This is a genomic window from Pseudomonas sp. SMN11, from assembly GCF_052041945.1.
In the GTDB taxonomy this organism is placed as follows: Bacteria; Pseudomonadota; Gammaproteobacteria; order Pseudomonadales; family Pseudomonadaceae; genus Aquipseudomonas.
In genome coordinates, this window is record NZ_JBKGGW010000021.1 from 57,368 (window position 1) to 97,937 (window position 40,570).

Below are 40,570 nucleotides of genomic sequence, written 5' to 3' on the forward strand. Positions count from 1 at the left end.
TGCTGTCGATTGCCCCGCTGATCCTGATCGCCTGCCTGGTGGTGATGCGCTACGTCAAAAACCCCAAAGCCTGAACCGCAACGCTTTCCAACAAGAACAACAAGGCGTAACCATGAACATTTCCCTCTCCCGGCGGGCATCGCTGATGCTCGCGGCGCTTGGCTGCGCGTGCCAGGTGGCCCAGGCAGGCTTTGTCGACGATGGCAAGGGCAGCCTGGAGCTGCGCAACTTCTACTTCGACCGCGATTTCCATGGCGCTACCGCCACCCAGTCGCGGCGCGGCGAGTGGGCCCAGGGTTTCATGCTCAAGTGGCAGTCAGGCTATACCGACGGGGTTGTCGGCTTTGGCCTGGATGCAGCCGGCATGCTGGGCATCAAGCTCGACTCTTCGCCAGACCGCAGCGGCACCGGGCTGTTGCCGCGGGGCAGCGACAAGCGTGCGGCGGACGAGTATGGCAAGGCGATTGCCACGTTCAAGGCGAAGCTGGCGCGGACCGAGCTGCAGGTCGGCGGCCTGAGCCCGCAGTTGCCGCTGCTGGCGTCGAACTACAGCCGACTGTTCCCACAGTGGTTCAACGGGGCGCAGCTGGTCAGCAAGGATCTGGACGCTTTCACCTTCACCGTGCTGCAGGTCGATGCGACCAAACTGCGCGATTCAACCGATTTCGAAGACCTGACGGCGATGGCGCAACAGGGCGCCTATTCAGCGACGGTGAGCAGTGACCGGCTGTATTACGCCGGGGCCGATTACCAACCGCTGAAGAACTTGACCGTGAGCCTGCACACCAGTGAGCTGGAAGACCTGTTTCGCCGTGATTACGCGGGTTTCAAGTACCGCATCGGCGCGGGGCCGGGTGAGGCGTTCACCGAATGGCGCTGGTTCAACGCCCGGAAACAGGGCAGGGCGTTGCTGGGGGAGGTGGACAACCGCACCTTGAGCACCAACTTTGGCTACAGCTTGCACGGCCATACCTTCAGTGGTGGCTACCAGAAGGTCAGTGGCGATACCGCCTACGCCTATGTGGGCGGCACGGATACCTACCTGTTCAGCGAGCAGCAGGTCAGCACCTTCGCGTTGGCCAACGAGCGTGCCTGGATGCTGCGCTATGACTACAACTTTACCGCTTTGGGCATTCCTGGACTGACGTTCAACGTGCGCTACGTGAAGGGTGACCAGGTCGACCCACAGCGCATTGCCACGAGCAAGGGCAGGGCGCTTGAGGCAAGGGGTGGTGAGGGCGAGGAATGGGAGCGGACTACGGACATCACCTATGTGGTGCAGTCGGGGCCATTCAGGAGCGTGTCGCTGCGCTGGCGCAATGCGAGCATGCGCCCGAACTTTGCCGATGCGGCGGACGAGAACCGGGTGATTGTGGGCTACACCCTCGATTTCTAAGGTGTGGCAGCTCTTTTGTGGGAGCCGCGCTTGCCGGCGATGGACCGCACAGCGGCCCCAGGATTGCCGAGGCCTCAAAGAACTTGTAGGCAACAGGCGAGGGCTTCGCCCTCGATCGCCGGCAAGCGCGGCTCCCACAGGGGCGAGTGTCGAGGCTCAGGATGTCGCAGGCTTTGAAACCGGTTTCAAAACGTTTCCAAACCAGCTAGATTACGCGGCTTTGCCGGCCCCGGCCGGACACCAGATGGCGCAATCCAAGGCCGCTCCAATGCTGATGAGGACCCGAAATGCCTGAGCATGCCCCCGACAACCCGCGCCGGGACTTCCTGCGCAAGACCTTGACCTTGATTCCGGTGGTCACCGTGGCCAGTACCGGCCTGGGTGCCAGCCAGTTGTTGGCCGAGCCCGTGCGCGAACCCAAGGTGCCGGCCACACCCCCTGCGGGCAACTATCAGCCAACCTTCTTCACCGCCGAAGAGTGGGCCTTCGTGCAAGCGGCCGTGTCGCGCATCATCCCCGCCGACGAACTCGGCCCCGGCGCATTGGAGGCGGGTGCCGCCGAGTTCATCGACCGCCAGATGAACACCCCTTACGCCACCGGCGCCCAGTGGTACATGCAAGGTCCGTTCAAGGCAGATGCCGCCCCGGAGCTCGGCTACCAGCTGCAACTCAGCCCGCAACAGATCTACCGCCTGGGCATCGCCGCCACAGAGGCGTGGAGCAAAAACGCCAGCGGTAAAACCTTTGCCGAACAAGATAGCGCTACCCGCGACAAGATTCTCGGCAAGATCGAAGCCGGTGACATCGTTTTCGAGCAGCTGCCGGCCAAGCTGTTCTTCAGCCTGCTGGTGCAGAACACCCGCGAAGGCTTCTTCTGCGACCCGATTCACGGCGGCAACAAAGGCATGGTCGGCTGGACACAGATCGGCTTCCCGGGTGCCCGGGCAGATTTCATGGACTGGGTCGAGCGCAACGAGCCGTACCCGTTCCCGGCAGTTTCGATTCGCGGCGAGAGGGCGTAAGGCATGGCCAATGCAATGAAGAAGGCGGACGTGGTGATCGTCGGTTTCGGCTGGGCTGGCGCGATCATGGCCAAGGAGCTCACCGAAGCCGGCCTGCAGGTGGTGGCGCTGGAGCGCGGGCCGATGCAGGATACCTACCCGGATGGCAGCTACCCGCAGGTGATCGACGAACTGACCTACAGCGTGCGCAAGAAGCTGTTCGTCGATGTGTCGAAAGAGACCGTCACCATCCGCCACAGCATCAACGATGTCGCGCTGCCCAACCGTCAGCTCGGCGCCTTCCTGCCGGGCAAGGGCGTCGGCGGCGCAGGGCTGCATTGGTCGGGCGTGCACTTTCGGGTAGACCCGATGGAGCTGCGCATGCGCAGCCACTACGAAGAGCGCTATGGCAAGCGCTTCATCCCGGAAGACATGACCATTCAGGACTTTGGCGTCAGCTACGAGGAACTCGAGCCGCATTTCGACTTTGCCGAAAAGGTCTTCGGCACCTCCGGCCAGGCCTGGACGGTCAACGGCAAGCGGGTTGGCGAAGGGAAGGGCGGCAACCCCTATGCACCTGACCGCTCCAACCCGTTCCCGCTGGAATCGCAGAAGAACGTGGTCTCGGCCAAGCTGTTCGAAAAGGCGGCGGCCAGCCTCGGCTACAAGCCCTACAACCTGCCGTCGGCCAACACCTCCGGGCCGTACACCAACCCGTACGGCGCGCAGATGGGGCCATGCAACTTCTGCGGCTTCTGCAGCGGCTACGTCTGCTACATGTACTCCAAGGCCTCGCCGAACGTGAACATCCTGCCGGCGCTGCGCCAGGTGCCGAACTTCGAGCTGCGCGCCAACGCCCATGTGCTGCGGGTGAACCTGGACGATAGCAAGCGCAAAGCCACCGGCGTGACCTACATCGACGCCCAAGGCCGCGAAGTGGAGCAGCCGGCGGACATCGTCATCCTCGCCGCGTTCCAGTTCAACAATGTGCGCCTGATGCTGCTGTCCGGCATCGGCAAGCCTTATGACCCGGTCAAGAACGAAGGCGTGGTCGGGCGCAACTTCGCCTACCAGAACATGGGCACGGTCAAGGCGTTCTTCGACAAGGACACCTACACCAACAACTTCATCGGTGCCGGCGGCAACGGCGTGGCCATCGACGACTTCAACGCCGACAACTTCGACCATGGCCCGCACGGCTTCGTCGGCGGCTCGCCGATGTGGGTCAATCAGGCCGGCAGCCGGCCGATCGCCGGGGTCGCCAACCCGCCCGGCACCCCGGCCTGGGGCAGCGCCTGGAAGAAGGCCACCGCCGACTATTACACCCACCAGGTGTCGATGGACGCCCACGGCGCGCACCAGTCGTACCGCGGCAACTACCTCGACCTCGACCCGACCTACCGCGATGCCTACGGCCAGCCGCTGCTGCGCATGACCTTCGACTGGCAGGAAAACGACATCAGGATGAACCAGTTCATGGTCGACAAGCTGAGCAAGATCGCCCAGGCGATGAACCCCAAGTCCATCGCCGTGCTTGGCAAGAAGGTCAAGGAACACTTCAACACCGCCAGCTACCAGACCACCCACCTCAACGGTGGCGCGATCATGGGCAGTAACCCGAAGACCAGCGCGCTGAACCGCTACCTGCAGAGCTGGGACGTGCACAACGTGTTCGTCCCCGGTGCTTCGGCATTCCCCCAGGGCCTGGGCTACAACCCCACCGGCCTGGTGGCGGCGCTGACCTACTGGTCGGCCCGGGCGATCCGCGAGCAGTACCTGAAGAACCCCGGCCCGCTGGTCCAGGCTTGAGGAGCGATGAACATGAAGAACCTGTTGATCGCAACCTTGCTGCTGGGCGCCACGGCGGCGGCCCAGGCCGATGATGCCTTGGTGAAGAAGGGCGAATACCTGGCCCGTGCGGGTGACTGCGTGGCCTGCCATACCGCCAAGGGCGGCAAGCCCTTTGCCGGCGGGCTGCCGATGGAAACTCCGATCGGTACGGTGTACTCCACCAACATCACTCCGGACGCCAGCGGCATCGGCCAGTACAGCTTCGCCGACTTCGACCAGGCGGTGCGCAAGGGCGTTGCCAAGGACGGCAGCACATTGTACCCGGCGATGCCGTACCCGTCCTACGCGCGGGTCAGTGACGACGACATGCAGGCGCTGTATGCGTACTTCATGCAAGGCGTCGAGCCGGTCGCGCAGCCCAACAAGGCGACCGATATCCCCTGGCCGTTGAGCATGCGCTGGCCGCTGTCGATCTGGCGCGGGTTGTTCGCCCCCGAGGTGCAGGCCTGGCAGGCACCCGCCGGTGCAGACCCGGTGGTCAGCCGTGGCGCCTATCTGGTCGAAGGCCTGGGCCATTGTGGCGCCTGCCACACCCCGCGCGCCCTGACCATGCAGGAAAAGGCCCTGAGCCCGGCAGATGGCGAGCAGTTCCTGGCTGGCAGCGCACCGCTCGAAGGCTGGATCGCCAAGAACCTGCGCGGCGACCACAAGGACGGCCTGGGCAGCTGGAGCGAAGAGCAGCTGGTGCAGTTCCTCAAGACCGGCCGTAGCGAACGCAGCGCGGTGTTCGGCGGCATGAGCGATGTGGTCGAGCACAGCATGCAGCACCTGAGCGACGCCGACCTGACCGCCATTGCCCGCTACCTGAAGACCTTGCCGCCGAGCGACCCGAACGACCAGCCGCACGTGTATGACAAGCAGGTCGCCGATGCCTTGTGGCAGGGCAACGACAGCAAGCCGGGGGCGTCGGTGTACATCGACAACTGCGCGGCCTGCCACCGGACCGATGGTCACGGCTATACCCGGGTGTTCCCGGCGCTGGCGGGCAACCCGGTGGTGCAGACGGCGGATGCCACCTCGCTGATCCATGTGGTGCTGGCGGGCGGGACCGTGCCGGCGACGCACACGGCGCCGTCGAACTTCACCATGCCGGCGTTCGGCTGGCGCCTGAGTGACCAGGAAGTGGCGGATGTAGTCAATTTCATTCGTACCAGCTGGGGCAACCAGGGCAGCCCAGTCAGCGCCGCTGATGTGAAACCCCTCCGGTAACTGCACCCCGGTCACCCTGTGGGAGCGGGTTCACCCGCGAATGCGTCGGTGAATTAAACATCGCATTCGCGGGTAAACGCGCTCCTACACTGATCTGTGTACTATTTGGTATATGTATCAATAGGTTAGGTTGTATATCTATTGCGTTGTCTTACCCTCCCTGTGACACTCCTGAAAAAGGGAGGTTGACGAACGCGCAAGGTTTTGCTGTATTGAAACCGGTTTCATTCGCCGTCACCGACAACAATCACAAGGGACCCGCAATGACCGATTCACCCTTCAACCCCCGCGAGCGGGTGACCATCAGCGAAGTGGCACGTGAGGCCGGTGTGTCCAAGGCCACGGTCTCGCGCTACATCGGCGGTGATCGCCAGCTGCTGGCCGACGCCACCGCCAAGCGCCTGGAAGAAGTCATCGAGCGCCTGGGCTACCGGCCCAACCAGATGGCCCGCGGCCTCAAGCGTGGCCAGACCCGCCTGATCGGCATGCTCGTGGCCGACATTCTCAACCCCTATTCAGTGGCCGTGATGCATGGCGTGGAAACCGCCTGCCGCCAGCACGGCTATAGCCTGGTGGTGTGCAACACCAACCGCGACGACGAGCAGGAGCGCCACCACCTGACGGCCCTGCAGTCCTACAATGTCGAAGGGCTGGTCGTGAACACCCTCGGCCGCCACCCCGGCGAACTGCTCAACCTGCAGCGTGACATCCCCATGGTGCTGGTCGACCGGCAATTGCCGGAGCTCAAGGTCGACCTGGTCGGCCTGGACAATGCCGATGCCATCGAGCAGGCCCTGGACCACCTGCAAGCGCAAGGCTATCGCGACATTCTCGCGGTCACCGAAGCGCTGGATGGCACCAGCTCGCGGCTGGAGCGGGTGCAGGCCTTTACCGCGTCGATCAGCAACCGCAATGGCATGCGCCAGCAGCTGCTGGAAGTCGATGCGGGTTTGCCGGCCAAGCTCGGCGCCTTCTTGGCCAGCAAGGGCCATGGCCCGCAGGCGATCTTCACCTTCAACGGCGTGGCGACCCTGGCAGTCACCCGCGTGTTGCACGATTCGGGCTGCAAACTGTTCAGCGAAGTGGGCCTGATTGCCCTCGACGAACTGGACTGGTACCCCCTGGTGGGCAGCGGCATCACCGCACTGGCGCAGCCCACCGAGCGCATCGGCGTGGCCGCGTTCGAGTGCCTGCTCGAACGCCTGCGCGGCAGCCATGATGCGCCGCGACGCATCGATTTCAAGGCACAGCTGATCACCCGAGGGTCCACTCAAGCACACGAATAATCCGCAGGCAGCAGGGCTGCCTGCATGGCTGCAATCAAAAAATGAAACCGGTTTCATAAGGACAACAACAATGCACGCGAACCCCGTTTCCATCAGTCTCTCCAGCTACGGCGCCAGCCTTGTGCGGCAGCGTGGCCAGATGAGTTTTATCGAACTGCTGGCGGCTGCTGGCGTCAGTCGCATCGAACTGCGCGAAGAGTTGTTTGATGAGGTGCCCGACACTGTCGCGCTTTCGGCAGCGATCGCAGCCTCAGGCCTGGAGTGCCTGTATTCCTCGCCGTTGGAGCTATGGACGGCGCAAGGCCAGCCAGACCCGCAACTGCCTGCGAAGTTGGCACTGGCCAAGGCCCTGGGCGCCGTGGCGCTGAAGGTTTCACTTGGGCATTACCACGAGCAATTCGATGTCAGCGCCTTGCAGGCTCTGCTGCGCGAGGGTGATCCTGTGCTGCTGGTGGAGAATGACCAGACCCCACAAGGTGGGCGCATCGAGCCGCTGCTGCGGTTCTTCCAGCATGCCCAGGGCTGGGCGCTGCCGTTGGGCATGACCTTCGACATCGGCAACTGGCAGTGGCAGGGCGAGTCGGCGTTGCAGGCCGCTCGCCAGCTCGGCCGCTGGGTGCGCTACGTGCACTGCAAGGCCGTGCAGGAAGGTGCAGATGGCCGCTTGCACGCCGTACCGCCGAAAGCGGCCGACCTGTTGGCGTGGGAAGCGCTATTCGACGAATTCAGCCCCGGGCTGGTGCGTGCGGTCGAATACCCGTTGGCAAGCGATGACCTGTTGGCGCTGACCCGTGCCCAGGTGCACAACCTGGCGCGGCTGGGTCTGGGCGAGGAGGTGAGCCATGCTTGAGCATGACGTGCTGTGCTTCGGCGAAACCATGGCCATGTTCGTCGCCGAGCACAGCGGTGACCTGGCCAGCGTCGGCACCTTCGGCAAACGCATCGCCGGCGCCGACAGCAACGTGGCCATCGGCCTGGCCCGGCTGGGCTTTCGCGTGCGCTGGCTGAGCCGGGTCGGCGATGACTCGCTGGGGCGTTTCGTGCTCGCCAGCTTGCGCCAGGAAGGCCTCGATTGCAGCCGTGTCGAAGTCGATGGCAGCCGCCCGACCGGCTTTCAGCTGAAAAGCCGCTGCGATGATGGCAGCGACCCGGTGGTGGAGTATTTCCGCGGCGACTCCGCCGCCAGCCGCCTTTCCACCGCGCTGCTCGACCCGGCGCTGCTGCAGGCCCGCCACCTGCATGCCACGGGCATTCCGCCGGCGCTGTCCGCCAGCTGCCGGGCATTGTCCCATGCCTTGATCGACGGCATGCGCGAGGCCGGGCGGAGTATTTCCTTCGACCCGAACCTGCGCCCGTCGCTGTGGCCCGACCGGGCGACCATGGTCCGTGAAATCAACGCCCTGGCCGTGAAGTCCCACTGGGTCCTGCCCGGCCTGGAGGAAGGCCGTTTGCTCACCGGCCAGCACACCCCCGCCGACATCGCGGCTTTTTACCTCGACCAGGGGGTGGAGCACGTGGTGATCAAGCTGGGCGATGCGGGGGCCTACTACCGCAATGGCCAAGGTGCGGGGCAGGTCGCCCCGGTGCCGGTGGCCCAGGTGGTGGACACCGTAGGTGCTGGCGATGCGTTTGCCGTCGGCGTGGTCAGCGCGCTGCTCGAAGGCCGCCCGCTGGCCGACGCGGTGGCACGCGGCAACTGGTGCGGCAGCCGCGCCGTGCAATCCCGTGGCGACATGGAAGGCCTGCCATACCGTCACCAACTCCACGCGCACGAACTGCGCAGAAGTGCCTGAACCGCTGAATGCCGGCTTGCCGGCCCTGTTGCGACAAAAACAACAAGCTCAGGAGAACGTTTCATGCAATCGACTCGCCTCGCACCACGCCGCTGGTGGTACATCATCCCGATCGTCTTCATCACATACAGCCTGGCCTACCTGGACCGCGCCAACTACGGTTTTGCCGCAGCCTCGGGCATGGCCGACGACCTCAAGATCACGCCTGTACTGTCCTCGCTGCTGGGAGCGCTGTTCTTCCTCGGCTACTTCTTCTTCCAGGTGCCCGGCGCGATCTATGCCGAAAAGCGCAGTGTGAAAAAGCTGATCTTCGTCAGCCTGATCCTCTGGGGCGGCCTGGCGACCCTGACCGGAATGATCAGCAACGTCTACCTGCTGATCGCCATCCGCTTCCTGCTCGGCGTGGTGGAGGCTGCGGTGATGCCGGCCATGCTGGTGTACCTGTGCCACTGGTTCACCCGCGCCGAGCGCTCGCGGGCCAACACCTTCCTGATGCTCGGCAACCCGGTGACCATCCTGTGGATGTCGGTGGTGTCGGGCTACCTGATCAAGCACTTCGACTGGCGCTGGATGTTCATCATCGAGGGCCTGCCGGCGGTGCTCTGGGCGTTCATCTGGTGGCGCCTGGTGGATGACCGGCCAGCCCAGGTGAAATGGCTGAGCGAACAGGAAAAGGCCAGCCTGCAGCAGACCCTGGCGGCCGAGCAGCAAGGCATCAAGCCAGTGAAGAACTACCGCGAGGCGTTCCGCTCGCCACAGGTGATCGTGCTGTCGCTGCAGTACTTCTGCTGGAGCATCGGGGTGTATGGCTTCGTGCTGTGGCTGCCGTCGATCCTCAAGCAGGCAGCGAATGTCGATATCGTCGAGGCCGGCTGGCTGGCATCGGTGCCGTACATGGCGGCGGTGCTGGGCATGATCGGGGTGTCCTGGGCGTCGGACCGGCTGCAGAAGCGCAAGCGCTTCGTCTGGCCACCGCTGTTGATCGCCGCCGTGGCGTTCTATGGCTCCTACGCACTGGGTACCGAGCATTTCTGGCTGTCCTACACGCTGCTGGTGATTGCCGGTGCGTGCATGTACGCACCTTATGGCCCGTTCTTCGCCATCGTCCCGGAGATCCTGCCGAGCAACGTGGCCGGTGGCGCCATGGCGCTGATCAATAGCATGGGCGCGCTGGGTTCGTTCGGCGGGTCGTGGCTGGTGGGCTATCTCAATGGTGCTACCGGCGGTCCGGGCGCCTCATACCTTTTCATGTCGGGAGCGCTGCTGGCCGCAGTGGCGCTGACCGCCGTACTGAAAACCTCACAGACCTCAGGCCGCGCCAAGCGCGGCGGCCCACGCCTGGCCATGAGCCAATAGGAAGCAGCCATGAAGAAACGCATTGTCTTGTATAAACGCCTGTCCGACGCCTTGCTGGCCAGGCTGGAGGAGCAGGTGGAGGTGACCTGGGTGGACACCGGCGCCGCTGATGGCCTGGCGCGTCTGCGCGACGCCTTGCCAGGCGCCCATGGCTTGCTGGGTGCCAGCCTGCGCCTGGGCAGCGAGCTGCTCGACCTGGCACCGCAGCTGGAGGTGATCTCCAGTGTGTCGGTGGGAGTCGACAACTACGACATCGCCGACCTGACACGGCGCGGGGTGATGCTCACCAACACCCCCGATGTGCTGACCGAAACCACTGCCGATACCGGCTTCGCCCTGATCCTGGCCTCGGCACGGCGGGTGGTGGAACTGGCCGGCTGGGTGCGTGAGGGGCAATGGCAGGCGAGCCTGGGGCCTGCGCATTTCGGCACCGATGTGCATGGCAAGACCCTGGGTATCGTCGGCATGGGGCGCATTGGTGAAGCGTTGGCCCGGCGCGGCGCTGCTGGGTTCGGCATGCGTGTGCTGTACCACAGTTCGCGAGCCAAGCCAGAAGTGGAGGCGCGTTATGCAGCGCGTTACTGCAGCCTGGATGTGTTGCTGGCCGAGGCGGATTATGTGTGTCTGACGGTGCCGCTCAGTGCCAGCACCGAGGGCCTGATCGGCGCCCGCGAGCTGGGGTTGATGAAGCCCGAGGCGATACTGGTGAACATTGCCCGTGGGCGAGTGGTGGATGAAGCCGCGCTGATCGAGGCGTTGCAGCAGAAGCGGATTCGCGGGGCAGGGCTGGATGTGTTCGTGCAGGAGCCATTGGCGGTTGGTTCGCCACTGTTGCAGCTCGATAACGTGGTGGCGACGCCGCATATCGGCTCGGCGACCCATGAGACGCGGGAGGCCATGGCGCGGTGTGCGGTGGACAATCTGCTAAGTGCCCTGGCAGGCCAACGCCCGCCGAACCTGGTCAACCCGATCTATCAGCAAACTTAGGACCCTGTGGAAGCCGCGCTTGCCGGCGATGGGCCGCGGAGCGCCCCCCTAACTGTGAATGGGGCCTGCTTTGCAGCCCATCGCCGGCAAGCGCGGCTCCCACAGGGTTATGTGTGAACCTCAAGCGCTTACTTGAAATCCCACTGCATCTGGGTCGCGATACTGACCCCGCTGGACGACTTCACGCACACATCCAGATAGTCGGTAAAGCGTGGCGGCACGGCAATGCCTTCCTCAAGCAGGCGGCTGTTGTCGAACAGGTAGTTGAGGTCGGCGAAGCCGCTGTACAGGCGCAGGGCTCGCAGCACCAGGCGCGGGTTGGCCGGGCCGATGCGCGCTTCGAAGTCCTGCGCCAGGCTCTTCAGGTCATCGACATCGACCTTGCGGTAACGCTCGCCCACCGGCTGCGCGCCGTTGGCATGGGCGAAAGCCTGGTCGATCTCGCCAAAGGTGCAGGCGGCCTGGTGGCCAGCCGAGATGTGGTACAGGTTGTGCTCCAGGCGTGGCTTGAGGGTGAGGCCGATCAGCGCCTCGGCGCAGTAGTCGACCGGGATCACGTCGATCTGCTCGTCCAGCTCGCAGGTGAAGCTCTCCAGTGCGAAGCCCATGCGGAACACCCAGAAGATGCTGGCCGAGGCCTGGCAACCGAGGGTGCGGTGGCCCACCACGATGGACGGGCGCGCCACCACCAGCGGCAGTTGCGGCAGCTGCTCGCTCATGCGCCGTTCGATCTCGGCCTTGGATGCGGTGTAGTCGACCAGCTGCTGCTCGGCGGCCGGGAACTCCCACGATTCGCTGATTGGTGACTCGCGCTGCGGGCCGCAGCTCATCGCCGTGCCTACGTGCAGGAAGCGCTTGAGGCGCGTCGAGCGGCTCATCACCTCGGCGAAGGCGTAGGTGCCGTCGACATTGACCGGCCAGATGTTCGGGTTCTTCGAGAACGAGGCCACCGCCGCACAGTTGATCACCCGGTCGATCTGCATCAGCCGCGGCGTGGCCTCGGCCAACCAGCGGGTATCGAGGAAGTCGCCGCACAGGATCTGGTCGGCGCGCAAGGCCAGGCAGTCCTGCTCGTCAACGCCGTGTTGGCGCAGGTTGTCGCGCAGGCGCTCGAGGCCTTGCTCCTGGCTGTCGGCGCGCACCAGGAAACACAGGTTGGCGCTGCGGCCATTGGCAATCAGTTGGGCCGTTACCGAACCACCGAGAAAACCGGTGGCGCCAGTCAGCAGCATATGTTCGTGCAGATCGAAGTTGATATGTGGGGCAGGCGCGTTCATAAACTTCCTCTGAAAAGTTTATTGGCGTGGATCGAGGTTTGAGCTCATGCCTGGAGCGCGCAGGGACTGGCGTTCAGCTCGGAGCGAGGGGATTGTCAGGGCGTTGGGAGGGAAGTTGCAATTAACGAAATGCGGGTTTCATATGAAACAAAAGTTAATGAAAGTTTTAGCGTTCATTAATTAAAAGATGCGCATTGCAAGGATGCCAGAGTCTTTGTTGGCAGTAAGTGAGACGAATGTGAAAAATACCTTTGGCTTTTGAGGGAGCAGGTAAGCCTGCCCCCTCAGAGGGACATTTATCCTGTGGTCAGTTCGCTGGCCAGGGGTTCAGGCGCGATGGCTGGCGCAAACACCTGCTCATTGCTGCGCAAGCTGCGCATCAGGCTGTACCCGGTCAGCAGCATGTAGATAGCAATCGGCAGGCCGACCACGATGCTGGCCATCTGGATTGCCAGCAAGCCCCCGGCGATCACCAGGCTGGCCGCAATCGCCCCTTCCAGCACGCACCACAGCACGCGTATCCAGTTGGGCGGGTCGATGCTGCCCAGTGAGTTGAGCATGCACAGCACCTGGGTACCGGCATCGGCTGCGGTCACGAAGTGTACCGCCAGCAGCAGGCAGATGATCACGCTCAGCACCGCGCCCAGGGTCGGGCCGTCGAGGCGGTCGAGCAGGGTGAACATCGCCGTGGTGGTTTCCTTGCGCGTGGCCTCGAGAATCGGCCCGCCCTGGAAGGCACCGGCAGCGGTCTGCTCGGCGACCGGCAGTTTTTCGTAGGCGTGGCGCACCTGTTGTTCATCCTTCAGCGCAGTGCCGCCGAACACCGCCATCCACAGGATGGTCACCACAGTTGGAACCAGCAGCGCGCCGAATACCAGTTCGCGAATGGTCCGGCCACGGGAAATACGGGCGATGAACAGGCCCACGAACGGCCCCCAGGTCATCCACCACGGCCAGTAGAAAGCGGTCCAGCTCTTCTGCCAGGCGCTGTCGGACTGGGCATCGGTCCAGAAGCTCATCCCGATGATGTTCTGCGCGTAGTCACCGGCCGACTCGAACAGCAGGTTCATGATGTAGTTGGTTGGGCCCAGGCCTAGCACCACCAGCATCAGGCCCAGGGAAATCCACATGTTCAGGGTCGACAGGCGCTTCATGCCTTTGGACACTCCGGCCACCAGCGAGATCGAGGCAATCACCGTGACCACGGCGATGATGCTCAGCTTGAACGACAGGCTGACCGGGGTCCCGAACACCTGGTGCATGCCCATGTTGATCTGCTCGACGCCCAGCCCCAGCGACTGCGAAACCCCAAACGCGGTCACCGCGCCGCCGATGATATCGACGGCATGGCCGATCGGCCCGTAGATGCGGTTGCCGATGATCGGGTAGAGGATCGAACGCAGCGCCAGCGGCAGGCCTTCGCGGTAGGCGAAGTAGGCCAGGCCCAGGCCGATCACGGTGAAGATCGCCCACGGGTGCAGGCCCCAGTGCAGCAAGGTGATGCGCATGGCCATCGACGCCGCCTGGTCGGTCAGGCCTGGAGTGAACGGGTTGCTGGCATAGTGCAGGACGGGTTCGGCAACCGACCAGAAGATCAGCCCCACGCCCATGCCGGCGCTGAACAGCATGGCGATCCAGGCGGCGAAGCTGAATTCCGGCTTTTCGTCGGGGCGCCCGAGTTTCAGTGTGCCGTGGCGGCTGAAGGCGATGTACACCAGCATCCCGAGGATGCCGCTGACCAGTGCCAGGTAGAACCATTTGAGGTGGTCGAGGATGGCGTCGGAGGCGCCTTTGAACACCCCCGCAGCCTGGTCGCCGTGGGCAGCGCAGAGCACCACGAAGGCCACGACAATGGAGAGGGACCCTACCGTCACGATAGGGTTGAGGCCTTTGAAAAGGCCTTGTTTTGCACGCATCGGCTCTATCCTTTTTATTGTTGCAGGCCGGCGCTGGAGCGGCCCGCCTGGCTGCGTCGCGGGTGTTGCAAGGGACTATGGATTCAGAGGTCGATCACCAGGTCTGAAGTGGGGCGGCTGCAGCACAGCAGGCGCAGGCCTTTGTCGATCTCGCGCTGGCGGATGCCGCCGTTGTGGTTCATTTCGACGCTGCCTTCGAGCACGGCAGTCTTGCAGGTGCCGCAGACGCCTTGACTGCAGGAGGAGGGGACCACCGCACCGGCCTTCTTGGCGGCGGCCAGGACAGTCTGGTCGGCGCCCATGGTGAAAGTCTTGCCGGAACGGGCCAGACGCACAGTAAAGGTATCCAGGGGCTGGCCGGGGGCCGCAGGTTCGCGCTCCGCTTGCACCTCGGCGCTGATGTCGAAGCTTTCCTGGTGATAGCGCTCCAGGTCGAAGCCTGCGCCGGCCAGCAGGTCCTTGGCCGCATCCATGTAGCCCTTGGGCCCGCAGGTGAACACCGCGCGTTCCATGAAGTCGGGGATCTGCTGCTGCAGCGCCTCCAGCGACAGGCGCCCGAGCGGCCCGGCCCAGTCCGGCTCGTCACCCAGGCTTTCGCAGAAGAACAGCGTGCGCAGGCGCGGCATGCTGCGCTCAAGGCGTGCCAGTTCGTCGCGGAAGATGATGTCCTTGGGCGTGCGCGCACTGTGCACGAAGACGATGTCGAGGTCCGCGTGCAGGTCGGCAGCAGCGCGGGTCATGGCCATCAGTGGGGTGATGCCAGAGCCGGCCGACAGGTACAGCAGCTTGCGCGCCGGGCCGGCCACCGGGGTGAAGATGCCCGCCGGGCCGGAGGCGGCGAGGGCGCTGCCCGGCTGCAGGTTGTCGTGCAGCCAGTTCGACACCACGCCACCCGGCACTCGCTTGACCGTGATGGAGAAGGTGAACGGCCGGGTTGGCGTCGACGACAAGGTGTAGCAGCGCGACACGCTGTTGCCGTCGATCACCGGCGACACGGTCAGGAACTGCCCGGGCTCGTAGGCGAGGGCGTGGAGGTTCGGGCTGTGGAAGGTGAAGGTCTTGACGTCGTGGGTCTCGTTGACGACGTTCAGGCACTCGATGCGCTGGCTGTCGGCGCTGGCCCACTGGGCACCGTGGGCGGCCCAGTGGTCGGTGTCGGCGAAGCGCTGGTCGGCGCGCAGGCTGGCGATGTTGGCGGTGATGTGCTGCAGCATGCTCATGGCCTCACACTCCGTGCGCGGCGAGGCGCGAGGTGTACCAGCGGGCAAACTGGTCGACGTAGGGTTCGGTGAAGGTGGAGTAGGGACCGGGGACGAAGGCCGGGTCCTGGGTGCCGCTGTGGGTGATGGCGACCAGTGCGGCGTCCTGCTGGGTTGTAGCGACCCAGACTTCGGTCAGGCGCTGCAGGTCGTAGTCCACGCCTTCCACGGCGTCGCGGTGCACCAGCCACTTGGTGCGCACCAGGGTGCGGTCGGGCGACAGCGGGATGATCCAGCTGATCATGGCGTGGTCGCTCATCACATGGGCCCAGGCGTTGTTGCCCCACAGGTGGGTATCGCCGAGGTCGCGACGGGTCAGGTTGCCCAGCAGCTTGCTGCAGGCGACTTTGGTGTCGAGGGTCTGCGATTCGCCGCTGCCGGCAATGATCATGCGTTGGGTGCGGAACTGGGTGGGCGAGCTGTCCTGCAGGTGCTCGACGGTTTCATACAGCAGGCCGTCGCTGGCCCAGTCGGCCTCAATGCCGGCCTTGCGGATCTGGTAGGCGTCGTAGGAGGCGCGGGCTTCCTCGCTCATTTCTTCGAGGCTGACACCGAGGTCCTCGGACTGGTACGAGACGATCAGCTCCGGGTGGGTGCCGGCGCAGTGGTAGCACTCGCGATTGTTTTCCATCACCAGCTTCCAGTTGCCGTTCTCGATGTAGTCGAGCTCAAAGGCAATGCGGGTGTTGGTCAGGTCGAAAGGGGCGAAGCGTGGGCCCATGACCTCTTCGAGGTCGCTGATGTCGTCCGGCGGGTTGTCGGCCAGGCAGATCAGCACGTGGCTGCCGATCACCTTGCAGTGCACCGGGATCAGGCTGCGGCACTTGGGGTCGAAGCCCTTGCCCATGTGGCTGGCGTGTTTGAGGCTACCATCCAGGTCGTAGGTCCACTGGTGGTAGGGGCAGACCAGCATGCCGACGGTGGACTTGCCTGGTTCCTTGAGGCGCGCACCGCGGTGGCGGCAGACGTTGCGGTAGGCGCGGATCTGCTCGTCATCGTCGCGCAGGATCAGCACCGAGGCCTTGCCGATGTCCACGGTGAAGACATCGCCCGGCTCATCGACATCTGCAGTAACGGCAACCTGGATCCAGTGCTTGTTGAAGAAGATGTCCATATCCGTTTCGAAGATATCCTGGCGGCTGTACAACTCGCCATTCATGCCAAAACCGGGTTGGCGTGATTCAACAAGTTCGCGATGGGATTTGATTATCGGGCGGCTCATAGTTGACCTCGGGCACTCTTATTCTTTAATGACCAAACTGCTGGCGGCGATTATCGAAGTGCCCCGCTAGAGCGTCAATGCGCTTAATTTTCCACTTTGCATTACTTCAGGTTATTCAAAAACTGCCACTTTGCAGCCATTGCACCAGTGCCGTCATGTGCGGGTTTTTCGGCCGGCCATGGGGCGCTACCAGGTAGTAGGCCTGTTCCGGGCGCACCGAGAAGGGCTGCAGGCGCACCAGCGCGCCGCTGGCCAGCAGGTGCTCGACCAGCCGGCCCCAGCCCAGGGCAATGCCATAACCCTGCAGTGCCGCGTTGATGGCATCGGTGTACAGGCTGCAGCGCAGGTTGTATTGCAGTGCGCCAGGGGCGCCGCCTTTCTCGCGGAACCAGCTCGGCCAGGCGACCCAGCCTTCGGAGGTGGAGTCCGCGTCCAGCAGCCCGGCGCCCGCCAGTTCTTCCAGGCTGGTGGGCATCGGGTTGCGCGCGAGCCAGGCGGGCGAGCACACCGGGAAGACTTCTTCGTCGAACAGCAAGGTGGCCTCGCCATCGTCCCATTGGCCATCGCCAAAACGCACGTCGAGGTCGCAGTTGCGGGTGCGCAGGTCGCCGGTGAACATCTGCGTGGCCAGGCGCAGCTGCACCTGCGGCAGGGTGCTGGCCAGTTGGTTCAGGCGCGGCATGATGCGCAGCTGCGAAAATGGCGCGGTCGAGCCCAGCACGATTTCCTGGCGGTCGCAGCCCTGGTTGATCTGGTCAAAGGCACTGGCCACCCGTTGCAGTGACTCGGAAATGCTGGCGAACAGGATGTCGCCGGCATCGGTCAGGCTGATGTTGCGGTGTGCGCGGTGGAACAGCAGCGCGCCGAGGTTTTCTTCGAGCACCTTGACTTGCTTGCTGACCGCCGCCTGGGTCACGCCCAGCTCGGTGGCGGCCAGGGTAAAGCTGTTGAGCCGGGCCACGGCCTCGAACTGCAGCAAGGCGGTCATCGACGGGATGATCCGGCGGTAGCCCTTGTGTTTCTGGGCGCCTGATGGGTTGTTCATGGTCGTCCGAATCTTGTTGTTGTATGCAGCGCACGGGCAGGTCGCCCCTGAGCCAGATGATGAGCAGGGCCAAGGGCGGCGGATATTACGGTTATGACAATAAATAGGAGGCCGTGGCGCGACGGGCTGCCAGGGGCGGGGCTTTATAATACAAATTGACACGGATATACAATGCGCCTGTCGAGGGGCACGTTACATTGCCAAAAAAGAAGTTTGCCTCGCTCGCCATTGCGGGCCGCCTGCCAAATCATTGGTCATAAATATAATAATGAGGGTCGTATGTACCAAGGCGATGAAATACTCTCGGTAAAGCATATCTTCAAAGTGTTCGGCAGTAATCCGAACATGGCCATGGAGATGCTGCGCAACGGTGCCGACAAGCACGAAATCTTCAGCAAGACCGGCCACGTCGTCGGCGTGTTCGATGCAAGCTTTTCCGTCAAGCGTGGCGAGATCTTCGTCATCATGGGCCTGTCCGGTTCGGGCAAGTCGACCATGGTGCGGTTGTTCAACCGCCTGATCGAACCCACCTCCGGCAGCATCCACCTCAACGGCAAGGAAATCACTGGGCTCTCCGACAAAGCCCTGCTCGACGTGCGCCGTAAGGAAATGGGCATGGTGTTCCAGTCCTTCGCCCTGATGCCGCACATGAGCGTGCTGGAAAACACCGCCTTTGGCCTTGAAATCGCAGGTGTGCCCGAAGCCGAGCGCCACGGCCGTGCCCGGGAAGCGCTGAGCCAAGTGGGCCTGGCCGGCCACGAGCACAGCTACCCGCACCAGCTCTCCGGCGGCATGCAGCAGCGCGTGGGCCTGGCCCGGGCGCTGGCCAACGACCCGACGATCCTGCTGATGGACGAGGCATTTTCCGCCCTCGACCCGCTGATCCGCAGCGAGATGCAGGGCGAGCTGATGCGCCTGCAGGCCGAGCAGCAGCGCACCATCATCTTCATTTCCCACGACATCGAAGAAGCCATCCGCATCGGCCATCGCATCGCGATCATGGAAGGCGGGCGGGTGGTGCAGATCGGCACCCCGCAGGAGCTGATCAACCAGCCGGCGAACGATTACGTGCGCAGTTTCTTCAAGAGCTTCAACAGCCGCTGCCAGTGTTCGGTGCTGGCGAAGAACGCGCCGTTGCAATCCGTGAGCCGCCATTAAAAGAACAAGAGGCAAGCCCCCGTGTCCGATTTCAGTCTGCTCGACCCGTTCCAGGCGGCCGTCATCCCCTTGGGGGATTGGGTCACCGCAACCCTCAACTTTCTCGTGCACAACTTCCGCGAGGTGTTCCGCGCCATCCGCTGGCCGATCGACCAGGTGCTCAACGGCATCGAATTCACCTTGCAGAGCATCCCGCCCACCATCGGCATCATCCTCTCGTCGCTGCTCGGTTGGCAGCTGGCGGGCAAGCGCATGGCGCTGCTGTGCTTCATTACCTTGACGCTACTGGGCCTGATCGGGGTCTGGTCGGAGTCGATGACCACCCTGGCGCTGGTGCTGACTTCGGTGTTCTTCTGCGCGGTGATCGGCATCCCGCTGGGCATCCTGTGTGCCCGCAGCAACCGCCTGGAAAGCATCATCCGGCCCTTGCTCGACGCCATGCAGACCCTGCCGGCGTTCGTTTACCTGGTGCCGGTGGTGATGCTGTTCGGCATCGGTAACGTACCGGGAGTACTGGTGACCATCGTCTTCGCGCTGCCGCCGCTGGTGCGCCTGACCAACCTCGGCATCCGCCAGGTCCCGGAAGACAAGATCGAAGCCGCCCGTGCCTTCGGCTGCACTCCGCGGCAGATGCTGACCCGCGTGCAGCTGCCGCTGGCCACCTCGACCATCATGGCCGGCCTCAACCAGACCTTGATGCTGTCGCTGTCGATGGTGGTGATCGCCTCGATGATCTCGGTGGGCGGCCTGGGCCAGATGGTGCTGCGCGGCATCGGCCGCCTGGACATGGGCCTGGCCACCGTCGGCGGCGTCGGCCTGGTGCTGCTGGCGATCTTCCTCGACCGCCTGACCCAGGCCATGGGCGCCCGCACCAGCGCCGACCCGAGCCTGCGCTGGTACCACACCGGGCCAGTGGGCGTGGTACTGCGCCTGTGCGGCGCGGCGCAACCGCAAGGGCGGCGCAAGACCGCCTGACTTAACCCCGTTCTATCTGCCGCATCCCGAAACAACAACCAGAAAAAGGTACGCGACGATGTCCGAGTTCAAGTTCCCCCGCCGTTTCCTGCAAACCGCCTGCGCCGTGGCGCTGGGCATGGCCTGCCTGCACGCCAGCGCCTCGACCGACAAGCCGGGTGAAGGGGTGAAGATCACCCCGGCATTCCCCACCGTGGATGAAGAGCGCTTCCGCGGCGAAGTGGCCATCGAGGGCCTGCGCGAGCTGGGCTACAACGTGCAGAAGCCCAAGGAAACCGAATACGCCACGATGATCCTGGCGGTCGGCTACGGCGATGCCGATTTCAGCGTCAACCTGTGGGACAAGCTGCACGCCAGCTTCTACCAGAAGGCCGGGGGCGACCAGAACATGGTCAAGGTCGGCGACATCCTGCCCGGCGTGTTGCAGGGCTACCTGATCGACAAGAAAACCGCCGACCAGTACCACATCAAGTACATCACCGACCTGAAGAAGCCGGAAATCGCCAAGCTGTTCGACACCGACGGCGACGGCAAGGCGGACATGACCGGTTGCAACCCGGGCTGGGGCTGCGAGCTGGTGATCGCCCACCAGATGAAGGCCTACGACCTGGAAAACAGCATACACGTCAACCAGGGTTCGTACTTCGCGCTGATGGCCGACACCATTACCCGCTTCAAGGAAGGCAAGCCGGTCTTCTATTACACCTGGATGCCGCAGTGGGTGGCCGGCGTACTGGTCGAGGGGCGCGACGTGGTCTGGCTGGAGGTGCCGAAAACCGACCTCCCGGGTGGCGACAACAGCGTCGATACGCTGTACCAGGGCAAGAACCTCGGTTTCGCCTTGGACAAGATCGAGGCGGTGATCAACCGCGACTTCGCCGAAAAGAACTCGGCAGCCGTGAAGTTCCTGTCGCTGATGCAGATCCCGGCGGCGGACGAGAGCGCGCAGAACCTGAAGATGCAGAACGGCGAGAAGACCTACGCCGACATCCAGCGCCACACCCAGGAATGGATCGCCGCCCACCGCCAGGCCTTCGATGGCTGGTTGCAGGCAGCACGCGCTGCGGCGATGCAGGCCAGTAACTAACCCCCCAAGCAGAGCAGAACCATGAGCCAGTCAGTCGTCAGCCCTCTCAAAAGCCGCAGTTTCGCCCACCTGGCGCCGGATCACCGCCTCGCCACCGGCGCGGCCTTGCGCCGGGTCGGCTTCGTGCTGCTGGAGCAGTTCTCGATGATGACCCTGACCAGTGCCATGGACACCCTGGCTGCCGCCAACCAGGTCAGCGTCAAGCCGCTGTTCGAGTTCGTGATGATCGGTGACAGCGCGCAGGTGCGCAGCGATTCTGGCATCGTCATCGCCGTCGACCAGACCCTGGCCGACCTTGAGGCGCGCAGCCTGGACTTTTTGTTCGTCTGTGGCGGTTTCCGCGTGCCGCTCAAGCGCAACCCGCGCCTGCGCGGCAAGCTGCGCGAGGCCGACAGCCACGGCTGCCTGCTGGGTGGCTTGTGGAATGGTGCCTACTTCATCGCCGAAGCGGGCCTGCTCGAAGACCATGACTGCGCCTGCCATGTGGAGGGGCGGGCGCTGATGGGCGAGCTGTTCCCGGGTGTGCGCATCAGCCGTGCCGGCCATGTGCTGGACCGCCGGCGCCTGAGCTGCGCCGGTGCCAGCAGTGCACTGGAGATGATGCTGGAACTGCTGGCCGGTCGTTATGGCAAGAGCCTGCTCGACGGCGTGGAGCAGATCGTCGCCGCCGACAAGCCCGCGCCGGCGCTGCCCAGGGTGGTGCCGCCGTTTCGGGTCGGCTTGCCGCAGAACCTCAACGAAGCCATCGAGCTGATGAGCAGCAACATCGAAGAGCCGATTGCCATCGACGAGATCGCCCGGCATGTGAAACTGTCGCGCCGCCAGCTGGAGCGCTCGTTCCGCCAGCACGTGCAGTCGACGCCGCTGACGTTCTACCTGGAGCTGCGCCTGGGGCATGCGCGCCAGTTGCTGCAGCACACCGACAAGCCGATGTCGGAAATTGCCGTTGCCAGCGGCTTCACCAGCTTCTCGTACTTCTATCGGCGCTTTCACAACTTCTTCGCCATGCCACCGCGCAAGTACCGGGCGATGAGCCGGGGCTGGGCGGTGCACTGACCAGGCGCCTATCCTGTTGGCAGTGGACGACCATCAGGAGCAGGCATGAATCGAAACGAGCTGCGCAAGGCGGACATCAACCTCATGGTGGTGTTCGAGGCGTTGATGCAAGAGCGCAACCTCACCCGTGCCGCCGAAAAGCTGTTTCTCGCCCAGCCGACGGTCAGCGCGGCGCTGGCCAGGCTGCGCACGATGTTCAACGACCCGTTGCTGGTCCGCGTCGGCAACCGCATGGAGCCGTCTGCGCGGGCGGCGGAGGTGATCAAGCACCTCACTCCGGCACTGGACGCGATGTCGGCGGCGCTCAGCCTGACCCACGACTTCGACCCGCCGACCAGCAAGATGACCTTCAGGATCGGTTTGTCCGACGATGTCGAATCCGGGCTGTTGCCGCCGTTGCTGCGGGCGTTGCGCACCGAGGCGCCGCATGTGGTGGTGGTCGTGCAGCATGTCGACTACTGGCGTATCCCCGACCTGTTGGCGTCGGGCGACGTCACGGTGGGCATCAGCCAGACCCGCGGCCTGCCCGCCAATGCCAAACGTAAAGTATTACGTACCATGCAGGCGCGGGTGCTGAGGGCCGACAAGTCCGCGCAGCCATTGACCCTGGAAGAGTTCTGCCAACGCCCTCACGTGCAGGTCTCGCCAACGGCCAATACCCAGGGCGTGGTCGATGACTGGCTGAAGGAGATCGGCCATGCGCGCAATGTGGTGTTGTCGGTGCCCCAGTTCAGTTCACTGCCGGCGATCCTGGCCGACACCGAACTGCTCGCCTGCTGCCCCGACTACGCCGCCGAGGCCATGGCCAGCTGGGGCAACCTGCAGAGCGAGACGCTGCCGTTCGACACCGTGCCGCTCGAGCTGGCCATGGTCTGGTTGAGTACCACCGACAGCGACCCGGCCGAGCGTTGGCTGCGCGGGCGGTTGGAGTACTACATGAGTGGTAATCGAGAGATTCGGGTCGGGTAGGTGATTGATTCTGGAGGTGTTCGCTTTGGCATTTTTGGCGCTCGATCTCACAGGCGCCAAAACCCTCAAGCCAGTAACCCGCGAAGGAATCAGTGCCCGCCCTTCATCCGCCGCGCCACCAAGTAGATCACCAATCCCACCAATGCCGTCGCAGCCCCAATGTACCCAGTACTGGTCCAGCCCATACCGGCGCTGATGGCCATGCCGCCAAACCAGGGCCCCAAGGCGTTGGCCAGGTTGAAGGCGGCATGGTTGGACGCGGCCGCCAGGCTTGGCGCTTCGTGGGCGATGTCCATCAGGCGGATCTGCAGTGGCGCGGCCAGGGCGATCATGGTGCCGACCAGGCCGATCCCCAGCAGCACCGACCACAGCGCATGGGCGGCGAGGCTGAAGAACAACAGCACGGCCGCCGACCACACAAGTACAATGCCCACGGCGCGAAACTGCAGGCGGTCGAACAGCTTACCGCCGGCAATGTTGCCGATGATGCCGCCAGCACCGAACGCGGCCAGACCGAAGGGGATCCACTCCGGCGCCACCTGGGTCACCTGCAGCATGGTCGGTGCCAGGTAACTGAACACGCAGAACATGCCGGCAAAGCCGATCGCGGCGATGCCCAGCGCCATCCACACCTGGGGCAGGGTAAAGGCTTGCAACTCCTTGCGCGGGTCGCTGCGCGGTTCATCAACGGGCTGCGGAACGTATCGCCAGACCAGCGCAAAGGTGCACAGGGCGATGGCGCCGACCAGGATGAACGCCGAACGCCAGCCGAAGAACTGCCCGAGGAAAGTCGCCACCGGGTTGCCCAGCAGCATCGCCAGGGTCAGGCCCATCATCACCCGCGCAACGGCGCCGGCACGCTGGTTGCTCGGCACCATGCTCGACGCCACTACCGCGGCGATGCCGAAGTAGGCGCCATGGGGCAGGCCGCTGATGAAGCGGAAGGCGACCATGCTGGTGAACGACGGGGCGAAGGCGGTGGCCAGGTTGCCGATGGCATACAGCGCCATCAGCAACAGTAGCATGTGCTTGCGCAGCAGCTTGGCTCCGAGGATGGCCAAGGTCGGCGCGCCGACCACCACGCCCAGCGCGTAGGCGCTGATGGCGTGGCCGACTTGCGGCTCGCTCAATTGCAGGTTGGTGGCGATATCGGGCATCAGGCCCATGATGGCGAACTCGCCGGTGCCGATGGCGAAGCTGCCGAGCGCCATGGCAGCTTCCATCTTGCCGACGCCACCCTTGGATGCGGCGAGCGGCGGTAATTCCTGAACAGACATTACGGTCCCTTTTTAAACACGTTGAAACATACTGAAACGTTTAACGCAGGATCATACCATTCAGGATTGCTGTGGGTGGGCGAATCAGGCCGGTTCGTTCAAGGGCGCTGCGAATGCCTGGGGGGCGGCCTGCAGCCGTTCTGTCAGGCGCGCCACATAGGCTTCGGCGTCTGCCAGGTTGCTGAACGACACCGGGTGCCCGTCAATGACGACCTTGCAACTCGCATCCTGTTCGTTGCGTTGGATCTCGACCTTCATGCCCACTCCTTGCTGTTGTTTTGGCGCGGCGAGGGTAGCGCAGATTTTCTTCAGTAAAAAGTGAAATAACCGCTCTAGAACGCGTATTTCAGCCTGACTCACTGGTCAGTGTGTGGTGGGTATGCAGCCAATCCCTGGCTGCAGGGCACGTCGGCTGGCGCTGTGGCAAGCCGCCGGCCTGTGCTCAAGCGGTCACTCGGCCATCTGCAATTCTGGCAACTTGACCCGGAAGGCCTTGGTCAGTCCGAGCAGGCAGAGGAAGCCCACGCCCATCCAGCACAAGCCAATGGTGAAGGACATGCTCGACAGGCTGGTCCACAGCCAGATCGTGCTGAGGAACCCGAGCGCCGGAATGGCGCCATACAGCAGGCAGTTGCGCATCCCTCGCAACTGCTGGTCCACCAGGTAGTGCTTGACCACCGCAAGGTTCACTGCCGAGAAGGCGAACAGGGCGCCGAAGCTGATCATGTTGGCCACGGTGTCCAGGGTGATGAACAGCGCCACCAGTGACAGCAGGCTGACCAGCATGATCGCCGTCGCCGGCACGCGCTTCTTCGTCACCAGCTGGCCGAACACCCGGGGCAGCGCGCCATCGCGGCCCATGGCGAACAGCACCCGCGACACGCTGGCCTGGGACACCATCGCCGAAGCGAAGCAGCCGGCCACATAGGTAGCGGTGAAGGCAGTCACCAGCATTTCGCCGCCGACCCGGCGCATCACGTCCACCGACGCCGAATCCGGGTCGGCGAAGCTGGCCCAGTCGGGGAAGACCATCTGCGCGCAGTACGACACCACCAGGAACAGCAGGCCACCGATCACCGACACCGCCATGATCGCCTGGGGAATGCGCCGGGTCGGGTTGCTGGTTTCCTCGGCCATGGTCGACACCGCATCGAAGCCGAGGAACGACAGACACAGCACCGCCGCGCCGGTCATGATCAACGGCACGCTGAAGCCTTCGTGGTGGAACGGCGCCAGCAGCGAGACCGGCGCGGCCTGGCCGCTCATGTGGCGTACCGACAGCGCGACGAACACCACGATGAACACCAGTTGTGCCACCACCAGGATCCAGTTGACCCGGGTGATCGACTCGATGCCGATCAGGTTGAGGAAGGTCACCAGGGCAATCGACCCGGCGACCCACACCCAGGCGTGGATGGCCGGGAAGTACTCGGACATGTAGATGCCGATCAGCAGGTAGCTGAGCAGCGGCAGGAAAATGTAGTCGAGCAGCAAGGTCCAGCCGGCGATGAAGCCGAAGTGGCTGCCGAAGGCCTTGCGCGTGTAGGTGTAGACCGAACCGGAGTAGGGGTGGGCCTGGACCATGCGGCCGTAGCTGTAGGCGGTCAGCAGCATGGCGGCGAGGGTGAGGATGTAGGCGATGGGCAGGTGGCCCTTGGTCATCTGGGTGACCAGCCCGTAGGTGGTGAAGACGGCGAGCGGGACCATGTAGGCAAGGCCGAACAGTACAAGCGCGGTCATGCCCATGGATTTGCGGAAACGGCCGGAGGTGTTGCCGGGCGACGCAGGATGCTGGGGTTGGGCTGTATTTGTTGTTGTATGCATTTGCTAACTCCTGAAATGGGATGCAGGAAGCCGCAGCAGGCGAGCGGGCTCGCTACTGGTGAGGAAGTCTGATCAGAGGTGTGGCTCAGGTGGGGCGGCTCGAATGCTCCCACACTCGGGCAGGCCTCGAAATCACCCTTTCGGGGGAGCAGTTTTTTCCTCTGCAAGGGCCAGAAAAAAGCTGGTTTCGCCGGGCCCGTGGCTGCGCCAAGAATGTTGCCCAGACCCATAACAAGCGGACCGCATGGACGGTCGTCAGGAGTGTGTATGTACGATCTCGGATACTGGCAACAGCGCGCGGCAGGCCTGAACTTGCCAGACAAGGCCTTGATCGGTGGCCGCCAGCTCGGGGCCGCCAGCGATGCAACGTTCGACGCCATCAACCCGGCCACCAATCAGGTCCTCGCCCGTGTCGCCGCGTGCGATCAGGCCGAAGTCGACCTCGCCGTCAGCACCGCGCGCAGGGCCTTCGAGCAAGGGCCGTGGCCGCGCATGGCACCCGTGGAGCGCAAGAAGGTGCTGCTGCGCCTGGCCGAGCTGATCATGGCTCACCGCGAAGAACTGGCGCTGCTGGACTCGCTGAACATGGGTAAGCCAGTCATGGATGCCTACAACATCGACGTGCCGGGTTCGGCCCACGTCTTCGCCTGGTATGGCGAGGCGCTCGACAAGCTCTACGATCAGGTCGCACCAACTGCGGCGAATGCCTTGGCCACCATCACCCGTGAAGCGCTGGGCGTGGTCGCGGCGGTGGTGCCGTGGAACTTCCCGCTCGACATGGCCGCCTGGAAACTTGCCCCGGCGTTGGCAGCGGGCAACACCGTGGTCCTCAAGCCCGCCGAACAGTCGCCGTTCTCGGCCCTGCGCCTGGCCGAACTGGCGCTGGAAGCCGGTTTGCCGGAAGGTGTGCTCAACGTGGTCCCGGGCCTTGGCGAAACGGCGGGCCGCGCCCTGGGCCTGCACCCTGATGTCGACTGCCTGGTATTCACCGGCTCCACCCAGGTGGGCAAGTACTTCATGCAGTACTCGGCGCAGTCCAACCTCAAGCAAGTGTGGCTGGAATGTGGCGGCAAGAGCCCGAACCTGGTGTTCGCCGACTGCCAGGACCTGGACCTGGCCGCCGAGAAGGCCGCCTTTGGCATCTTCTTCAACCAGGGTGAAGTGTGCTCGGCCAACTCGCGGCTGTATGTGCAGCGCTCGATCCACGACGAATTCATAGAGCGCCTGCAGGCCAAGGCCCGCCAGTGGCTGCCAGGCAACCCGCTGGACCCGGCCAGCCGTGCCGGTGCCATTGTCGATGCCGAGCAGGCCACGCGCATTGCCCGGGCCATCGGCCAGGCCAGCGAGGAGGGCGCGCGCCTGGTCTGTGGCGGGCAACGCCTGACCATTGGTGGCTCGGACAACTTCATTGAACCGACCATCTTTGCTGGCGTCGACAACCGCATGAGCCTGGCCCGGGACGAAGTGTTCGGGCCGGTGCTGGCGGTCAGTGCGTTCGATACCGAGGAAGAGGCTATTTGCGTGGCCAATGACAGCATCTACGGCCTGGCGGCGTCGGTGTGGAGCGATGACCTGAACCGTGCGCACCGGGTGGCGCGTGCGCTCAAGGCGGGTACGGTGTCGGTGAACACGGTCGATGCACTGGATGTGACGGTGCCGTTTGGCGGTGGCAAGCAGTCTGGGTTCGGCCGTGACCTGTCATTGCATTCGTTTGACAAGTACTCGCAGTTGAAGACCACCTGGTATCAGCTGCGCGGCTGACGGGGGCTTGGCGCGAGATTTTCAGCGCCTGTGAGATCGGGCGCCGCCCGCGCGGCGCGCGATCTCACAGGCACAAAAATCTCAACTCAGGCACTGAATGGCGTTGGCCTGATGGATTGCTGCATCATAGCAAGCCCGGCCATCCACTGACCCAGGAGACTTCGATGATCAAGCCCGGCGAGCAACTGCCTGACATTACGCTTTACGAATACAGCAACGGCGAGGGCGCCTGCCCGATCGGCCCGAATGCGTTCTCGGTACGTGAGCGCTGCAAGCAGAAGAAAATAGTGATTTTCGCTTTGCCCGGCGCGTTCACGCCCACCTGTTCCGAGCGTCACGTCCCCGGCTACGTAGCTGCGGCACAGGAGCTGTTCGCGGCCGGCGTTGACGAAATTCTCTGTGTTTCGATGAACGATGCCTTCGTCATGAACGCCTGGGGCAACAGCCTGCAGGTCGGCGACGCGGTGAAGATGATCGGGGACGGCAATGGCGAGTTCAGCGAGGCGCTGGGGCTAATCCAGGACCTCTCGGCCCGGGGCTTGGGGCGGCGTTCCCAGCGCTATGCGATGTTGGTTGACGATGGCGTGGTCAAGCACATTGCGGTGGAGGCGCCTGGCAAGTTCGAGGTCAGCGACGCGGCGAGCATGCTGGCGGTGGTGCACTAATGGCTGCCTGACTCCGGGTGAAGGCCTTTTGATATCATTTAAATTTCCTTAGAATGCAGGCCGCCTTTCGCTCGAAGGGTGCCCTGCAATTTTCAAGGAAGTCTTAATGCGATTTGCAAAAGTTATAGGTTTGGCCCTCGCCTTGAGCCTCGGTGGTTGCGCCAGTTTCACCAAGGACGAGGTGGCATCTGTCGACCTGCCGTCGATGACCAGCTATGCCAACAAACCCAATGTCTACGTGGACTTCGACTTCTTCCAGGGTGACCCAGAAAGCGCCAAGGCCAACGAAATGCCGCAAGCCCGGGACATGCTCAAGCCGGAACTCAAACGCGCTTTCAACGAGTCAGGCCTGTTCGGCCGCGTGACCTTCGATGAGTTCGAAAAACAGCCAGGCGACTACAGCCTGCGCCTGAAGGTCTACAACCATGCGCCGAGTGGCGGGCAAATGGTGCTGGCCTTCATCAGCGGCCTGACCTTCACTGTCATTCCCGCCATGGCCACCGACCAATACACCATGAGCCTGGAGACCTTGGATGAGCAGGGCAAATTGCTCACCAAGAACCAGAATCACGATGCCATCAATACTTGGATGGGCATCTGGTTCCTGCCGCTGGTGGGCAACACACCGAAAGCGGCCGTTACAGACACCTTCAACCGCCAGGTCAACGCATTGCTGAAGAACTGGGTGGAAAACAACCGCCTGAAATATTCGGCGCGCGAAACACGCATTCCACGCGCCTGAGCCAAACAGAAAGAGCCGCAATCGCGGCTCTTTTTTTGCTTACTTCAATGCCTTTACAAATTGCGGGTCGCTGTACAGCGACTTGAGCAATGTCTGCAGCATGGGGTTGTAGTTGTTGGCCGCTGTCGGGATCGCAATCGGCCCGAAGAAGCTGCTGTCCCAGTCACGGGTCACGTCCTTGGTCGACTCGTAAAGCACCTGATCGCCCTGACGCAGGGTGAACCGCGCTGCAAGCTCGCCATGTCCGTTGGCCACGCCGGAATTGAGCTGGCTCTTCACCAGTTGTACTTGCAGCTGTCGATCAGCCTTGGGATCGAGCAGGCCTGCATGGCGAAGCTCATCGTTGATGGCTGCCTGAATGTGCAGTGGAATATTGCCTGCGGGTGAAGAAATCGGGTTCAGGCGCACCATCAGCGAGCCTTGCCCGGGCTCGGCCTGCACTTGCGTTTCGCGCACCGCTTGCAGGGGAGCGTTCTGCTTCAACTGCTGAACGTTCTGGTAGTTGGCTTCGTAGCGGGCCATTGTCACACCGCAGCCTTGCAGCAGCAGGACAAGTGGGGCGACCAGGTAAAGCTTGTTCACGGCGGATCCTTGCGTGTCATGAAAAGAGCGCGATTATCGAGGAGTGGCATGTTGCCATCAAGCGTTACGACGTAACTACGCGGGCTTGAACGCTCTGCTTTAATTCTCTTTGTTGCGATTCGACGCGACCGGCTTCTTCCTCAGGACCACCGATGCCCTGTTGGGCAGCGAGCAGATTCCGCCGAGCGAGGCTGACATCCCGGCTGAGGATTTCGCTATCTGGATGCAGCCGGACCGCTTCCGATGTTCATGGCCTTTGCCGACGACCACGGAGCAGATGCCAGCGCCCGGTGATCACGGCTCCAGCAGCTTCTGCAGGCTGGCCAGTATGGCATTGGCATCGTAGGGCTTGCGTATCACCGCCACCTGCTGCAGATGCTGCGGGATGCTGACACTGTCGCCATAACCGGTGGCAAACAGGAACGGAATGCCGCGCCGCACCAGTTCATCGGCCACGCAGATCGACGTGCCGGTGCCCAGGTTGATGTCCAGAATCGCGGCATCCGGTGCCCGGTTGGCCAGCAACCTCATCGCTTCATCCACGGAGCCTGCGGTGATGACATCGGTGATCCGGGCATCGTTGAGTATCTGCTCCAGGCCCACGGCAATGACCAGTTGATCCTCCAGAATCAGCACGCAGGCGTCCGTGCGCGCAGCCAGCAGCGTGTGGGGTTGCGCCACGGGTGTGGCTGGGCACAGGGCGTCCGGCTCAGCGGCCACCGAGAGGTGCCTGGCCGGGATTCGGAAAAGGCCCTGAAGCCCCTCGGGCAGGTATTCGACGCGGCTGATACCGCCCAGGTCGAACGGTATGCTGCGGTCGATCAGCACCGTACCGAAACCACTGCGGCTCGGCGGGCGAACTATCGGGCCGTTGCTCTCGCGCCAGGTGATGTCGCAGGCATTGCCTGCGTCGAGCGACCAGCTGATAAAGAGCCTGCCGCCAGCCCTGGACAGCGCGCCATACTTGGCCGCGTTGGTCGCCAGTTCGTGCAGCACCAGGGCCAGCACCGAATAGGCGCGGGCATCGAGGATCACATTGGGCCCGCTCAGCTCGATGGCTTCCGCCGACGTGCGATAGGGCGACAGCTCGGCTTCGAGCAACGTGGCCAGGCGCCCGCCGCCGTCACCGCGCACGACCTGGTCGTGGGCCAGGGACAACGCGTGGATGCGGCCTTTGAGTGTCGCCACGTAGTCCTTGAGGGTCTGGCTCTCGGACGTCGGGTGGGCCACCAGCGCGCCGATCAGCGAAAGAATGTTCTTGACCCGGTGATTGAGCTCTTCATTGAGGATGCGCTGGCGGACCTCCGCCTTCGAGCGTTCGCTGGCCAGCAGCTCGCTGTTGTGCAAGGCCACTTCGACAATGGCCGTGCGAATGGCCTCGCCAAACTGCCGGTCCTGCTCGCTCCAGGGCAGGGACTGCTGGTGCACCGTCTCTTTCCAGATCGCGAAGCTCTTGCGCGGCGTCAAACGGTCGCCCAGCGCGCCACTCTCGTAGGTCTTGTTCGGGTCGCCGGCCCAGTCGAGCGTCTCGACCACTTCCTTGCGGAACAGCATGAGGTAATCCCTTGGCTGCTGCGACATGGGGATGATCAGCACACCGGAGACTTCGGTGAAGTACTCCTGGGCCACGGGGTGCGCCATGGACAGCCGGTTGGACGCCCAGGTCTTGCCTTCGCTGACCCCTTGGGCAAGGCCCAGCAGGTCGGCAATGGCGGCCTTGGGCGGCGTCAGGCCGGTCGAAGTCCAGCGCCCCTGCATCGACATGCCGATGCCGTCGCACGGGATCAGCGACTGGAATTGGCCCAGGCGCGAATGGAAGAACGCCTCGATGTCGGACGCATGGTTGGCATCACGCAGCAGCGAGTCCAGTGCCTTGTGCACATTGACGGCCGCTTCGAGGTTCTGCCGGGTACGCAGCGTCTCGATGTGCAGCGAGAAGAATTCGCCGAACATTTCCGCCGCCACCCGTTGGCCCATGGCCAGGGTGCGCGGTGCGTAATGGTGGCAGGCGATCAGCCCCCAGAGCGCGCCATTGACGATCACCGAAATCGACATCGAGGCACCCACGCCCATGTTGGTCAGGTATTCGCAGTGGATCGGCGAAACGCTGCGCAGGTGCGCGTAGGAGAGGTCCAGGGGCTCGCCGGACGGGTCCAGTACCGGGTCGATGGCGACCGTCTTGAACGCGGCGTCGGAGATGATCCGGATCGGGTTGCGCAGATACAGGGCGCGGGCCTGCTGGGGGATGTCGGAAGCCGGAAAGTACTGGCCAAGGAAGCTTTCGAGGTCACCACGCTTGGCTTCCGCCACGACTTTGCCGGCGCCGTCGATACCCAGCTGGTAGATCATCACGCGGTCATACCCGAGCACCGCCCGCACGAAACGGGCGGCGTCACGGAACAGCTTGTGGGTCTGGTCGACTTCGCGCAGCTGGGCAATCAACGTGCGCGCCAGTTCGATGGGCTCGGCAATGCTGGCGCCGGCGGGCTCGAACTCGATGATCGCAGTGCCTTTAAATACATGGGCCGAGACATCGAACGCCTGGCCTGAAGGCAGTTGCACGTTGAAAGTCTGCGATGGTCGAGTGCCTTCGCGGGTGCGGGCGAGCGAGTTGCGCAAGGTGTGGGCCACTTCATTGCCCAGTACTTCATGCAGCTTCTGACCATTGATAGCGCCCGTCACGCCAAGCATCTGCGGCAGGTTCAGCGAATGGCGCAGCACGACCGTCGCTGTCGCGTCGCACGCGAGCAAGCAGCCGTGGGGTTGAATGCTGCCCGGGACCTGGATCGGCTCACGATCACAGTTGGTCAGGTTTACTTGGGGGTCAAAGGTCATTGGGCCCATGCCTGGAAAAGAAGAGGGGAACGCGTGACGTACAGTACAGCAGAAAGCCCGGGCGCTACCCGGACGGCGGCAATTGCCACTGCGGGTTCGACAACCGCTCCACGAAGAAGTCGGCCAGTGCCTGGACCTTGCGCGGTCGGGTGCGCGCGGACGGGGTCACGAAGTACAGGCCCCCTTGGGTCATCCGCCATTCGGGCAGCAGCTGCTCGAGCCGGCCGTCGGCCAGGTACTCGGCGGCGATGAATTCCGGTAGTTCGGCAATCGCCATGCCTGCCAGCAAGGGTGCGATCAGGGCATCCGAGTTGGTCACCCGCAGCGGCCCGCGGGGCGTCACGTCGTGCTCGCTGCCGTCGGCGTGGCTAAAACGCCAGACCTGGCTGCGGGCGCGATAGGCGTAGCTCATGCAGGCGTGGCCAGCCAGCTCGCGCGGGTGCGTGGGGTGGCCATGGCGGGCAAGGTAGGACGGCGCCGCCACCAGGTACTGGCTGACCGCACAGATACGCCGCGCCACCAGTGATGAGTCGGGCAGGGCGGCAATACGCAAGGCTGCGTCGAAACCCTCGGCGATCAGGTCGACGGTCGAGTCGGACAGGTGCAGGTCGAGTTCCAGCCCAGGGTATTGCGCCAGCAACTCGGGCAGTAGCGGCGCGACCCAGCGCAAGCCGAAGGACATCGGCACGGCCAGGCGCACCAGCCCGCGCGGTTGCACCGACAGCTCCTGGGCTTCGCTCTCCATTTCCTCGGCCTGGCGATACAGCGCACTGGCTTGCTCGACCATGCGCTGGCCGAATTCCGTCAGTGAAAGTTGCCGCGAAGTGCGGTTGAACAGGCGCGCCCCCAGCCGTTCTTCAAGGCGCGCCACCGCACGCGAGACCGTGGGTACCGAAACGCCGATGGCCCGTGAGGCGGCGGCGTAAGAGCCTTCTTCAGCCACTTTGGCGAACATCGCCAGGCCTTCGAAATCTGGAATTCTTGGCATTTCATTTCTGCAATGATGTCTTTCGAATGATTCTATTTTGAAAGGACAGGTTAGTCGATACGCTTCTCCCCACAGCAACTCACCACCTCAACGGGAGAAACACCATGAGCAAGAAACTCGAAGGCAAGATCGCACTGGTCACTGGCGGTACCACCGGCATCGGCCTGGCCACGGCAAAACGCTTTGCCGAGGAGGGTGCCCATGTCTACATTACCGGGCGCCGTCAGGCGGAGCTGGACAAGGCGGTGGCACTGGTCGGCAATGCCACCGGCATTGCGGTCGACTCCACCCGGCTGGAGCAACTGGATGAGCTGTATGCCCGCATCGGTCAGGAAAAGGGCCGCCTGGATGTGCTGTTTGCCAACGCGGGTGGCGGTTCCATGTTGCCCCTGGGCGAGATTACCGAGGCCCACTATGACGAGACCTTCGACCGCAACGTGAAAGGGGTGCTGTTTACCGTACAAAAGGCGCTGCCGCTGCTGGCGCGCAACGCATCGGTCATTCTTACGGGCTCCACGGCCGGTAGTTCCGGCACCGCAGCATTCAGTGTGTACTCGGCGTCCAAGGCCGCCGTGCGGGCCTTGGCCCGTAGCTGGATTCTGGACCTGAAGGACCGCGCAATCAGGGTCAATACGCTCAGCCCAGGCGCCACACGTACTCCCGGGCTGGTCGAGCTCGCCGGGCCGGATGCCGAGCAACAGCAGGGCCTGCTGGATTACCTGGCGGCGCAGGTGCCGCTGGGGCGGGTGGGCGAGCCGGTCGAGATCGCCAATGCGGCGGTGTTCCTGGCCAGTGACAATGCCAGCTTTGTCAACGGGGCTGAGCTGTTCGTGGACGGTGGGCAGGCCCAAGTCTGAGCATCAGGATGGCGAATTACAGGCGGAGTACAAATGTACTCCTGCCTGTTGACGGCCATCAGGCAGACAGGCGAGACCGTGGCGACGTTTCGGTGCATCATGTGGGTCTCGGTATGCAGAGCAGCTCTCAAGCAGTATTGAAAAATGAAACGTCCGCTATTTGTTGCGCTAGATGGCCCGAAGGGGACCGGCAAGACCACCTTGCTGGAGGCTGTTACCCACGCCCTGAGGGCAGACAACAGGACGGTGATCCGGCTGTGCGAGAAGAAAAACGATCCCTTCAGGGCTGAGACCATGGCGCTGGTCAACCACTTGGCAAGAAACCCCTGCCAGGAGCTGGAACTGAAGGTCTGTGCGCGCCTGGCCGATAGCCGTGCGTGGATTTCCCGCAACGTGCTGCCCAGGCAACCGGCAAACAGCATCATCCTGATCGATCGCTGGTACCCCTCCGATGCCGCCTTTCGCCGGTCAGTCCCGTTTGCCGAGATTCTGCAGATGAACCGCGAACGCAATGTGCAAGTGCCGGACCTGCATGTCGGGGTGGTCACCTCGCCTGACACCTCGTGGGCAAGGGCAGCGGCACGTACGCGGGGGCTGGGCAGTACGGTGATCCGACGGCTGGATGAGCAGATCGCTTGCACTGAAGCATTCGAGCGGGCGGTTGCCGACCATGGCTGGGTCCTGTGCCGTAATGAAGGAACGGTCGAAGACGCGACGCGGCAGGTGGTCGCTGAGATCCAGGGCGTGCTGGCCTCAAACAACCGTTAGTGTGCGAGATGAGATCATGGCGCAAACCGACGTTCTCATTGCAGGTGCCGGCCCGACCGGGCTGACACTGGCGCTTTGGCTCACCCGGCAGGGTGTTGCCGTCAGGATCATCGACAAGAGCAGCGGCCCTGGCGAAGCTTCGCGTGCCATGGCTGTTCAAGCCCGCACGCTGGAGCTCTATCGCCAGCTCGACCTTGCCGAGGCGGTGATTGATGCCGGCTACAAGACACCAGCCATGAACCTGTGGGCCAGAGGCCGGCGCAGAGCGCGCATTCCCTTGACGGATGCTGGCGCTGCGATTTCTGCGTACCCATTCGTTTTGATCTATCCCCAGGACCGTCATGAGCGCTTGCTGGAGCAGCGGCTCCATGGGCTCGGCGTGAACGTGGAACGCCAGACCGAACTGCTGTCTTTCGAAGAGGGGGAAAGCCATGTCACCGCTACCCTGAAGCACGCTGATGGGCAGGAAGAGGCGTGCGCTGCGACATACCTGGCGGGGTGTGATGGGGCCCATTCGCTCGTGCGTCATGCGCTCGGCAGTGGTTTCGAGGGCGGTACCTACAAGCAGCTTTTCTATGTGGCGGATGTCAGGGTAACGGGTATCGAGCCAGCGGGTGAGGCACACATAGCGTTTGATAAATCTGACTTCGTGCTGCTGCTGTGCTACGGCGAAAAGGATCAATACCGCCTGATCGGCACCGTGCGGGACGAACGTGCGGAGCATCCTGAGCATCTGACGTTTGCCGACGTCGGCCATGACGCCATCAACGGCCTGAACCTGAAGATTACCGAGGTGAACTGGTTTTCTGCCTACCGCGTTCACCATCGTGTCACGGATCATTTCCGCCGTGGTCGAGCGTTTCTGCTTGGCGATGCCGCGCATGTCCACAGCCCGGCAGGCGGGCAGGGCATGAACACCGGCATTGTGGATGCGAACAACCTGGCCTGGAAGCTGGCTGCGGTGATCAAGGGCAAGGCGCCCGATAGATTGCTCGACAGCTACCCGATCGAGCGCCAGGCCTTTGCCCGCAAACTGGTGGAGACCACGGACAGGCTGTTCGCACTGGTTACCGCCCAAGGCGGCTTCGCCGAATTTGTGCGCACACACGTCGCGCCGGTCATCGCCAGCGTGGCGTACAAGCGCGAAAGTGTCCGTGAGTACCTGTTTCGAGTGGTATCGCAAACCCGCATCGACTATCGCGACAGCCAGCTGAGCCAAGGCAAGGCAGGCGAGGTTCAGGGCGGTGATCGCCTGCCTTGGTTGCCTGGGGCCACGGCGGACAACTACGCATCATTGACAGCCATTGCGTGGCACGTGCATGTGTACGGCGAAGCTAAGGCAGACCTGGCCCAATGGTGCACTCAGCATGGCATTGCACTGCAGGTTTTCCCTTGGCAGCCTGCGCACGAGCAGGCCGGCATCGCCAGAGATGCCACCTATCTATTGCGGCCTGATACCTATGTCGCATTGGCTGATCCTGAGGGCGACATAGCAATGTTGAGCAGATATGTTGAGGAGCAGGGCATCACGCTGTCCGCTTGAGGTGCCGTGGGCGGCGATTGCCTGAGCGTTGGAACAGGAATTGCTGTAAGCCAGGGAAACGCCACAAACTGGGTAATCCGGCCATGCTCCCTGTAGACCACTGCTATCTGCGCGTCAGGCCATGGCACCCATGTTCGGGTTTGCGGCACCCTGTATTGGGTCATTTGGCAGGTTCAAGTACCTGTTCCGGCTGTAACGGCGGAACAGGGGGGACAGGCGGAAAAGCCAGATAGCGTCGTTCAGTGCACATGGGCGTGGGAGTGGATAGTCAACGCACCGGCACCTTGGTGCGCTCGAGGCGGCCGCGATCCAGCCATCGAAACCTTTGCTCAAAGGCGCGCTCGAGCACATCCACTTGCGTACTCCGAGCGGCTAGCCAGAAGTGCCAGCCATGCTCGCCAGGTGCCTCTCCAAAGCGCTCGTTGCTCGACTGCCCGTCTGCTCGTCGGCGCCCATCTTCAGGATTTGGCAAAGCCGCTCAAGCTGCGCCCGCGTGATCCCGGTATTCATGCTGATTCGCATGTGTGCCTGAAGCTGCGGCTCCACACCAATCAGCGCGGATAGCATGCCCAGCGTCGCCAGTTCTCGGATTAGCCAATCCAGGTTGTCTCGCTCGAAGATATCGCCAAACAAATGGGTGCGCAGATACTGATTGGCAATTGGCGCGAAATCGAACAAGGTCCCTTCAACCCTCGACCCTGATAGCTTCGTCTGATTGGCTGTGCCTGCAGCCAGCAAGGCGTCGCCTTGTGGTATCGGACGGCCAGGCTCGCGACCTGGATCGTCAGTGATGCCACGCTGTTTGCGTGCCTCCAGTACCCTCATCAGCTCCGACAGCGCATTGAGAGAGCGAGGAAAGCCGGCGTAGGCATAGAGCTGGACGAGCACTTCGCGCAGTTCGCTGACTGTCAGGCCCGTATCCAAGGCTTTGTCCAGTGCGGTGGTCAAACGCGGCATGTCGCCAGCCGCAGCAAGCGCGGCCACTACCACAACAGCCTGTTGTTGCTCGCTGAGCGAGGTAGAGTTCGATGGGTGCGAAATTGATGAGGTCACTGAATTATCCGTTCCGGTAGCGTCAGACCAAGCCGTTTGTGCAGTTTGCCCCCAGTTAACGAGCACGTGGTTCATCGGCTCAGTCTCTTTTGGCTGGGCCGCTCATGTAAGCGTCATCAGTGACTGGCTCCAGCCAGTCTACAGCCTTGCCATCCAGAAACTCATTGATCGCGACATGCTGCATGGCGGTGGTGTCGGTCGCGCCATGCCAGTGACGTCGGCCACAGCTGCACCAGATCAGGTCGCCCGTCCGGATCTCGGTCTTCGGCCCATCCTCGCATTGCGTCCAACCTACGCCATCGGTGACGAGCAAGCCCTGGCCCAGAGGATGGGTGTGCCAGTGTGTACGAGCCCCTGGCTCGAAGTTCACTACCGCAACACCAACCCGTGCAGGAGCAGGGGCAGTGAAGACACGATCGATGCGTACCCGACCCGTGAACCAGTCAGCAGGCCCCTGGATGGCTTGGGTTGAACCCGCGCGGTAAATCTGCATATTGGCGCTGGGATGGTTGTTATCAATCATGGTGTTCATAACCTCTCAAAAATCGGCTTGAGAGAACTGTACTCACCGCGTTTTAATTCGAGTATTGGCAAAATCCAGAAATCGGTTTGAAGCTGGGCTTAATAATGAAAGCAGACAACTTGAGCGATCTGGCGGTTTTCGTGGCCGTGGCCAGGGAGCGTAATTTCACCCGGGCAGCGGCGCATCTGGGGGTACCACCATCGGCCGTCAGCCAGACAATTCGGGGTCTGGAGGAGCGTCTCGGGGTGCGGCTACTCACGCGCACCACCCGTAGCGTCACCAGAACCGAGGCGGGGGAACGTCTGCTGCAAGAGATCGCGCCGCTGTTGGACCAGATTGACGGGTGCCTTGGTGCGCTGACGGAGTTCGGTCAACACCCATCAGGCACGGTGCGCATTACCACTGACGAATTCGCCGCCCGCAACGTTCTTTGGCCCAAGCTGCAGTCGGTAATCGAGTCCTATCCAGACATCACGATTGAGTTGATGACCGACTACGGCCTGACGGATATCGTTGCCGAGCGCTTCGACGCGGGCGTGCGACTGGGCGGCATCATTGATGCCGACATGGTAGCGGTACCCATTGGGCCACCCATGCGCATGGTTACCGTCGCGTCACCTGCCTACCTGAAGCGATACGGCGTACCCCAGCGGCCTGAAGAGCTGATGACCCACCGCTGCATCAACCTGCGCTTGCCAACGCACGGCGGTCTTTACCCCTGGGAGTTCACCCGCGATGGCAATGAGTTCCGTGTCCGAGTACAAGGGCCACTGATCATGAACAGTTCGCTGCAGATACTCGATGCCTGCCTTGCCGGGGCGGGGCTGGCCCAGGTGACCGATGCCCATGTACATGCGTACATCGGCAGCGGCGCGCTTGAGGAGGTGTTGGGTGAGTGGTCGGAAATGTTCCCTGGCTATTACCTCTATTACCCGACACGCCGGCAGCAAACGGCTGCGTTCAAGGTGGTTCTGGATGCACTCCGGAGCGTGGGGGTGCCGGCATAAGACTCTGTCACGCTAGGGAAGGTGAGGGCATGAAAACTAAGAAGCCCGCGCTATCACGCGGGCTTTTGTTTGAGCCGTGATCAGAACCCTTCCAGGACAATCTTGCCTCGGGCCTTGCCGCTTTCGATCAAGGCGTGGGCTCGTTTGAGATTGTCGGCACAAATGCTCCCGAAATGCTCCCCGACAGTCGTTCTAAGTATGCCGTCGTCGACCAGCTGCGAAACACGTTCGAGCAGTTGATGCTGCTTGATCATGTCCTCGGTCTCGTACAGCGAGCGGGTGAACATGAGCTCCCAATGCAATGACAGCGATTTGCGCTTGAGCGGCATGACATCCAGCTGTGCGGGATCATCAATCAGTGCGAGCTTGCCTTGTGGGCGAAGCACCTCCACCAGTTGCGGCAGGTAAGTATCGGTGTGCGTCAGACTGATCACATAATCAATCGGATTCAGCTCGAGCTCTTCCAGCTGAAGCGGGATCGATTCAGCGTGGTCAATGACGTGATGAGCGCCCAACTCCTTGACCCAGGTTTGAGTCTCAGGCCGTGAGGCAGTGCCTATGACAGTAAGCTGCGTCAGCTTTCTTGCCAGCTGCACCAGGATCGAGCCCACTCCGCCAGCAGCGCCGACTACGAGCAGGCTTTGCCCTTTACCGCCATTTTCTTCAACGGCTAGACGGTCGAACAGCAATTCCCAGGCAGTGATGGACGTGAGGGGCAGGGCGGCGGCACTTGCGTTGTCCAGGCTGCGAGGCTTGTGGCCGACAATGCGCTCATCCACCACATGGAGCTCGCTATAGCTGCCTGGTCGATCGATGGCGCCGGCGTAGAACACCTCATCCCCTGGCCTGAATAGCGTTACCTGAGGGCCAGTCTCGCGGACAACGCCGACGGCATCCCAGCCGAGAACCTGTGGTTGCTCACCGCCACGGCTGGCCCGAATCTTCGTATCAACCGGATTGACCGCAATCGCCTTGATCTCGATCAGCAGGTCCCGGGCACCGGGCTTCGGTGATGGCAACTGCGCGTCGAACAGCGACTGGGGATCCTGGATCGGTAAACCAGCCTGGGTGTAAACGACAGCCTTCATGGGCTTTACCTCTTGGAAATCGAAAAGTGGCTGCAGGCTATGCGTTTTTATTCACGCAAAAAACAGCCTGAATGAAGTAAGACTTTCTCGCTGGCAATGAAAATGATGTGGAGCGTGCGTGTCGTCAGCGTTTCCTACGACGATGACAGGGCCTGGGCTGCCGAGCGAGCGTACCTATCTAATACCATATTTAACATAATATGCATTATGCGCA

Annotated in this window: 35 protein-coding genes and 1 pseudogene (1 of these 36 only partly in view); 22 read left to right on the plus strand and 14 right to left on the minus strand. The window is 63.0% G+C overall.

Annotated features, from left to right (window positions below; all coding sequences use genetic code 11):
• The 10 genes and pseudogenes from ACLEJU_RS17825 to ACLEJU_RS17870 all read left to right on the plus strand — a co-directional run.
• Positions 1 to 74 carry the end of an MFS transporter gene (locus ACLEJU_RS17825; RefSeq protein WP_435423126.1) on the plus strand. 1,243 nt of this gene lie to the left of the window's left edge, so only the last 74 of its 1,317 coding nucleotides appear in the window; its start codon lies off the left edge, out of view; its stop codon occupies positions 72 to 74.
• Positions 75 to 112: 38 nt separating this feature from the next.
• Complete coding sequence (locus tag ACLEJU_RS17830) at positions 113 to 1,396, plus strand: OprD family porin (protein WP_435423125.1); 1,284 nt, start codon at positions 113 to 115, stop codon at positions 1,394 to 1,396.
• A gap of 287 nt (positions 1,397 to 1,683) precedes the next feature.
• The gene (locus ACLEJU_RS17835) at positions 1,684 to 2,418 is read left to right on the plus strand and encodes a gluconate 2-dehydrogenase subunit 3 family protein (protein ID WP_435423124.1); all 735 of its coding nucleotides are present in this window, start codon (positions 1,684 to 1,686) and stop codon (positions 2,416 to 2,418) included.
• 3 nt (positions 2,419 to 2,421) lie between these two features.
• A complete protein-coding gene (locus tag ACLEJU_RS17840; RefSeq protein ID WP_435423123.1) occupies positions 2,422 to 4,206 on the plus strand; it encodes a GMC family oxidoreductase in 1,785 nt (594 codons plus the stop codon).
• 12 nt (positions 4,207 to 4,218) lie between these two features.
• On the plus strand, positions 4,219 to 5,457 hold the full coding sequence (locus tag ACLEJU_RS17845) for a c-type cytochrome (RefSeq protein WP_435423122.1): 1,239 nt from the start codon (positions 4,219 to 4,221) through the stop codon (positions 5,455 to 5,457).
• Positions 5,458 to 5,720: 263 nt separating this feature from the next.
• Positions 5,721 to 6,743: a LacI family DNA-binding transcriptional regulator gene (locus ACLEJU_RS17850; RefSeq protein ID WP_435423121.1), complete on the plus strand. Its 1,023-nt coding sequence runs from the start codon at positions 5,721 to 5,723 to the stop codon at positions 6,741 to 6,743.
• A 70-nt stretch (positions 6,744 to 6,813) separates the two neighbouring features.
• Positions 6,814 to 7,593, plus strand: coding sequence for a sugar phosphate isomerase/epimerase family protein (locus ACLEJU_RS17855; protein ID WP_435423120.1), 780 nt, complete (start codon positions 6,814 to 6,816; stop codon positions 7,591 to 7,593).
• Positions 7,586 to 8,536, plus strand: coding sequence for a sugar kinase (locus ACLEJU_RS17860; RefSeq protein ID WP_435423119.1), 951 nt, complete (start codon positions 7,586 to 7,588; stop codon positions 8,534 to 8,536). Before ACLEJU_RS17855 ends, ACLEJU_RS17860 begins: the two co-directional genes overlap by 8 nt.
• Before the next feature lie 63 nt (positions 8,537 to 8,599).
• Positions 8,600 to 9,884: pseudogene (locus ACLEJU_RS17865) on the plus strand (MFS transporter).
• A 17-nt stretch (positions 9,885 to 9,901) separates the two neighbouring features.
• Positions 9,902 to 10,879, plus strand: a complete 978-nt coding sequence (locus tag ACLEJU_RS17870) for a 2-hydroxyacid dehydrogenase (protein WP_435423118.1) — start codon at positions 9,902 to 9,904, stop codon at positions 10,877 to 10,879.
• Positions 10,880 to 11,007: 128 nt separating this feature from the next.
• Here the strand turns inward: ACLEJU_RS17870 and cprA are convergent, their stop codons facing one another.
• From cprA to ACLEJU_RS17895, 5 genes are all read right to left on the minus strand, one after another.
• The gene (cprA, locus tag ACLEJU_RS17875; protein ID WP_435423117.1) at positions 11,008 to 12,156 is read right to left on the minus strand and encodes a cationic peptide resistance protein CprA; all 1,149 of its coding nucleotides are present in this window, start codon (positions 12,154 to 12,156) and stop codon (positions 11,008 to 11,010) included.
• A gap of 296 nt (positions 12,157 to 12,452) precedes the next feature.
• Entirely contained in the window at positions 12,453 to 14,072 is a 1,620-nt protein-coding gene (locus ACLEJU_RS17880; RefSeq protein WP_435423116.1) for a BCCT family transporter, read from the minus strand.
• A gap of 83 nt (positions 14,073 to 14,155) precedes the next feature.
• Positions 14,156 to 15,292 (minus strand): FAD-binding oxidoreductase, encoded by a 1,137-nt coding sequence (locus ACLEJU_RS17885; protein WP_435423115.1) that lies wholly within the window; start codon positions 15,290 to 15,292, stop codon positions 14,156 to 14,158.
• Positions 15,293 to 15,296: 4 nt separating this feature from the next.
• Positions 15,297 to 16,553, minus strand: coding sequence for an aromatic ring-hydroxylating oxygenase subunit alpha (locus ACLEJU_RS17890; RefSeq protein ID WP_435423114.1), 1,257 nt, complete (start codon positions 16,551 to 16,553; stop codon positions 15,297 to 15,299).
• 115 nt (positions 16,554 to 16,668) lie between these two features.
• The gene (locus ACLEJU_RS17895; RefSeq protein ID WP_435423113.1) at positions 16,669 to 17,598 is read right to left on the minus strand and encodes a LysR substrate-binding domain-containing protein; all 930 of its coding nucleotides are present in this window, start codon (positions 17,596 to 17,598) and stop codon (positions 16,669 to 16,671) included.
• 279 nt (positions 17,599 to 17,877) lie between these two features.
• Between ACLEJU_RS17895 and ACLEJU_RS17900 the strand changes: the two genes are divergently transcribed.
• Genes ACLEJU_RS17900 through ACLEJU_RS17920 form a run of 5 tightly spaced genes read left to right on the plus strand, consistent with a single transcriptional unit; the run spans position 17,878 to position 22,843 of the window.
• Positions 17,878 to 18,756 (plus strand): quaternary amine ABC transporter ATP-binding protein, encoded by an 879-nt coding sequence (locus ACLEJU_RS17900; protein ID WP_440776732.1) that lies wholly within the window; start codon positions 17,878 to 17,880, stop codon positions 18,754 to 18,756.
• Positions 18,757 to 18,777: 21 nt separating this feature from the next.
• Positions 18,778 to 19,731, plus strand: coding sequence for a glycine betaine/L-proline ABC transporter permease ProW (proW, locus tag ACLEJU_RS17905; protein ID WP_435425099.1), 954 nt, complete (start codon positions 18,778 to 18,780; stop codon positions 19,729 to 19,731).
• 58 nt (positions 19,732 to 19,789) lie between these two features.
• Entirely contained in the window at positions 19,790 to 20,818 is a 1,029-nt protein-coding gene (gene proX, locus ACLEJU_RS17910) for a glycine betaine/L-proline ABC transporter substrate-binding protein ProX (protein WP_435425100.1), read from the plus strand.
• Between the two features lie 21 nt (positions 20,819 to 20,839).
• Positions 20,840 to 21,874 carry a GlxA family transcriptional regulator gene (locus tag ACLEJU_RS17915; RefSeq protein WP_435425101.1) on the plus strand — a complete coding sequence of 345 codons (1,035 nt, stop codon included), beginning with the start codon at positions 20,840 to 20,842 and terminating at the stop codon, positions 21,872 to 21,874.
• Positions 21,875 to 21,919: 45 nt separating this feature from the next.
• Positions 21,920 to 22,843, plus strand: coding sequence for a LysR substrate-binding domain-containing protein (locus tag ACLEJU_RS17920; protein ID WP_435425102.1), 924 nt, complete (start codon positions 21,920 to 21,922; stop codon positions 22,841 to 22,843).
• Between the two features lie 89 nt (positions 22,844 to 22,932).
• Here ACLEJU_RS17920 and ACLEJU_RS17925 read toward each other — a convergent pair whose 3' ends face one another.
• The 3 genes from ACLEJU_RS17925 to ACLEJU_RS17935 form a co-directional block, all read right to left on the minus strand.
• Complete coding sequence (locus tag ACLEJU_RS17925; protein WP_435425103.1) at positions 22,933 to 24,120, minus strand: MFS transporter; 1,188 nt, start codon at positions 24,118 to 24,120, stop codon at positions 22,933 to 22,935.
• Positions 24,121 to 24,204: 84 nt separating this feature from the next.
• Positions 24,205 to 24,378 carry a hypothetical protein gene (locus tag ACLEJU_RS17930; RefSeq protein WP_435425104.1) on the minus strand — a complete coding sequence of 58 codons (174 nt, stop codon included), beginning with the start codon at positions 24,376 to 24,378 and terminating at the stop codon, positions 24,205 to 24,207.
• Positions 24,379 to 24,570: 192 nt separating this feature from the next.
• Positions 24,571 to 25,944, minus strand: a complete 1,374-nt coding sequence (locus ACLEJU_RS17935; RefSeq protein ID WP_435425105.1) for an APC family permease — start codon at positions 25,942 to 25,944, stop codon at positions 24,571 to 24,573.
• Between the two features lie 267 nt (positions 25,945 to 26,211).
• Here ACLEJU_RS17935 and ACLEJU_RS17940 point away from each other — a divergent pair, with 267 nt between their 5' ends.
• The 3 genes from ACLEJU_RS17940 to ACLEJU_RS17950 all read left to right on the plus strand — a co-directional run bounded on the left by ACLEJU_RS17940 (position 26,212) and on the right by ACLEJU_RS17950 (position 29,112).
• Positions 26,212 to 27,705, plus strand: coding sequence for an aldehyde dehydrogenase (locus ACLEJU_RS17940; RefSeq protein WP_435425106.1), 1,494 nt, complete (start codon positions 26,212 to 26,214; stop codon positions 27,703 to 27,705).
• Positions 27,706 to 27,869: 164 nt separating this feature from the next.
• A complete protein-coding gene (locus ACLEJU_RS17945) occupies positions 27,870 to 28,370 on the plus strand; it encodes a peroxiredoxin (protein ID WP_435425107.1) in 501 nt (166 codons plus the stop codon).
• A gap of 106 nt (positions 28,371 to 28,476) precedes the next feature.
• Entirely contained in the window at positions 28,477 to 29,112 is a 636-nt protein-coding gene (locus ACLEJU_RS17950; protein WP_435425108.1) for a hypothetical protein, read from the plus strand.
• A 39-nt stretch (positions 29,113 to 29,151) separates the two neighbouring features.
• Here ACLEJU_RS17950 and ACLEJU_RS17955 read toward each other — a convergent pair whose 3' ends face one another.
• The 3 genes from ACLEJU_RS17955 to ACLEJU_RS17965 form a co-directional block, all read right to left on the minus strand.
• On the minus strand, positions 29,152 to 29,694 hold the full coding sequence (locus ACLEJU_RS17955) for a hypothetical protein (protein ID WP_435425109.1): 543 nt from the start codon (positions 29,692 to 29,694) through the stop codon (positions 29,152 to 29,154).
• Between the two features lie 294 nt (positions 29,695 to 29,988).
• Complete coding sequence (locus ACLEJU_RS17960; RefSeq protein ID WP_435425110.1) at positions 29,989 to 32,529, minus strand: HWE histidine kinase domain-containing protein; 2,541 nt, start codon at positions 32,527 to 32,529, stop codon at positions 29,989 to 29,991.
• 64 nt (positions 32,530 to 32,593) lie between these two features.
• Complete coding sequence (locus ACLEJU_RS17965; RefSeq protein WP_435425111.1) at positions 32,594 to 33,517, minus strand: LysR substrate-binding domain-containing protein; 924 nt, start codon at positions 33,515 to 33,517, stop codon at positions 32,594 to 32,596.
• 104 nt (positions 33,518 to 33,621) lie between these two features.
• On the opposite strand from ACLEJU_RS17965, the gene ACLEJU_RS17970 reads away from it, so the two are divergent.
• From ACLEJU_RS17970 to ACLEJU_RS17980, 3 genes are all read left to right on the plus strand, one after another.
• Entirely contained in the window at positions 33,622 to 34,374 is a 753-nt protein-coding gene (locus ACLEJU_RS17970) for an SDR family NAD(P)-dependent oxidoreductase (RefSeq protein ID WP_435425112.1), read from the plus strand.
• A 144-nt stretch (positions 34,375 to 34,518) separates the two neighbouring features.
• On the plus strand, positions 34,519 to 35,142 hold the full coding sequence (locus tag ACLEJU_RS17975; protein ID WP_435425113.1) for a dTMP kinase: 624 nt from the start codon (positions 34,519 to 34,521) through the stop codon (positions 35,140 to 35,142).
• Between the two features lie 16 nt (positions 35,143 to 35,158).
• Positions 35,159 to 36,685: an FAD-dependent monooxygenase gene (locus ACLEJU_RS17980; protein ID WP_435425114.1), complete on the plus strand. Its 1,527-nt coding sequence runs from the start codon at positions 35,159 to 35,161 to the stop codon at positions 36,683 to 36,685.
• 372 nt (positions 36,686 to 37,057) lie between these two features.
• On the opposite strand, the gene ACLEJU_RS17985 is transcribed toward ACLEJU_RS17980, so the two are convergent.
• Both ACLEJU_RS17985 and ACLEJU_RS17990 read right to left on the minus strand, forming a co-directional pair.
• A complete protein-coding gene (locus tag ACLEJU_RS17985; protein ID WP_435425115.1) occupies positions 37,058 to 37,813 on the minus strand; it encodes a carboxymuconolactone decarboxylase family protein in 756 nt (251 codons plus the stop codon).
• Positions 37,814 to 37,817: 4 nt separating this feature from the next.
• Complete coding sequence (locus ACLEJU_RS17990) at positions 37,818 to 38,261, minus strand: (R)-mandelonitrile lyase (protein WP_435425118.1); 444 nt, start codon at positions 38,259 to 38,261, stop codon at positions 37,818 to 37,820.
• A 104-nt stretch (positions 38,262 to 38,365) separates the two neighbouring features.
• On the opposite strand from ACLEJU_RS17990, the gene ACLEJU_RS17995 reads away from it, so the two are divergent.
• Positions 38,366 to 39,268, plus strand: a complete 903-nt coding sequence (locus ACLEJU_RS17995; RefSeq protein WP_435425116.1) for a LysR family transcriptional regulator — start codon at positions 38,366 to 38,368, stop codon at positions 39,266 to 39,268.
• Positions 39,269 to 39,348: 80 nt separating this feature from the next.
• Here ACLEJU_RS17995 and ACLEJU_RS18000 read toward each other — a convergent pair whose 3' ends face one another.
• Positions 39,349 to 40,356: a zinc-binding alcohol dehydrogenase family protein gene (locus ACLEJU_RS18000; protein ID WP_435425117.1), complete on the minus strand. Its 1,008-nt coding sequence runs from the start codon at positions 40,354 to 40,356 to the stop codon at positions 39,349 to 39,351.
• Positions 40,357 to 40,570: the final 214 nt, after the last annotated feature.

Excerpts from the sequence above, each read along its gene's own strand:
- ACLEJU_RS17915 (WP_435425101.1), top strand. The coding sequence starts at position 20,840 with ATGAGCCAGTCAGTCGTCAGCCCTCTCAAAAGCCGCAGTTTCGCCCAC.
- ACLEJU_RS17870 (WP_435423118.1), top strand. The coding sequence starts at position 9,902 with ATGAAGAAACGCATTGTCTTGTATAAACGCCTGTCCGACGCCTTGCTG.
- ACLEJU_RS17995 (WP_435425116.1), top strand. The coding sequence starts at position 38,366 with ATGAAAGCAGACAACTTGAGCGATCTGGCGGTTTTCGTGGCCGTGGCC.
- ACLEJU_RS17950 (WP_435425108.1), top strand. The coding sequence starts at position 28,477 with ATGCGATTTGCAAAAGTTATAGGTTTGGCCCTCGCCTTGAGCCTCGGT.
- ACLEJU_RS17940 (WP_435425106.1), top strand. The coding sequence starts at position 26,212 with ATGTACGATCTCGGATACTGGCAACAGCGCGCGGCAGGCCTGAACTTG.
- ACLEJU_RS17965 (WP_435425111.1), bottom strand. The coding sequence starts at position 33,517 with ATGCCAAGAATTCCAGATTTCGAAGGCCTGGCGATGTTCGCCAAAGTG.
- ACLEJU_RS17945 (WP_435425107.1), top strand. The coding sequence starts at position 27,870 with ATGATCAAGCCCGGCGAGCAACTGCCTGACATTACGCTTTACGAATAC.
- ACLEJU_RS17880 (WP_435423116.1), bottom strand. The coding sequence starts at position 14,072 with ATGCGTGCAAAACAAGGCCTTTTCAAAGGCCTCAACCCTATCGTGACG.
- ACLEJU_RS17960 (WP_435425110.1), bottom strand. The coding sequence starts at position 32,529 with ATGACCTTTGACCCCCAAGTAAACCTGACCAACTGTGATCGTGAGCCG.
- ACLEJU_RS17860 (WP_435423119.1), top strand. The coding sequence starts at position 7,586 with ATGCTTGAGCATGACGTGCTGTGCTTCGGCGAAACCATGGCCATGTTC.
- cprA (WP_435423117.1), bottom strand. The coding sequence starts at position 12,156 with ATGAACGCGCCTGCCCCACATATCAACTTCGATCTGCACGAACATATG.
- ACLEJU_RS17835 (WP_435423124.1), top strand. The coding sequence starts at position 1,684 with ATGCCTGAGCATGCCCCCGACAACCCGCGCCGGGACTTCCTGCGCAAG.
- ACLEJU_RS17930 (WP_435425104.1), bottom strand. The coding sequence starts at position 24,378 with ATGAAGGTCGAGATCCAACGCAACGAACAGGATGCGAGTTGCAAGGTC.
- ACLEJU_RS17975 (WP_435425113.1), top strand. The coding sequence starts at position 34,519 with ATGAAACGTCCGCTATTTGTTGCGCTAGATGGCCCGAAGGGGACCGGC.
- ACLEJU_RS17850 (WP_435423121.1), top strand. The coding sequence starts at position 5,721 with ATGACCGATTCACCCTTCAACCCCCGCGAGCGGGTGACCATCAGCGAA.
- ACLEJU_RS18000 (WP_435425117.1), bottom strand. The coding sequence starts at position 40,356 with ATGAAGGCTGTCGTTTACACCCAGGCTGGTTTACCGATCCAGGATCCC.
- ACLEJU_RS17840 (WP_435423123.1), top strand. The coding sequence starts at position 2,422 with ATGGCCAATGCAATGAAGAAGGCGGACGTGGTGATCGTCGGTTTCGGC.
- ACLEJU_RS17985 (WP_435425115.1), bottom strand. The coding sequence starts at position 37,813 with ATGAACCACGTGCTCGTTAACTGGGGGCAAACTGCACAAACGGCTTGG.
- ACLEJU_RS17890 (WP_435423114.1), bottom strand. The coding sequence starts at position 16,553 with ATGAGCCGCCCGATAATCAAATCCCATCGCGAACTTGTTGAATCACGC.
- ACLEJU_RS17935 (WP_435425105.1), bottom strand. The coding sequence starts at position 25,944 with ATGCATACAACAACAAATACAGCCCAACCCCAGCATCCTGCGTCGCCC.
- ACLEJU_RS17970 (WP_435425112.1), top strand. The coding sequence starts at position 33,622 with ATGAGCAAGAAACTCGAAGGCAAGATCGCACTGGTCACTGGCGGTACC.
- ACLEJU_RS17855 (WP_435423120.1), top strand. The coding sequence starts at position 6,814 with ATGCACGCGAACCCCGTTTCCATCAGTCTCTCCAGCTACGGCGCCAGC.
- ACLEJU_RS17980 (WP_435425114.1), top strand. The coding sequence starts at position 35,159 with ATGGCGCAAACCGACGTTCTCATTGCAGGTGCCGGCCCGACCGGGCTG.
- ACLEJU_RS17990 (WP_435425118.1), bottom strand. The coding sequence starts at position 38,261 with ATGATTGATAACAACCATCCCAGCGCCAATATGCAGATTTACCGCGCG.
- ACLEJU_RS17925 (WP_435425103.1), bottom strand. The coding sequence starts at position 24,120 with ATGTCTGTTCAGGAATTACCGCCGCTCGCCGCATCCAAGGGTGGCGTC.
- ACLEJU_RS17830 (WP_435423125.1), top strand. The coding sequence starts at position 113 with ATGAACATTTCCCTCTCCCGGCGGGCATCGCTGATGCTCGCGGCGCTT.
- ACLEJU_RS17920 (WP_435425102.1), top strand. The coding sequence starts at position 21,920 with ATGAATCGAAACGAGCTGCGCAAGGCGGACATCAACCTCATGGTGGTG.
- ACLEJU_RS17895 (WP_435423113.1), bottom strand. The coding sequence starts at position 17,598 with ATGAACAACCCATCAGGCGCCCAGAAACACAAGGGCTACCGCCGGATC.
- ACLEJU_RS17885 (WP_435423115.1), bottom strand. The coding sequence starts at position 15,292 with ATGAGCATGCTGCAGCACATCACCGCCAACATCGCCAGCCTGCGCGCC.
- proX (WP_435425100.1), top strand. The coding sequence starts at position 19,790 with ATGTCCGAGTTCAAGTTCCCCCGCCGTTTCCTGCAAACCGCCTGCGCC.
- ACLEJU_RS17845 (WP_435423122.1), top strand. The coding sequence starts at position 4,219 with ATGAAGAACCTGTTGATCGCAACCTTGCTGCTGGGCGCCACGGCGGCG.
- ACLEJU_RS17900 (WP_440776732.1), top strand. The coding sequence starts at position 17,878 with ATGTACCAAGGCGATGAAATACTCTCGGTAAAGCATATCTTCAAAGTG.